Genomic DNA, 56,462 nt, shown 5'->3' on the forward strand with positions numbered 1-56,462 from the left:
CGCCATCCAAGCCGACCTCGCCAACCTCACCACTTGACCTCTATAGGAGCATCCTTCACTGCGCTGAACGCAGTGAAGGTGGCCTTCACTGCGGACGGGACCCGAAGGCCTCCAGCCGCGCCGTGCCGTCGTAGCCGCCAGCGGGCGCGGGCAGGCCGAACAGCGCGCCCACCGTCGGGGCCACATCGATGGTCCTCGCCTGCGCCGCCGAGGTGACCCCGGACCGCACCGAGGGGTGACCGCCCGCGACGAAGAACGGGATCGGCTCCGTCGCCGGATGCCCGTGGTTTCCGGGAATCGGGTTGGACCACACCTGTGGGTCGGTGAACCGCCAGCCCGCACGGCAGAACACCACGAGGTCGCCAGCCTCCGGCCCGAGCCGCAGCTCCGCTGGCGAGTGCGCCGACAGTACGCCCTCGGTGGCGAGCGCGAGCCGCCGCAGCCGCGCCACCGCGGCGGGCCGTTCCGCCTCGGGACCGGTGAAGGCGAGCAGGTCCGCACCGCCGTTCTGCGCGATCTCCACCTTGCCCGCGAGCGCCGCGTCGTCGTCCACACGCGACCGCAACGAGACCACGCGGTGCGGCAGCGACCAGTCCATCGAATGGTCGGCCAGCACCACGAGCACGCTCGAGAGCCAGCGTCCGCTTCCCTTCAGCTCCGCGACGAACCGGCCCACCTGCAGATCCGCCGACCAGAGGGCCGCCGTGCGGGCCGCCCGCAGCGTGGTGCCGGTGAGGTCGGCGTGGCCGACGCGGTCGATGTCGCCGAAGTTGGCGAACACGAGGTCAGGATCGGCCTCGTCGACCATCGCGATCAGCGCGTCCACGGTCGCCAGGTCGGGAGCGTGCCCGGTGATCGGCAGGATCGGGAACGGCTCCCAGCGCACGCTCGCGCGCTCGCCGAAGACGCCGTAGAGGTACTCCTTGCTCAGCACGCTGCCGGTGACGCGCCCCGCCGAGGCGAGCCGGTCGAGCACGGTCGGTGCGCGCAGGTCGGCGGGCTGGTCGAGGGTGCGCACGCGGCGCTGGGCGCGGTCGTACACCGAGTTCGCGGGCACGCCGGTGCGGTCGGGCCGCATCCCGCTCATCATCATCACGTGGTTGGGGATCGTCTCGGCCACGGCCAGCGAGCGCGCGGCGGGGTAGTTCGTCCCGTTCGCCCGCAGCTCGTGCAGGTTCGGGGTCAGCACCGGGTCGATCTCGTCGGCCCGCAGACCGTCCACCACGAGTACGTACACCCGTAGCGCACGCGGTCCCCGCTCCGCCCGTGCGGTGCCCGCCGCGGCGGAGAGCACCACGGTGGCGCCTGTGCCCGCGGCGGCGCGGAGCACCTGCCTGCGTGAGAGCGCGGTCATCGCAGTGCCTCCCTCGCCCTCGTGACTCGCTGTGTGCCCGCGGACACCGCGAAGGAGACGGAGTGCGCGGCGGGGCTCGCCGGATCCTTCCGGTCCGCGAGCACGAACCAGTCCATCCGCACGGCCGCGGGCGTCACCTCCAGCACGGAGTAGCCGTGCGAGTCGAAGTCGAGGTGACGCACGTGCGGGTTGTTGAGCCGGATCGCCGCCTCGACCGCGAGCGAGCCCGTGCGCGGCGGCACCCCGAGGATCTCGTCGAGGTTGTCGCTCGTCACGGACGTGCAGACCAGCTCGGCGCCGACCGACTCGCGCGTGAGCGGGTAGGTCAGCGGATCGGCAGGCAGCTCCGCGGCCCACGCCGAGTGGATGTCGCCGGTGAGGAAGACCGTGTCGCGCACGCCGTGGTCGCGCAGGACGCCGAGCACCCTGGCGCGGTCGGCGGTGTAGCCGTCCCACTGGTCGACGTTGTAGGGCGGGCCGAGCAACGGCCCGAGCAGCCGCGAGAGCGCGTCCAGCTCCCGTGGGGCCAGCGTGGACGGGAACCGCACCGGCGCGATCATCACGGGGTTGCCGACGAGCTTCCACTGCGTGCTCGCGGTGACCAGGCCGGAGGTGAGCCAGCTGAGCTGCTCCGCGCCCGCGATGGTGCGCTCCGGGTCGCCGATGGCCGGGTCGAACGGGTGCGCCGCCTGCCTGCTCCGGTAGGTCCGCAGGTCGAGCATCGACAGCTCCGCGAGCGTGCCGAAGGTGAGTCTGCGGTAGAGCCGCCCGCCCGGCTCGTAGCGCACCGGCATCCACTCGGCGTAGGCCTGTTGCGACGCGGCGCGGCGGTCCGTCCAGGTGCCCTCGGCGCCCTCGGTGTGGTTCTCGGCGCCGCCCGACCACGCGTCGTTGGCCGACTCGTGGTCGTCCCACGTGACGGCGAAGGGCACGCGGGCGTGCAGCGCCCGCAGGTCCGGGTCCGACTTGTACTGCGCGTGCCTGCGCCGGTAGTGCTCCAGCGTCGTCATCTCGACAGGCGGGTCGTGCGGGCGGACCGCGCCGTCCTCGGCGCCGTACTCGTAGAGGTAGTCACCGAGGTGCACCACGAGGTCGAGGTCGTCGCGCTCGGCGAGGTGGCGGTAGGCGGCGAAGTGACCGGACTGCAGGTTGGAGCACGAGACGACGCCGAAGCGGAGCCGTTCGACGGCGGCGCCGACGGCGGGCGCGGTCCGTGTGCGCCCGACCGGCGAGGCCGTGCCCGCGACGGCGAAGCGGTACCAGTACCACGTGGCCGGCTCCAGCCCGGCGACGTCGACCTTGACGGTGTGGTCGCGGGCGGGCCCGGTAGTGACGCTCCCCCGCGCGGCCACACTCGTGAAGGCCTCGTCGCGCGCGATCTCCCAGCTGACCATGACCTCGGGTCCGAGCCCCGACCCTGGCACGGCCTCCGGGGCCGGCGTCACCCTGGTCCACAGGAGCACACCGTCGGGTAGCGGATCACCGGAGGCGACCCCATGGGCGAACGGGCCGGCCTCCTGCGCCGCCGCCGTCGGACCGAGCATTCCGGCGCCGGCGACCGCGGCCAGCGCACCCCCAGCGCGGAACATCTCGCGCCTGCTGAGCGAGTTCACGGGGGCACACATTTCACGAATCGTCACGAGTTGTCACTACTGCTCAGTAGCTGTTCAGCAGAACTTCAGCTGGATGGCCTAAACAAGAAGCGCGGAGCGGCGCGAGCCAGCTTGATCGGCCGTTATTCCTGTGTAACGATCGGGCTGTTTTTCACTGAAATGGGCCAAAAGCGGGTGAAGTTTTCGGGCGTGGGAGTCGGTGTGAACCAAGTTCGCTTCGCGTTCCAGCCGCTGTACAGCCTGCACACTGGTGGGGTCGTGGCGGTCGAGGCACTGGCCCGTCCCGCCTCCGGAGGCGTCGGCGACCTGCTCGGCTCCGCCCTGCGCCGGGGAAGGCTCGTCGAGGTGGACGTGGGCCTCGCCGCCCGCGCCGTGCTGGACGAGGCACCGCACGCGACCCTGCTTCCCCTGCATCTCAACGTGACGGCGCTCACTGCGGCCGCCCCCAAACCCGCGCTGCAGCCGCTCTTCGACGCGCTCGGCGAGACCAGCCGCAGACCCCGCGAGATCGTCCTGGAGATCGGCCCGCCCTTCCACGGCATCGCGCCCGCCGCCCTGCTCTCCGGGATGGCCCGGCTCGGCGAGCTCGGCTTCCGGCTGGCCTTCGACGGCCTCGGCGCGGGTGATCTTCCCCTCAATCTGCTCGCCGAATCGCGGGTGGACCTGGTCAAGCTGGACCGTACGACCCTGCGCCGCCTTCCCGACGACCCGGCGACGGTCGCCCTCGTCGAGTCGCTCGTCCACTTCGCCGCCCGCACCGACCTCCGGCTCGTCGCGACGGGCATCGAGACCGAGGACCAGCTCAACACCGTCCGCAGGCTCGGTATCCGGGTGGTGCAGGGCAACCTCTTCGCACCCGCCCGCGGAGGCATGGCGCCGATGGGCGCGGCGACGCTGGCCACGCCCGACGGCCAGGAGGGACCACCCTCGTTCACGCCGACGAGCGCGCCGACCGTGAAGGACTTCCTGCGGCCAGCCACGACCCTGCCCGCCGAGGCGACGTGCGAGGAGGTCCGCAACGTCCTCGTTGACAACGACGCGCCGACCGGCATCATCGGTCTCGACGAACAGGGCCGTCCACAGTGGTCGATCGACCGCACACGGTTCCTGCTCGCGGTCACGGGACCGTTCGGTCACGCCCTGCACGCCAACCGCCCCGCCGAGCGCCTCGCCGACGCACCGCACGTGATCCGCCACGGCGCCGCCGCGCTGGAACTGCTCGACCTGGTCACCGACGCCGACTGGGACCGCACCGCCGACGACGTGGTGGTGATCGACGACGCGGGGCGCTGCCAGGGCGTGGTGCTGGTGCACGAGGTGGTGCGCGGGCTCGCCGACGCGAAGATCGAGGAGGCGGCCGCGCTCAACCCGCTCACCCGGCTGCCGGGCAGCGACTCGGTGGCTCGGGCCGTGGACCGGCGCATCGCCGCGGGACAGCCGCTCGTGGTGGGCTGGCTCGACGTCGACTCCTTCAAGAAGGTCAACGACACCGTGGGGTTCGCGGCGGGCGACGACCTGATCCGCGCCCTCGGCCGCAAGCTCACCGACCTGGCGACGAACCTCGGCGGCGTCACGGTGAGCCACGTGGGCGGCGACGACTTCCTCATCGCCTGCGACATCGACAAGATCACGACCGTGGCCGACGGGCTGCTGGACAGCCGGTGGTACGCGGAGGGGCTGCCCGTGACGGTGTCACTCGCGACGCTGGTCTGCGCGGGCTCGTCCGTCGGCTCGTACCGGGAGATCTCGCGGCTGCTCGCCCCGTTGAAGAAGCACGCCAAGGACGTGACCGGCTCGAGCTGGGTCAACAGCTGGCCCGGCACCGACCGCATCGAGGTGCTGCGGGGCATCAACTCGCAGCGAATGCCGAGGCAGCGCCCGGCAAGCTGAGCCCCCGCCCACTGCCCGTCCGCAGCGATGTGGAACCCCCTCGCGAAAAGGTGAGTGCCCCGGTGCTGCTGGGGGTTCAGCACCGGGGCACTCCTCACATGCCAGGGCGCCCTGGGGAGGGGGCTGTGGGCGCCCGGCAGGCCAGCAAACGTGAAAGTCTTTACGTTCGCTTCATGTTTGAGCATACGCCATGCGTGCTCGTTTGCATAGGTTTCCATCGCTGTGCATCGCCTGTGCGGACCGCTAGAGTGGGTGTGCTGGTGGTTCGCCGGACCGTACGGCCCGGCGAGGCAAGAGGGAACCTGGTGCGAGTCCAGGACTGCCCCCGCAGCGGTGAGCGGGAACGACCGCCGTCATGACGCACTGGGCACACGTGCCTGGGAAGCGACGGCCAGTAGGCGCGCCGGAGGTGTCCGGTGGGTGCCCGCGAGTCCGAATACCTGCCACCGCCGCGCGCACCGCCGGTGCGCGCGTGCCCGCAACCGCTCGCGAGGAGAGAGCCGTGGCAGAAACGCACGACAGTCATGCCCTGAATCCGGACATCGGCGCCACCGTGCTGGGATACCCGAGGATCGGTCCGCGCAGGGAGCTCAAGAAGGCGCTCGAGTCCTACTGGGCCGGCAGCACCGGCGTGGCCGAGCTGGAGGCCACCGCGGCCGCGCTGCGCCGCTCGACGTGGGAGAGCTTGCGCGCAAGCGGACTGGATTCCGTTCCGGGCAACACGTTCTCGTTCTACGACCACCTGCTGGACACCGCGCAACTCTTCGACGCGGTACCCGAGCGCTACCGCGGCTTGTCCACGGTGGATTCCTACTTCGCGATGGCGAGGGGACGGCCAGGGCTCAGCCCGCTGGAGCTGACCAAGTGGTTCGACACGAACTACCACTACCTGGTGCCCGAGCTGTCGCCGGGCACCAGGTTCCGGCTGGCGACGGACAAACCGCTCGCCGAGTACCGGGAGGCGGCCGGACTCGGGATCAGCACCCGACCGGTGCTGCCAGGACCGCTGACGTTCCTGCTGCTCGCAAAGCCGTCGCCCGGCTCCCCCGCCGGTTTCCGCACCCTGGACCTGCTCGACGGCTTGCTCGACGCCTACGCGGAGCTGCTGGGCCTGTTGGCCGCAGAGGGCGTCGCGTGGGTACAGCTCGACGAGCCCGCGTTCGTCGCCGACCGCACGCCGGAGGAACTGCGGGCGCTCGCATCCGCCTACACGCGCCTGTCCGCACTGCGCGCCCGGCCCAGCATCCTGGTGGCCGGCTACTTCGGCAGGCTCGGCGACGCGCTCGGGGTGCTGGCGGGCACCGGCGTCGAGGGCCTCGCCGTCGACCTGGTGAGCGACGAGCGGGCGCTGACGGAGCTGACGGCCGAGCGGCGCCTGCGCGACAAGACCGTGGTCGCCGGGCTCGTCGACGGGCGCAACGTGTGGCGCACGGACCTGCGCGCCGCGGTGCGCACGGCGGCGGCCCTGCTGGGCTCGGTACGCGATCTCGGTGTCTCCACCTCCTGCTCGTTGCTGCACGTGCCCTACGACCTGGACGCGGAGCGCGGCCTCGATCCCGTTGTGCGGCAACGGCTCGCGTTCGCCGAGCAGAAGGTGGCCGAGGTCGTGACCATCGCTCGTGCGCTGCGCGAGGGCGCCGATGCCGTGGCGGGCGAGCTGGCCCACGCGGACGAGGTGACCCGTCTCGCGGGCAGGCGGGACGACCAGGTTCGCGCGCGGATCAGCGCGCTGCGCCCGGAACACCGGCGCAGGCCCGGCTTCGGGCGACGTGCCGCCGCGCAACGCGAACGCCTGCGCCTGCCCGATCTGGCCACTACGACGATCGGCTCGTTCCCGCAGACGCCCGAGGTGCGCGCCGCACGGGCGGGGCTGCGCGCGGGCCGCATCGACGAAGCCCGGTACACGGCCGCCATGCGGGCCGAGATGGAGCGGGTGGTGCGCCTCCAGGAGGACATCGGACTGGACGTGCTGGTGCACGGCGAGCCCGAGCGCAACGACATGGTGCAGTACTTCGCCGAGCGGCTCGACGGCTTCGCGGCCACCGAGCACGGCTGGGTGCAGTCGTACGGATCCCGTTGCGTACGCCCGCCGATCCTGCACGGCGACGTGTCCCGGCCCCGCCCCATCACGGTCGAGTGGAGCACCTACGCGCAGTCGCTCACCGACCGGCCGGTGAAGGGCATGCTGACCGGACCCGTGACGATGCTGGCGTGGTCGTTCGTCCGCACCGACCAGCCGCTCGCCGAGACCGCGGACCAGGTGGCGCTCGCGCTGCGCGACGAGGTCGCGGACCTGGAGCGCGCCGGGCTGCGCATCGTCCAGGTCGACGAGCCCGCACTGCGCGAGCTGCTGCCACCACGGCAGGACCGGCAGCAGGAGTACGTGGACTGGGGCATCGCCGCGTTCCGCCTCGCGACCGCGGGCGTTTCCGACGCCACGCAGATTCACACGCACCTGTGCTACTCCGAGTTCGGCGACGTCATCATGGCGATCGACGCGCTCGACGCCGACGTGACCTCACTGGAGGCGGCACGGTCCAATATGGAGGTCCTGCGTGACCTCGCCGCGATCGGGTTCGGCCGTGCCGTGGGACCAGGTGTGTACGACATCCACTCGCCCCGCGTGCCGGACAGCGAGGAGATGCGCAAGGCGCTCGCGGCCGCCGTGGCGGTGCTGCCGGCCGAACGGTTGTGGGTCAACCCGGACTGCGGGCTGAAGACGCGGCGCTATCCGGAGATCGAGCCCGCGCTGCGGGCGCTGGTCGAGGCGGCGCACGCAGCACGTCAGGAGTCCGCTTCGGCGAGCCTGCGGTAGATCACGGCCTGCTGCCGCAACCGTTCGGCGTCACCGTCGCGGTCCTCGTCGTCGAGCCGGTCGGCGAGCTGGTCGGCGTCGTCGGCCAGCCGGTGCAGTTCCGCAGGCGACTTGCCCTCGGCGATGAGCCGGGCCTGCTCGGCCGCGTGCCGCGACGCGGCCGAGCAGACCTCCCGCGCGGCCGGGGGAAGGGCACATTCGAGGGCGTCCCGGCGGAACACCTCCCGAATCTGGCCTGCCGCACGGGCGAGGACACCGGCGAGCGCGGCCGGCACCCCGGCGTCGTGCTCGGCGGCGTCGTAGTCGTCCCACAGCGCGGTGGTGCCGAACGGTCCCACGCTGTCAACGGGATGGACCCAGTGACCGTCGGACACGCTCGCGTAGCCGTCGTTCGCTTCGATGCCTGCCACGCGGGCGAGCGGCAGGCCGGAACCGTCCACAATGGTCCCGGCAAGCTCCTCGGCCCGGATGCGGGCCTCCCCCGGACCGGCCAGGAACAACACCTTCTGCCGCACCTTCCAGTACGACAACCGGATTCCGGGTGGGAACGGGCCGCGCGCGGCGAGTGCGGGCTCACTCCGCTCGCCGTGCCGGGCGAGCAGGCGCGCGCGGCCCGAGGTCAGTGCGTCGGCGTAGTGCTCGACGTGAGCGCGTTCGAACGGCCCGTACGGCGCCCTGTCGCCGAGGTGCGCGAGTGCGGCACGCGGGTAGTCGCCGTCGAGGAACTCGCGCTGCTCCGCCGGCAGGTGCTCGCACGGCACCGGGGCCTCCACGAAGTACAGCGACGGCCGGTCGCCGGTGCGGTGGAAGGGATGCCGCAGGTAACCGGCGAGCCGCACCTGCGCGTCGTCGGCGTCGAGGGCCGCCGCGCGAACCTCGAGCCACGCGACCCACAGCCGCACGGCCCTGCCGCGCCGCCGCCGTTCCCACGCCTCGACGTCCGCCGCCTCCTGGCGCGCCCGGCAGGCGAGGTCGCTCCAGTCGTCGTCGGCGAAGCGGCTCACCCGGCGTCGTGCGTCCTCGACCGCCCTCGCCAGGCGCGCCCAGTCGCCGGCGCCGCTCATGCTCACGGCACTCCTCCATCCGCTTCCGGTGAGGCGTGTCGCGGCAGCGCACACGCGGCGAGTCTCTCGGCCCACCCGACCTCCCCACAGTGACCACCCCGGCTGCACCGGCGACGCGACCGCGATCCAGGGGGTTTTCACGGCCGCGACCACCGGGGGCTAACGTGACAGGTGTCAACAGCACGTAGCCACGGCCAAATGTAGCGCGCTACGTAGGTAGTCCGCTACACCTCGGCGTGGCCTATTCGGGTGAATGCGCGCGCATGTCACCCCACGCCGAGAGGTGGCCACTTGGTCGAGCCGGGGAAGACCGCGGTCAGGCGAGCCGTCGGCCGCGAGCTCAAGCGGATGCGCAACGCCAAAGGCCTGAACCTGAAGGCGGCCGCCGAGGCGGCGGGCGAGACCGGGGACAAGGCGCTGATGCAGGTCGAGCGCGGCCGCAACCTCCCGCAGATCGCCAACATCGACACGCTGCTCTCGACCTACGGCTGCCGCGACCAGCTCCCGAACTTCCAGTCCCTGCTCAAGAACGCGGGCAAGCGGAACTGGAAGGACTGGTAGGAGCACAGCTTTCCCGCCGACTTCGTGCCAGAGCAGTCCAAGCTGCTGCTGAGCTGCGAGGCCTCGGCCGTGCGGCTGCGGATGTACCAGGCTCAGTTCGTGCCGGAGGTGTTCCAGACCGGCGACTACGCCGAGGCGCTGGTGCGCGCGAGCATGCCGCACGCGAGCGACGACGAGGTCCGGCTGTGGAGCAGGCTCGCCGAAGGCAGGCAGGACGTGCTCGACCGGCCGGATCCGCCCGAGGTGCAGTGCGTCCTCGACGAGGCGGTGCTGCACCGGAAGGTCGGCGGGCCGGACGTGCTCGCCGCCCAGCTCGCTCACCTCGCCGAGCTGGCGAAGCGGGCGGGCGTCGACATCCGGGTGCTGACCGAGGAGTCCGGTGCGCACGCGGGCACGGGCGGCAGCTTCACGCGCATCGTGCTGCTGCCCGAGCTGCCCACCTATCCCGGCATCGTGCACGTGCGCACCGCCGCGCAGGACCTCTACTACGAGGAGCCGCACGAGATCGATCCCTTCGACGGGGTCTGGACCTTGTTGCTCGAGCAGGCGCTGCCCGCCGACGAGTCGCTCGCGCTGCTGGAGGCCGCCGCGGGCTAGCGCCTTGTCGGGGAACCCTCCTCGACAAGGCACTACAGTGACGGATGAACGGTCCCGTGACTTCAGCGCAGAAGGGCAGCCCTCGTGGTCGCACCGACTCCGGTCGTCACCGCCGACTGGTTCGCCGCGCGCATCTCCGCGCTCCGCGAGGCCAGCGGCCGCACTCCCGGCGAACTCGCCGCCGCACTCGGCAGGAGCGCCTCGGGGGTGCGTCACTTCGAGTCGTCGACCCGGCTCGTCGGCAAGCGCTACCTCAAGCTCGCACTGGAGGAGCTCGGCCACGGTCATCTCGTCGGCCCCTATTCCTCGGTCATCGAGCGCTCGCGGGCGAAACCGCTGTGGTGGCAACAGGTTCTGCCGCAGGTGAAGCGGTCGGAGAAGCCCTCCGAGCTGCACCAGCTCGAGCTCTTGGTCAACTTCGAGTCCTCGGCCACCCGGATCGGCGTCTACGCCCCGGACACCGTGCCGGACCTGGTACAGACCCCGGCGTACGCCGAGGCGCTGCACCGGATCGCCGAACCGTTGCTGCCGGAGCTGCACCGGGCCCTGCTGCCCGGTCGTCGAGCGCTGCTCGACCACGACGACCCACCACAGCTGCACGTGCTCGTTGACGAGGTCGTGCTGCGAAGGGAGATCGGCGGACCGGGCGTGCTGCGCGAACAGCTCCGGCACCTGGTCGCGCTCACCGACCGGCCGGCAGTCACCGTCCAGGTGGTTCCGTCCACTGCCGCAACGGGCGTGGAGGGGAACTTCTCCTTGCTGGACCTGGCCGACGAGCTCGACGGTGACCCCGGAGCCGTTTTCGTCAGGACCGGCGCGGACTGGGTGCACTTCCGGCAACCCGCGAAGGTCGCCCGGTACCGCGCCCGCTGGTCGGCCCTGCTGCAGCACGCGCTCCCCCCGGAGCAGTCGCGGGCGACCCTCGAGCAACTGGCACGGGAACTCCACCCGCGCTAGCGCAACACCCCCTCGACAATCGTCCCCACGGTTTCGGGGTTGGCGGCGTGGCCGGAACCCGAAGGAGGCTGGGCCACGCCGCCAACGGCTACGTGTTGCGGATGAACGGTCCTGTAACAGCAGCCGCGATCAGCGTAGCACGCTACCGCCGACCGCGCTACACCGCGGCGCGTCGCGCCTTCGGTCCACTATGGACCTTCCTGGCCTCCGGGTTCGTCGTGCTCCGTGGGCCACCAGTTGTTCAGCAGGCTCATCCTCGCCTCGAGCAGTGCCGGGTTGCGCAGGTCCAGCACATGCACCTCACGCCAGCGGTAGAACCCGATCCGCTCGAGCATCCCGGCCATCCGCACCGCGGCGAGCTCCGCGGAGACGCGGTCAGGGGCACTGCCGCGGAAGTCCGCCGGCGAAAGGCGGCACGCCGCGAGCCGCGCGGTCGGCGCCAGCGTGCGCAGTGCCCCGGCGATGAGCGGGCCCGCGAGCCCGTGCCCTCGCCACTGCGTACCGAGCGTGACGTCACGCAGGATCACCATGCGCGGCGGGCCCTCGCTGAGCTGCGCGTCGAGTTCCGGATGCAGGCGTCCGTCCGCGGAATCCAGCACCGTTTCGGCGATGAACTCCAGCGCCCATTCGCCGAGAGCCACGGAGTCCAGCAAATTGCGCTCACGCTGCAGATCCGCGATGACCAGGGAGATGTCCCCGACGTGCCGGAACGGCTCCGGGCACAATTCCAGCTCCCACACGTCGGCCGACACGTCCCAGCGTTCGGGCAGGTGGTCCTCGTCGTCGATGTGCCACCAGAGCCGGTCGTGCCGGATGGACAGCCTGATGTTCAGCGGGTTGGCAGGCAGATCCGGGGCATCAGGCGCCATTGTCATGAGGCCACCTCACTTGCGTCGCCGAGCGGTAGCTCCGACCGATATTCCGTCAACCAACACGAGGGTTGCAAGGCTACATAGTGACGTTCGGGTAACAAGATACCCCGGCGAAATTTTTTCGCCGGGGCAACTTGCAAATTCTGTTCATGTAACTCGGGTCAGGTACCCACCACCTGAGCTGGCGTTTCTACTGTGCGTATTTCCTTGAGGATTTCCGTTCGCCTGGGCCAATGAGACCAGAAGGCACCCGTGTACCCGAGCTGTACGGCGCGTAACAGGAAGGGGTTGTCGGCATAGTTGTCGTCGTCCTCGGTGAGGCCGGCGAGCGTCGGCAACATGACGCGATAGCGCTCCTGCTCGGGCACCAGATCCCACAGCAACCGCACGCTGTTGGCCCACCGGCCGCCCGGTGTGCGGACCGTCTCCGGCTCCTCCGGCAGCAGGGGCGACAGGTAGTACACCGGCCGGAACCGGCCGCGCGCGTCGAACACGAACTGCCGCTCGTACTGGACCACCGGACAGCTCCGCATCGGCGTCAGCACGATCGGTTCCTCCGCCGTGTCCGACTGCAGGCCCAGCACGGTCCGTGTCCCGCCGCACTCCTCGGCGAGCCGGATGCCGAGCGGAGAGTACGGGAACGCCCTGATGCCGAGGCTGTAGCCGACCACGGCGACATCGAGGTCCAGTGTCCGCCGCACGGCGTCGCGCACGGTCTCCTCGGTCTCGCCCGGCATCCCGAGCAGCACCTCGACCATCACGGGGATGCCGTGGCGACGGGCCAGCTCGCACACCTCGCGCGCGTCGTCGAACGTGTAGTAGCGGCCGCCGCCCGCGGTGAGCTTCCAGCCGTCGAGCATGTCGTCGCGGACGTGGTCCGGAGCGAGGTTCATACCTGCGCACCCCGCGTCCGCGAGCAGCGCCATCAGCTCCTCGTCGAACGGCCTCGGCTGGGCGTAGACCCAGAGTCGCAGGTCGTGCAGGGGCGAGGCGGCGCTCATGCCCTTGCGCCGCACGATCTCCCTGAGCACCGCCTTGCTGTGGGCGATCACGAGGTTGAACTCGCTGTCGGTGGTGTGCAGGTCGTGCACGCCCTGCGCGACGAGGGACTCCATCTCGTCCACGACCGCCTCGACGGACCGCCGCGTGAACAGCGTGCCCTTGGCGTCCGGCTCCACGCAGTGCGCGCACGCGAACGCGCACCCGTTCTTGGTCAGAATGTTGCCGAGCCCGCCCGCGCGGTAGTACCGCAGGTTGTCCACCTTCCACGGCGTCGCCGAGCGGCGCGTGTAGGCGGTGGCGGTGTTCATCGACGTCCTGCCGAGGTCCACCGGAGCGATGTGCCTGCGGGACCGGCCGTTCGACGCCTGTCCGGGCACCCGCTCGATCCGGCCGCCGCCACGGTTGACGAACAGGCCCGGGATCTCCTCTGGGCCGCGGCCCGCGAGCAGCGCCTCGGCGAGCGCGACGAGGACGTTCTCCCCCGGGCCCTTCACGCCGAAGTCGAGACCGAGGTAGTCGGTGAGCGCGTACGGCATCGACGAGAAGCCCACGCCGCCGCCGACGAGCGGCGCTCGGGTCACCGACCGGATTTCGGAGACGATTTCCCGGTGATCGCCGAGAAACATTCTCTGTTGCTGCGCGTAAATGGTGTCGGTGTTGCGGATCGTGATCCCGACGAGCGCGGGGTCACGGTGCGTGAAATATTCGTGCAACACCGCTCGCCAATTGTCCCGCTGAAAGGTCAGGTCCACGACCTCGGCGTCGAAGCCGGCGGCCTCGAGGGAGGTCGTGAGGATGTCCAGCGCGTACGGGGTGATCGGGGGGTGCACGAGGTTCGGGTTGACGAGCGCGACCAGCGCCTTGCCCATCGGGGCCTCCCACAGTCCATTTGATACCGACGGCGGGAGTCTCGGTCATGCCGGGTTCGATTGGCAGGGACCGTTTTTCGCTGACGGACCGGTCAGCGAAGCCTGCGCCCACACCGCACGGCGGCGGCGAGCTCCTCACTCGGCACGTCGAGCGCGGCGCTGAGCCAGCGGCGCCAGTACGGTCCCGGCACCCGCTTGCCCCGCTCCCAGCGGGCCACCTCGTCCCTGCTCACACTCTCGTTGGAGGAGAGGTCAACGAGCACGTCGGCGAGCTGGTACTGCGTCAGTCCCCGCATTTTCCTGACCCGCCGTACGAGTTCCCAGATCGGTTCTCCAGCACCGTTCTCGCGCGGGTTTCGCTGCCCGGGCTCACCGGTCGTCATGTCATCGACAGTAGGATCGGGCCGTCCCCTCAACGAGCCGTTCTGCGTCTCTTTGTGTCCTCTTTGCGAATCGTCATAGAAATACATGGTCATCATCTGTGCAGGGTTTGTGATGGGGTCTCGTTGTACTTGCGCCGGTAGGTGGTGGCGAAGCGGCCGAGGTGGACGAACCCCCAGCGGCCGGCGACCTCGCCAACGGTGACGGTGTCGGGCTGTGCGGCGCGCAGCTCGTCGTGCGCCCGCTGCAGTCGCACACCACGCAGGAACGCGCTCGGCGTGGTGTCGAGGTGCCTGCGGAAGCCCTTCTGCAGCGCCCGCACGCTGACCCCGGCCTCACGAGCGAGGCTGCCCATCGTGTGGGCCAGTTCGGGGTGGTTCTCGATGATCTCGACGGCCCTGCTGATGGCCCTCGACGGCGCGGGCAGCGCCTTGCCGTGCAGCATCTCGGCATAGTTGCTGTGCTGCGCGATGAGCAGCCCGGACATCAGGTTCTGCTCCATCTGCTGGATCGACAGCGGATGGTTGAGCAGACTGTCCGGCCGGTTCAGCTCGGACACGCAGAACATCAGGTAGTCGTACCAGGTACGCGCGTAACCCGAGATCGCCATGCCGAGGTCGAACTCGATGGGGTTCGGCAGCGACCGGTCGAGCAGGTCGGACAGCGTCGCCTCCAGCGCGGTCCGCTCGATCCGCAGGATCACGAGTTCGAGGTCGCCGTCGAGCCGCATGCTCAACGGCCTGGTCGGACCCACCACCACCGCGACGCCCAGTACGCCGTAGACGTGCTCGGCGCCCTGCTGGAACAGACCGTGGCCCAGCAGCGGCACCTGCACGACGTAGAACGTTTCGAGCACACCTGGATCGACCCGCACGTCCGCGCCGTAGCCGATGTAGCTCATCCCGACCTTGTCGAGCCGCTTGGAGTGCATCCGGGCGTCGAGCTCGCCGTCCCGCTCGGACAGCTCCATGCGGTGGTCGCAGAAGACGCGCCCGACCGCCTCCCGCGTCGCGTCGAGATCCCGTGAATGGAACAGCTCGAATCGGCTCAGTGGTTTCTGAATCATGCGCTCACCGGGACACCGATCCCGAAAGCCGGCTCGGACCTCCCCGCTTCACCTCCTCCGCTACTAGCGTTGACCCGGCCCGACATCGCCGGTACCACCAAACGGGTGCGCTTTGCTTTCAGCAAATTGCAGATTTCAAATCGGCAGGCCATTCCCGCGCCGGTGGCGAGCCGTTCCGACCAGGCCGCGAGGACACCTGGCCGCGCACAGCACCACAATGCGGACATCGGTTCGAACTCCAGTCTCCCGCTCCCGCCCCGAAGGCACGCGAGCCAATGGGATGCGTTCAACCGTCAATGCGCGAGCCGCGCCGCCGGATTACTCCACTCGGCCCTATCCACCCAGAAAAACGCAGCTCAGGAATTGGCCAAAGGAAACGAACCACACCGGGCGCCCCCATGCGGCCGGTATACCGGGTTCGTCGCCGGGCGATCACCGCACCGTGGCGGCACAATGGTCTCCCGACCGGTTCGCCGAATCGTCAAGCGGGGCACGTCCCCATGATCGAGCTTCGATCCGGCCATCGCTCAGCCTCTCGAGACCTGCCACCCCCATGGATCAGCATGGTTCACTCAGTGAATTGCGCGTACCACCAAACGGGTCAAATTGCGAAACGCATCCTGCATGTTCACGAACACGTCATGTCACGGTCACGACGAACCACCGAGGCGGTGACGTCGAGCGGCAGACTATCGGCGCCGCGTTCGTCCGGTCCAGTGAAGATTTTTCAACTATGCCCACTCTCGGTGCCCCCCAACGGCGCGAGCGTGGCCGCGAACTGCCGCAGCGCGCCCGTCTGCTCGGTGATGCGGTAGCCCCTGATCGCCGAAACCTTGGCCGCGACCTCGCCCGCCACCTCCGCGGCGTACTCGAGGTGGTTCGAGGTGTAGACCCGTCTCGGCAGCGCGAAGCGCACCAGTTCGCTCGGCGCTGGGAGGTCGGGACCCCCCGCGGGGTCGGGTCTGCCGAACACGAGGGTGCCCAGCTCCGTCACGCGGACCGCCCCCGCCAGGTACAGCTCGATGGCGAACGCCGTGGCGGGCAGCTCGTGCGGCGGGATGTGCCCGAGCAGCCTGCCCGCGTCGACGTACACGGCGTGGCAGCCCGCCGGCCGCACGACGGGCAGCCCCGCGCGTTCGAGCCGCTCGGCGAACCAGCCCGCCGACTCCGCGCGGTACCGCAGGTACGCCGGGTCGGTGACCTCCAGCAGTCCCTGCGCGAGCGCGTCGAGGTCGCGTCCGGCGAGCCCGCCGTAGGTCGGGAACCCCTCGGTCTCGATGAGCTGATCCGCACACCGCCGTGCCAGTTCCGGGTCCCGCAGTGCGATCAGGCCGCCGATGTTGGCGACGCCGTCCTTCTTGAGGCTCGCCCAGCAGCCGTCGGCGAGGTCGAACATCGCCCGCGCCAGCTCACGCGGCGTCGCGCCCGCGTGCGCGGGTGAGCGCGTGCCGACCAGGTAGGCGTTCTCGGCGAACCGCGACGCGTCGAGCAGCAGCGGAACGCCGTGCCGACGGCACAGGCGCCGGGTCTGCGCCGCGTTCTCCAGCGACACCGGCTGGCCGCCGTTGGCGTTGTTGGTGACGGTGAGGACCACGCAGGCCACGCGCCCGCCGTCCGGTCCGGAGAGCAGGTGCTCCAGCGCGGTCAGGTCGATGTTCCCGCCGAACGGCAGCACCGTGCCGGCGGGCACCGGCACCGGAAGGTCGACCGCCTCAGCGCCCGTGGCGAGCACGCTCGCGCGCGTGCTGTCGAAATGCGTGTTCGCGACGCACAACCGACCCGGCCGCAGCAGGCCGTGGAGCAGGATGCGCTCCGCCGCCCTGCCCTGGTGCACCGGCAGCACCTCGCCGAACCCGGTCAGCTCGGTGACCACGCGCTCGAACCGCTCGAAGGACCGGGCGCCCGCGTACGACTCGTCGCCGGAGACCAGCGCGGACCACTGCGCCGCCGACATCGCGCTCGTACCGGAGTCGGTGAGCAGGTCGATCGTGATGAGCCGCGCCGGAACGCGGAACAGGTTGTACCCGGCGGCCTCCAGCGCCTCCCTCCGCTCGCCCGGTGTCGGGAAGGGAATCGGCTCGACGGCCTTGATCCGGAACGGTTCCATGAACGACGGCATGTGCGGGCCTCCCCGGTGAACCCGTCGAGTCTCCGGTCAGCCGCGATCTCCGCGGTAGGGGCCGCTCCCCGCCCGTTCGGGCAGCTCGGCCAGGTGCATCGCGCCCACCCGCGACCGGCGGCGCCGCGGTACCCGCCACAGCCGCCGCGCCGCCCGGCTGACCGACGGGTGCACCCCGCGCTCGACGCAGCCAGCGGCAACCGGGGTTCCCCGTCGCCGCCGCGCACGAGTCCCGGCAACCGGAGCGACGGCCGGGACACGACGGCCATCAGCAGCCGCGCGAGCCTCGGCAGTGCCGGGCCCCGCCACTGGTGGTGCCTCCACACCGGTTCGCACGCCCGGCAGCCGAGGCAGCACGACGACTGCCCGGCCGGTTCCGGGTCGTCCGCGTCCAGCCGCCCGTCCTCCGGCGTGCTGTCGGGAAACGCCACCGCGACGGGGTTTCCGGTGAACAGGGGGTCGCGTCACGCGCGCAGGGCGCCGGCTCATCGACGGCGAAGCGCACGTGGCCCCGGCCCACGATGCCCGCGAGCGCGTCGCCCGCGTCAGCCGCGTCGGTCTCGAGCGGCAGGTCACGCTTGCCTGCACACGGACCGCTGCCTGCCGAGTCCGACGACCTCCATCTCCATGACGTCCCCGTCGCGCAGGTAGCCGAACCGACCCGACAGCGCCACGCCCTCCGGCGTTCCCGTGTTGAGCAGATCGCCCGGTTCCAGCACGAGGAACTGCGAGAGATGCCAGACGAGCTCGGCGACGGTGAAGATCATGTCCGAGGTCTTCGAGTCCTGCCGGGGCTCGCCGTTGACCCACGACCGCAGCGCGAGCGCCTGCGGATCGGCGACGTCCTCGGCCGGCACGAGCCACGGCCCGACCGGGTTGAACGTCTCGCACGACTTGCCCTTCGACCACTGGCCGCCCGGCCTGCCGAGCTGGAAGTCGCGTTCGGACACGTCGTTGACGGTCACGTAGCCCGCGATGCACGAGCGGGCCTCGCCGAGCGACTCGAGGTACCGGGCCCTGCGCCCGATCACCACGCCCAGTTCCACCTCCCAGTCGGTCTTCTCCGACCCGCGCGGGATGAGCACGTCGTCGTAAGGGCCGACGACGGTGTTGGGCGACTTGTGGAACAGCACGGCCTCCGAGGGCGGGTCCACTCCGGACTCCGCGGCGTGTGCCCGGTAGTTCAGCCCGATGCAGAGCACGGCGCCAGGCCTCGCGATGGGCGGGCCGACACGCCTGCCCGTGACGTCCAGCGGTTCGAGCTCGCCCCGGTCGAGGGCGCGGCGCGCGATCGCCGGGCCGTCCCACCCGAGGAACACGCCGTCGATGTCGTCGGTCACGGGCGAGAGGTCGTAGTACCCGCCGTCGTCCGCGAGCGCGACGGGACGTTCGGCGCCGGGCTCACCGACGCGCATGAGCTTCATCATGGGTTCCCAGGGTCGAAATCGGGCAGCTCGAACGGATACATCGGCCGCCGGCGGTGGCGGTAGGCCAGCTTGTCGAGGTTCATCGCGGTGACGCCCTCGGTGTCGGCAACGACCATCCGCGAGGCGATCGGCCCGTACGCCGCGCGCGGTGAGTTGACGCCCTTCGCCACCACCACGTGATAGTCCCCGGGGTCGACGCCGACGCTGTAGTGCTGGTACAGGCTGGAGTTCATCACCGGTTTCGACGTGAGCACGAGAGTGTGGCCCGCCTCGGTGTCGACGACCGCGGTGGGTCCCATGTCGAAGAACCGCAGCCCGGCGTGCACCGAATCCTTCGCCTCGAACCGGCCGTCCGCGAGCGCGCGGACCCGGCCGACGACGGGCACCGGGTTGCCAGCGGAGTGCGCGCTGCAGGCGCCCACCCGCAGGCGCACCTCGGCTCCGGTTCCGGCGACCTCGCAGCACCGGACCGACTCGGGGTCCCAAAGGGTCTGCAACAGCGATCCCAGGCCGCGTTTCACCGCGGCCTCGAGCACCACCGTCGAGTCGCCGGGCGCGCCGCCGCCGATGTTGTCACCGACGTCGAGGAGCACCACCGGTCCCTCCGGTTCGCACTCGGCCAGGTCCAGCGCCTGGTCGACGTCCAGCTCGCGCGCCTGCAACGCCGACCGGCGCTCCCACACCTCGGCCGCCAGCTCGCGCGCGGCGGCATCGGCCCGCGACTGGTCGCCGTCGTGGACCGCGAGGCACGTCATTCCCATGTGCCCGACATCGGCGTAGGGGAAGCCCTCGACGACGCTCACCGAGAGCATGCCGGGCCGCCGCCCAAGCTGGGCGGCCTTGGCGACCAGACCCGACATGGGCTGCTCGTTGGTGTCCTGGCGCGCGATGTTGACCACGAGCGGCAGCTGCACGAGCGACTGCCTCGGCCGGATCTCCCCACGGGCGCACCCGGCGACGAGGCGCGTGCAGGCGATCGCCTGCTCGCGCGCGTCCACGTGCGGGTTGGTCTGGTAAACCAGCGTCACCGTGAGCGCGTCGACGAGCCGGGGCGAGATGTTCGCGTGCAGGTCGAGCACCGCGCCGACCGGGACGTCCGGCCCGACGACCCCGCGCACCCGGCTCGCGATCTCGCCGTCGGCGTCGGGATGGCGCTCGGCGACGGCCGCGCCGTGGATGTTGAGCAGCACGCCGTCCCACGGCCCCTGCTCGGCGAGCCGGTCGAGCATCTCCCCCACGATCGACTCGAACGCGTCGTCGGTGATCGCGCCGACCGGGTTGACGAACGCGAACACGAGTGGCACGAGCTCGATGCCGAGCCGGCCGGTCTCCGCGAGGTAGCCGCCGATGGTGGCGCTCGACCCGTCGTACTCGGCCACGATCTCCTGGCCGCGCAGGATGCCGCCCGCGGTGAACAGCCGCCGGTCGGCCGGTGTCGGGGAGAAGGTGTTGGCCTCGTGGAACAAACCGAGTGTCGCGAAGCGCATCCCTACGCTCCCCCGAAAGCCACGACGTCGATCTCGAACTTCACCGCGCCGCCCAGGCAGTTGGCGATCGTGGTCCTCGCCGGCAACGGCGGGTGGAAGTACTCCAGGTACAACCGGTTGAACTCGGGCACGTCGGCCGGGTCTTCGACGTATGCGCCGACCCTGACGACGTCTGCCAGCGACAGCCCCTCGCCCTCCAGTATCCGCCGGACGTTCTCGATCGAACGGCGCATCTCCTCCTCGAACGTGCCCGGCACGATCGCCCCGTTCTCCACCGAAGCCTGGCCGGAGACGAAGACGAAGCCGCCCGCCTTCCGGCACGGAGAGAACTTCGAGGTGTTGCCGTCGCGTGCGCCGCTTTCCGTTGAGCCAACAGGCCGGGTCATCCTCACGCCCAATCAGTGAGAGTCTTGTCGAACCGGGTCAGTGCCGCGTCGAGCTCCTCCGGGCCGTGTTGCGCGGAGACGTACCAGACTCCGCGACCCGCCACCCACAGCCCGTGCGCGACGAGCTCGGGCGCCAGGCGCGCGTACCGGCCGAGGTCGAGCTGCTGCAGCGAGCGGTAGTCGCTGACCTCCGCGTCGCCGAAGGAGACGTGGAACGCCATCGGCAGGCCCGCCACGCGCAGTGGGAGGTCGTGGCTGCGCCCGAGGTCGCGCAGACCGTCCATGAGCGCGGAGCCGTGGGAGGTGATCGTCGCGTATGGAGGGTTCTCGATGAGGTGCGAGACGGTCGCGTGCGTCGCGGCCATCGCCATCACCGAACCGTTGAACGTGCCGGAGTGGTTGACCTTCCCGTTGCCGAACAGCTCCATCAGCTCGGAACGCCCCGCCAATGCCGAGACGGGCCAGCCGCCTGCCATCGCCTTGCCGTACGTGGCGAGGTCGGGAAGCACGCCGTAGCGGCCTGCCGCGCCGCTGAGCCCGACCCGGAATCCGGATATCACCTCGTCGAATATCAGCACGATGCCGTACTCGGAGCACAGCGCACGGGCGGTCTCGAGGTAACCGGGCCTTGGCTCGATGACTCCGGCGTTGATCATCACCGGCTCCATGATCACCGCGGCGATCTCGTCGTGGTACCGGTCGAGCGCCTCGGTGAGTGTCACGGAGTCGTTCCATGGCAACAGGAGGAAGTCGTCGAGGTGCCCGGCGACCTGCCCCGCGCTGGCGACGCCCCATCCGTCGTCGCCGTCGGCCATGAGCACGTTGTCGAGCCAGCCGTGGTAGTGCCCCTCGAAGCGGACGACCTTGGTCCTGCCCGTGGCTCCGCGGGCCAGCCGCAGCGCCGCCTGCACCGACTCCGTGCCGGACACGCCGAAGCGCACCATGTCCGCCCAGCCAAGCGCCTCGCACACCGTCTCCGACGCCTTCACCTCGAGCTCGTGCTGCCCGCCGAAGATGAGGCCCCGGCCGCACGCCTCGCTGACCGCGTCGGTGACGTCGTCCGGGGCGTGCCCGAGAAAGTTGGGCCCCTGCCCGAGGAGGTAGTCGACGTAGTTCACGCCGTCGACGTCGTAAAGCCACGCGCCCCGTGCGTGGTCGATGAAGACCTGCGGGCCTGCGAGGCGGACGTTGGAATGCACCCCGCCGGGGGTGCGCGCGAGCGCCCGCTGGCGCAGGGCGTTCGAGCGGACGAGAAGCTCAGCCGCGTCGCTCATGTGCTCTCCGTTCTGCCTGGTGACGTTCCCGGGAAACCGCCCCACGCCGCGCCACATCCACCAGGTTTTATTGAATGAAACACGTGGACCGTTTCGCAATTACGCTACGGGCGCTCCTTGGGCACCGTCAAGGGGCCGGGAGCAGAACCAGCGGCGTCCAAAATGCTGGCCCCCTGCTTCACCACATGGGACCCGCTAGGCTTCTGAAATGCCGAATCCGATTCTGAGGGGACGTGAGTAAACTGCCACGGCGAAAGAACCAGGGGCAGGATGAGAACGCCGACGAGACCACGACCACCGGCGAGGAACGCGACTACACCGTCCGTGCCGTGGAACGGGTCTGCTCGATCCTGAACCTGCTGCAGAATTCGATCGACGGGGTGTCCTTGATCGAGGTCGGTCAGGCCACCGAACTACCGAAGTCCTCCGCGTTCCGCTATCTGTGGACGCTCGAGGCCCACCGCTACGTCGAGCGCGACGAGCACACTGGTCTGTACCGGCTGGGGCTGGGCTTCGTGGGCATGCAGTCGCGGCACCTCGAGGTGCTGCGCGAGCGCGCCCGGCCGTGGCTGGAGGAGCTGCGCGACGAGTTCGAGGAGACCACGAACCTCGGCATCCTCGACGGCGATCACGTGATCTATGTGGACATCGTGGAGAGCAGGCACAAGGTCCGCTCGGCCGCCGCCCGCGGCGAACGCGACCCGCTGCACTCCACCGCGCTCGGCAAGGCCATCGCGTCGCAGCTGCCGGACGCCCGGGTGCGGGACCTGCTCCAGCGCACCGGCATGGAACGGCACTCGGACAACACGATCACGTCGATCGACGCCTACATGGACGAGCTGGCGAAGGTGCGCAGGCTCGGCTACGCCCTCGACAACGGGGAGAACGCGCCCGACGGCCGGTGCATCGCGGCGCCGCTGCTCGGCACGCACCTGCCCGCCGCGGTGAGCATCAGCGCTCCCGCCGCCCGGTTCACGCTCAAGGCCGTGGAGAAGGCCGCCAAGAGGCTGCTCGACGTGGCCGACCAGCTCACCACCAACCCGGTCACTGACCAGCAGCTCAACGAGACGACGGTCTGAGCCGCACTACTCACTCCCCTGCAGCTGCCCGGCACCGCTTCGCCGCCGGGCAGCTTTCGTCAGGTCCGGTCTCCGTCGGGCCACCAGCGGTCGGTCAGGTCCTTGCGGGCGTCGAGCAGCGTCTGGTCCCCGAGGTCCACGACGTACACGCCCCGCCAGCGCCAGAACCCGATGCGCGCCAGCGCCGCGCCCGCCCGCGCCGCGTCGAGCTCGGCCGCCGTCTCATCCGCACCGTCGCCGCCGAAGTCGGCGGCCGAGGGCCGGCACAGGGCGAACCGAGCGGAGCGGGCCATCACCCGCAACGCGCCGGCCAGCAGCGACGCGCCCACCCCGTGACCCCGCCAGTCCTCCGTGATCTCCACCCGCCGCACGATCACGAACCGCTCGGGTCCCGGCCCGATCCGCTCGGCCAGCTCGGGATGCAGGCGCCGATCCCCAAGTGACACCGCCTGGACGAGGAAGTCCTGCACCCACCGACCCAGTGCAGCGGCCTCCAGCAGGTCCCGGTCCCGAAAGAGGCCAGCTGCCGCGAACGCCAGGTCGCCGACGTGCCGCTGGTCGTCCGGACAGACATCGAGCCGCCAGACGTCCGCCGACACATCCCACCGCTCCGGATCCTCGTCCTGGTCCTCCGTGTGCCACCACAGCCGCCGATGGCGCAGCGTCAGCTCGACCGACAGCGGATTGGCCGGAAGATCAGGTATCAACTGCCTCTCCTCACCGCGTGTTCCCCGTGCGACATGCAGAGGGAGAAACGGCATTCGCGACCCGGCCCGGGCAGGACCGGCAGAGAACAGAACCATAACGGCCCGTCAACCGACGCAGTGTAGCGCGGCACCCCGCGTCCTGCCACTTCAGGCAGCTCAGGGCCGTTCTAAGGTTCGCTCTATGAGCGGTCCTGGTAAGAAGTACAACCCGGACAACAAGACGGGTTACGAGTACGAGCTGCTCGCCGAGCACCTCGCGGGCCTCATCGAGCGGGGCGAATGGGCACCCGGCAGCAGGCTGCCCGGTGAGCGGGCACTCTCCGAGGAGTACGGCGTCGCACTGGACACCGTCCGCAAGGCCACGCAGATCCTCCGCGACCGCGGCCTCGTGCAGACCCTGAAATCCAAGGGCACCTTCGTCGCCCGATAGCACCTCACCGCCGGAGCGTCTGTGCCGGGTTCTCGCCGAAACGATGCCGGTACCAGCCCGAGAACCGGCCGAGGTGGCCGAAGCCCCACCGGCGCGCCGCCCGCGACACGGCGCCCGCGTCCGGCTCCGCCGCCAGCAGTTCGTCGCGTACCCGGCGCAGCCGCGCGTCCCGCAGGTACTGCGTCGGTGTGACCCCGAGCTGACGGCGGAACGCGCCCTGCAGCGCGCGGATGCCGACGCCTGCCGCAGCCGCGAGGTCTCCAACGGTGTGCGGCAGATCCGGGGCCGCCTCGATGAGATCGACGGCGGTCCGCACGGTGCCGCCGGGCACACTCGGCACCTTGCCGTCGAGGACCGCGCGGTAGTTGCTGTCCTGCACCAGGAGCAGGCCGGTGATCAGCTGTTCCTCCAGCGGCGCCACGACGCGCGGATCGGACAGCAGTGTGTCGTCCAGGTTCGCCCTCGTGATCTCGGCCTCGAGGGACGAGAACCAGTGCGCGGGCCTGCCCACACCGACGTTCATGCCGAGCTCGAACTCGAGCGGGCGGCGCAGCGGGTGACCGAGGTGCCTCGCCAGCACCGCCTCGACCGCGGTCCGCTCGAAGCGGACGACCAGCAGCCTGCTCGTCCCGGAGAGCCGCATGCGCAGCGGCGCGGTGGGGGTCGTCACGGCTGCGTGCCCCGGCTCCGTGTACGCCTCACGCTTCCCACACCTCACCACGCCGTTGCCGTCGAGGTGCGCCTGCACGACGTGGAAGGACTCGGTCTTGCCGGGAGTCACCTCCACCTCGGTGCCGTAGTGGACGTAGTTCAGGCTCACCGCGTTGAGCCGGCACGAATGCATCCTGGCGTCGAGAGGCTTGCGCGTGTCCACGACCTCGAGCCGGTGGTCACACAGCACGCGGGCCATCGTCTCCCGCGTCTCGTCGACATCGCGGGACCGGAACAACGGGTGGCGGTCCAGCGGCAGCCGGTTCACCGGAGTGTCTGTGCTGGCCATTCGCCGAATCGCTCCCGGCGCAGGTATTGGTGCGGCGTCATCCCGCAGTGCTCGCGGAAGGCGTCGTGCAGAGCAGGCCTGGTGAGGCCCACCGCACCGGCAAGCCCGGTCAGCGAACCGGACGCCGCCCGCGGATGTCGTTCCATGATCTCGATCGCCTGCTGGATCGCCTGACCGGCCGGTGCGCCCATGCCGTCACTCCGCGCGCGGGACGACGCGGTACGCCTGGAACGACAGCAGCTCGCGGATCAGCATCTCCTCGACTCCGGGCACGGCACCTGCACCGGGGTAGTCGCTGCGCAGGCACGAGCGGACCCGGTTCCACCAGCTGAGGCCGTCGCCCTCCCGGACATCCAGCACGGGGTCGAACACCAGCGACTCGCTCGGGAGGTAACCGGCGGAGCTCGCCCGGACCCTGCCGATCGCCTGCTCGTTGATGCGCAGGACGAACGCGACGGCGCCCTTGTCCAAGCGCATCCAGAGCGGCTGGCTCGGCGAGGCGAGCACGCCGACACCGGTCTCCGCCTCGATCACCTCGGCTCCGCAGTGGAACGTGCCCCGCCCGCGCAGCGGGACGATCAGCGGGTGGTAGCCGACGGTGAGCCAGGGGACCACATGCGCGACGGCGCCGTAGTCGATCACGGTGACGACGAGGTCCTGGAACCGCGCCGCCATCATGCGGACGTCCACGGCGTCGCCGTCGGCCAGCAGCCGGAGGTGGTGCGGGGAGAGGTACCTCGAGACGCCCTCGCGGGTGTCTTCGACGCTGGCCCAGCGGAAGAACTCGAACTTCGGCACAGGTAGGCCTCCGTGTCTCCCCGACGCTGATGGCGTTGCTAGTTCGAGGCGAGTTCCATACAATGAAACCCGTAGGTCATTCGCAAAAGCGAGCCTATCGACCTCGTGAGACGGGGTCAACACGGTCGGGAAGAACCACGTCGGCAGCGGGTGCCGTCGTCGAAAGAAACCAGGTGGCTCCGTGCCGGGACGCAGGAAACCTAATCCCCCAGAGGAAGAACCGTCAAACGAGAGCCGGGACTACTCGGTACGAGCGGTCGAGCGAGTGTGCTCGATCCTCAACCTCGTACAGGAGTCGGTGGACGGCGTGACCCTCAACGCGGTCGCGAAGACGACCCAGCTGCCGAAGTCGTCGGCCTTCCGGTACCTCTGGACCCTGGAAAACCACCGGTACGTGGAGCGCGACACCGACAGCGGCCTGTTCAGGCTGGGACTGGGCTTCGTCGGGATGCAGTCGCGGCATCTCGAGGTGCTGCGCGAGCGGGCGCGCCCGTGGCTGGAGCGGCTGCGTGACGAGTACGACGAGACCACGAACCTGGGCATCCTGGACGGCAACGCGGTGATCTACCTCGACATCGTCGAGAGCAGGCGCACGGTCCGGCTCTCGGTGTCCAACGGTCACCGGGACCCGATCCACTCGACGGCACTGGGCAAGGCGATCGCGGCGCACCTGCCCGAAGACCGGGTCCGCGAGATGCTGGCGCAGGCGGGCATGCCGGGCGTCACGCCGAACACCATCACGACCCCGGACGCGTACCTCGATGAGCTCACCAAGGTGCGCGAAGACGGGTACGCGGTGGACAACGCGGAGAACGAGCCGGACGGCCGCTGCGTGGCGGTGCCGATCCTGGGCACGCGACTGCCGGCGGCGATCAGCCTGAGCGCCCCGGCGTCGCGCTTCGCACCGGAAGACGTCGCCAAGGCGGCGGAGTCACTGCAGAAGATCGCGGACCAGATCGCAACTCCGGAAGAGCGCCCGGAGCGGGGTTGAAGCGCGCACCAGCCGGAAAATCAGCAGTGATCGAGCGCTTCCACGGTTCAGGGATAATATCCATTCACTGAGAGAACTTACGCAGCCTGACGATCTCGTTCCCCTGAAAATCGAATATCGCGACAGCTTCCTTGTCCGGACCTGATGCCCCGCTCTTCTTGTCCACTGAACACTCAGACCACAGCACCACTACCCTGTCGCCTTGAGCGAAGTACTCCAGACTCCTGGTGAGACGGATCTCTTCGGCCAGCATCGGATCGGAGAGGGATCCGAACAAGTCGGTTACGTAGCTCACGAGTTCCTGTTTTGAGCAGGTCGATCCGGAACTCGCAGGTGACGCGTATTCGAACACGACCTTTTCAGCCAACAGATCGAAGAATGGACGGTAGTCATCCAGGCTTCGTTCAGTGATCTTGGTGTCGAGATGGGACAAGGCTCTTCTTGCCAATTCAACTCGATCGACTAGCACGTCATTCATTGCCGTTGACCCCATCCATACGGTCGCCTGTACCGGGCTACCCACTTTGTCAGGCATCGCGCCACGTCGACGCGACGCCGCTTTCCGCCTCAGCCGGAATGAACTCGCCTCCGGACACACCCCGGCGTGCGGACTCGACCATGGTTCGATAGTCGTACCGTGGCTCATAGTCGAGACGCTGACGCGCGGCCGCGATGCTCAGCTCCAACCGGAACGTCATCGGCATTTCCACCATCCGTTTGGGGACACCGAAGGCTTTCGAGACCACCGAGGCCCCCTCCGCGTGCGAGGTGGGTTCCGCGGCAGCGATATTGAATGCGTGACCGAGAGCCCCCGGCGCTGTCATCGCCCGGTAGACACCTTGAACCGCGTCACGGACGTCGACCATGCTCAAGGTCCAGGGCGCACCGTCCGGGCCCGTCAGGCCCACCGCCGCGTCGGCGGGAACATCCCTGACAGCGGCTTCGTAGAGCTTCGCAAGATCGGGCTGGTTCTCGAACAATGGCCACAGATGGCTGTCCTTGCCCATCGACTGCCACTGGAGGATGGAGCGCCAGAAGCCGGCACGGAAGATGTTCGGCGCCTCTTCCGGACTCACCACGGTCGCGAACCGCACGATCGAGAACGGCAGGTCGAACTGCGCGGCGTGGTTTCGCAGGATGATCTCGCCGAGCAGCTTGGCCGTACCGTAGTAGTCTGCGGGTTCCTGGGGCGCACTCTCCGTCAGTGGCACGGCCGGCGGCGCCCCAGGACGGTACGTTCCGTCCGAACTAACCAGAACGAACCGCTCGATGTCACCACCGGCATGAACGACGCCTTCGAGCAGGCGCAACGTTCCGAAGGCGTTGACGTCGAAGAACCGGTCCACCGGAGTAGCACCCCGAACCAGTTGCGCGGCGAGGTGAACCACGTGGGACACGTCCTTGCACGCCGAGTCGATCGCCGCTTGATCGGCGAGATCCGCCTCGACAATCTGCACCTCGGCGAACCGGTCGAGCTTGCCGGCGTGCGGATCACCCGGCATCACCATGGCCCGCACGCCGTAGCCCTCTGCCAAGAGCCGTCGGACCATGTTCGCGCCTACGCGACCTGACGCACCCGTCACCAAAACCCGCATCAACGATCACCGCTCCTGAGTCGCTTCGCCTGACTGCCGGGTTCCAAGTCGTTCTTGGGTTCGATCCCCAACACAGCTATAGTGAAATAGGCGTTTCGATATTGCAAGACTGCGGGAGGGCGATGCGCATGGCGGGGCCGGGCACAACCTCCCGAGAGGAATCGGTGCTCACCGGTGGAGCAGTACTGACCACCCTCCGTGGGCACCACGAAGGCCCGACGATCGCCTTACTCGGCGGTGTTCACGGCGACGAGGACGAAGGCGTGCTGGCCGTGCTCCGTCTGCTCGATGAGGTCTCGCGAGCGCCGCTTGCCGGAACTCTTCGAGCGGTCCCACGGGCCAACCCGGTCGCATGGGCCGCGCAGAGCAGGTTCAACCCGTTGGATGGGCAGAACCTGGCACGTTGCTTTCCGGGTGACGGTGACGAATCACCGACTTCCGCACTGGCCGCCGGCATCACGGAAGAGGTCATCACCGGTGCGGACCTCCTCGTCGACCTGCATTCGGCCGGATTGAACTACCAGATGCCACTGCTCTGCGGCTACACCGAGGACAACAGCGCGGCCGAGCAGTCCCGGCGGGCCGCGGTCGCCTTCGGCGCTCCCCTCATCTGGTCGCATCCGCGTACCGGACGGGGACGAAGCCTGTCCGTCGCCGCCGACCAAGGCATTCCGGCTGTCTACGCTGAGTGCACCGGGGGCGGAGCCGTGCGCAGCCGCGAGCTCGACACCTATGTTCGTGGCGTCCTCGGCATCATGGCCGAGATCGGAATGCTGCCGGAAACGTACCGGCCCGGAAGCGTGCTGGACGCCGCATGGGTGTACGGAGACGGCGACCTCGACGATGGCGCTCAGTCCAAGTACGACGGCTTGTTCACCGCCACGGTGGCAGCGGGAGCCGCTGTCGCTCACAACCAGGAGATCGGTCGGCTCTACGACTACCACGGCGGTCTGCTCGAGACCGTGCGTGCCTCCTACGACGGTGTCGTGATGTTCCTCCGGCACCGTGCCCGAACGTCGGTCGACGACGTGCTCTTCGTACTGGCCAGGACCAGCGCACACCAGGAGTGAACCAGGTGGAACCTCGCAGCCAAGGACTGAGCCGATTCGCAGCGGATCTTCCGGCCGTCGACGACTTCATCAGCCTCGGAGAGGGAAACACACCCCTGCTGTCCCTCCCGGTCCTCGCCAGGCAGCTCGGGATTGGTCAGCTGTCCGCGAAACTGGAGTCGCAGAATCCCACGGGCTCCTACAAGGACCGGGTCGCTACGATGTCGCTATCCCTGGCACGGCAACGAGGGCAGAACGGGTGGATAGCCACGTCGTCCGGCAACGCCGGGCTGTCGATGGCCGCCTATGGTACGCGGGCAGGGCTTCCCGGTTTCCTGTGTCTCGTCGCGTCGGCCCCCTTGGAGAAGCGCCAGCCCCTGATGCCGTACTCGATCGGCGTTGTCGCCGTCGAGGGAGTCGGGAGGCGTTCGAAAGCTTCCACCGACAACAGTCTCTTCGACCACGTTCGCTCGGCCGCGGAACGTCACGATCTGTACCTGGCGATCACCGCCCACGAGTTCAACCCCGAAGGAATGCGCGGCATCGACACCATCGCGTACGAACTCGTCGAGCAGGCGCCCGATGCCTCACATGTCTACGTTCCCACCGGCGGTGGGGGTCTGGCCACCGCCATCGGACGAGGGCTGCGGCACCGTGAGTCGGCGGCGAAAGTGGTCATCTGTCAGCCGAACGGGTGCTCGCCCATCGCCCGTCATCTCAACCACGAGATTCCGTCACCTGTCATCGAGACGTGCGAGAGCGAGATCTCGGCGCTGCAGATCCCACACCCACCCGACGGGGTCCCCGCGGCCAAGACCGTGCTCGATTCCGGAGGGTGGGCCACCGCGACGGAAGACGACGCGATCCTCGCCGCCCAACGGCGACTGGCGGAGACGGAAGGCGTGTTCGTGGAACCCGCGTCGGCCGCGTCCCTCGCCTGCCTCGAACGCGACGTCGCGGAGGCCCGCATCGGCTTCGACGCCCATGTAGTACTCATTCTGACCGGCGCGGGCTGGAAGGACCTGAGCCGCTTCGGCGCCGAAGCGGCCGCGATTCTCCCGGCCGAGCTCGACGAGGTCCCGGCATGCGTCGACGACTGGGCCGCGACCTCCATTCCGGGTTTTCGCCGCACGGATTTCGTAGCCCGCTGACTCGATCCCTGGAGGACCGATGCGCACGACTGGCAGGGCCCATGGTTAGGTCGACATCCGACTTCACGCTGCGAGCGGCGCCGGTCTCCGACTCGGTTTCCGGCCTCGGCGAATCGCCGCTGTGGGACCCCAACGCCGGGCTCCGCTGGCTCGACATCGCCGGTGACCGGCTCCACACCATCGACACCGACGGCCACGAGTCGTCGATCCCCCTCTCGCTGACCGCCACGGCCATCGAACTCGGTCCGGACTCCCACCTGTTCACCGTGACCCGGACCGGGTTCGGCTGGCTCGATCCCGGCACCGGACAGATCGCGCAGAAGGTGACGACCACGGAGGCCGATGGTGTCACGATGAACGACGCCGCGATCGACCCCCGCGGCAGGGCCTGGGCCGGGTCCGCAGTCATGGACGACAGCCGTCGAGGCGCTCTGTACCGCCTCGACGACCGTGGCGTTGCCACCCAGTTGCGCCGGCTGAGCATGTCGAACGGCATCGACTGGTCGCCGAGCGGCGACACGCTGTACCACGTCGACAGCACCGCTGGCACCGTCACCGCCTGGGACTACGATCTCGGCTCCGGCGAACTGGGGGCAGCTCGTGTTCTCCGTACCGTTCCGCGCGAGATCGGCCTTCCCGACGGGCTCGCCGTCGACGCGGAAGGTTCGATCTGGCTCGCGATCTGGGGCCCCGGGCAGGTGTGGCGTCTCGATCCGCGAACCGGCAAGGTCACGGCCACCGTGAACGTGCCGACTCCCTGCACGACGAGCTGCGCCTTCGGAGGTCCAGGCCTGTCCATTTTGTACATCACGACCGCGAACCACGAGCAACCGGAAGGCGGTGGTCTCCTGTACGCGGTCGAGGCACCCGTGACCGGCCGCTACGCCCACCGATTCGCCGGAGCCCTGTGAGAACGATGATGCATCGAACCGGAGTCGCACTCGTCACTGGAGCGTCACAAGGAATCGGAGCCGCGATCGCGCGGCGGCTAGCGGCGGACGGCGAGTTCGTCGCGATCAACAGCTACCCCGACGAGGACATGATCGCCGCCGCGAAGAACCTCGCCACGGACATCCAGAGTGCCGGCGGAAAAGCGACCGTACTGCCCGCCGACATCAGCGACCCGTCCTCGGTGGACACGATGTTCACCCAGTGCGAGCACGAGCTCGGGCCGGTCCGCTCACTAGTGCTCAACGCCGCCGCGACCGGCCGCTCTACGTGGCACGAGATCACCGAGGACGAGTGGGACCGGATCGCCGACGTCAATCTGAAGGGCCTCTTCCTGTGCTGCCGTCGAGCATTCACCAGGTCCGACCAGCCGGAGAACTCGGCGATCGTCACGGTCAGCAGCGTGCAGGCCAAGCTCGGCGCACCCAAATCCCTGCACTACGCGACGACCAAGGCGGGCATCATCGGGTTCACGCGGTCCCTCGCCGGTGCGCTCGGGCCTCGCGGCATCCGCGTCAACTGTGTGATGCCGGGCGCGATCCAAACCGAGGCCGAGATCGTGGCCTTCCCCGACCAGGAGCAGGTCGCCGAGATCATGTTCGCCAGCCAGATGCTGCATCGCAGGGGGAAGCCGGAAGACATCGCCAACGTCGTGAGCTTCCTACTCGGCGACGACAGTTCGTTCATGACGGGTCAGACGGTCTGCGTCGACGGCGGCTGGGTCCTGCTCTGAGCTTAGAGTTTCACGCACCGTTCAAGTCGACTCCGGAACGTGGCTCGACCAACCGACGCCAAGTTCCGACTCGATATAGTCATTCAAATTGGAGATGATCCTTATTTTGGTTATCAGTCCGTCCGCGAAGTCCATGACGACAGCATTCCAGTTATTACGCACAGTCTTCGCTGTTTTTGTGATGAAGTATCTCTCTTCGTTTATCATCACCACTCGGTCCCCACTAGCCAGGAACTCTAAGGGCTTCGCTACAGGGTCCTCGAGATCGACGTCAACGATGACATCTTGCTCCCAAGTCAGCATCTCTACCAAGGCTCGCTTACCACGGACCTCACCTGGGTAAGTCGGCAAACCTGGACACTTCGGGCCTTCATGAGACCAAACCACATCTTCTGCCAAGAGCTCAAAAAGTACCTCGTCGCCGTTACCCGAAGCCCTATAGGTAGAATTGATATAAAAGAACGACCACGCACGTAACGCAAGGCCGATATTAACTTGCTCACGAGTCCATCCGCCATTAAAATTGGTCGAACCATGGCCGTCCACGCCACGCAGAACCATTTCACTCTCCCCCCAACAGGAACCGATGGGCATCTACAAACTCCATCATTTCCCTAATACGCCTATCCCTAACCAGCAGACCGTCTGCGAACTCCAAAATTATTGCAAACGCCTTTCCTTCGACACGGCGCCCATTCGCCCTAATTCGGTAACTCTCACGCCCCAGGATTGCCACCTTATCCATCCCCCCTACAAACTCAACGCTTCCATCGACGCGCAGCTCATCGAAAAGCTCATGCAACCCTGACAAAAAGAATTCTTCAACGGCGGCTTTACCGTGGATGTAACGACGTAAGGGAGTTCCTGAGGGAACACCAAACTCTAACGATATGTCCGGAGCCAACAGATTCAAGTACGGCGCGTAAAAATCTGACTCTGAACCTCGCTGCAGATCAACACTCTCAAGAGTACAAAGTGCCTTCTTCGCCAGAATGTGTTCGCTCATACTCACTTCCCAGAACCGTTGCGATCGCCGTTGAACATGGGCGACATCACATACATCTATACGCGTCAATCTATCATCCCGACGCTCGCCGGCCCAGGGCTTAGTTTCGCCCAACCGATGCGGTTTTTGCATACGGGTGATGGCAAGCAAAATCGCGCCCCGGCTCCTCTTCAACTCTCGGGCGCACGGAACAAATCTCTGTAACTCGCTCGCACCTATCGCGGAACCGGCATCCTTCCAAAAACGATTCCGGGCGACGAACCTGCCCAGGAATAGACTTCAATTCGTCATCCCCTTCCTCCAGACTGACACTTGCGGACACGAGTCCAGCCGTATATGGATGTCGAGGATCCTGTAGCACTTCAGTAGTCAAGCCTGTCTCCACGATTTGGCCGGCATACATTATCGCAATTCTCTGCGTGAACTCCGACACTAAAGCTAAGTCGTGACTGATAAATAGCAACGCAAATCCAAGATTGCTTTGAAGATTAAGCAAAAGTTCCATTATTTGCGCCTGTACAGTGACATCGAGCGCGGTAGTCGGTTCGTCAGCCACCACAAGTCTAGGATTTCGCGCCAGTGCCAGCGCAATGAGCACCCTTTGCCTCTGGCCACCCGACAGTTGATACGGTTTAGCGCGTAAGATACGTCGAGTCTCACCGAGCCTTACTGACTCCAGAAGTTCTGCTGGCGTTGCCTCTGCCCCTGAGCGCTTGCAGACTTGCGTTAGTTGACTTCCTACGCTCATCCCAGGGTTCAAACTCGTCATCGCATCCTGGTATACAATCCCTATACCTTGCCCGCGTATGCTTCTACGCCGACTTTTACTCATCGACCTAACGTCTGTTCCGAGGAACTCGATGCGGCCGTTTGCGACTGCACTAGAAGGGAGCAGGTCCGAGACAGCCAAACCCAGAATAGACTTCCCGCAGCCTGATTCACCGACGATTGCTAGGCGCTCGCCCGAACCAATGGAGAGGTTAATGTTGTCCAATACGGAAACCGGCCCATAACGTCGAGGGAAACGAACCGACAAGTTCTCGATCTCGAGGATATCTTCTCCCATTAGTTCCCCCATTCGCACTCCGGTATCAACTCCGCTCATCGGGACCTCAACCGCCTGCCGATTGCGTCCGAAAACCTGTTTAGAAGTATCACAGTCAGAAGAATGGCGGCGCCGGGAAATAGCGAAACCCACCAGGCCCCTGATTCCAGAACCTCTTGCCCATCACGGATCATGTTTCCCCACGAGGGTGCCGGCTGCTTAGTTCCCGCACCAATAAATGAGAGTGCAGCTTCGGCAACTATCGCGTCCGCCATAACAAGCGTCGTATAGACCAGAACCGGGACTCCAGCGTTGATGCCCACATGGTAGCCGACCAGTCTCACTGGACGGGTACCAATGAGCCGTGCGGCTGTGACATAATCTTCACCGTACTCACTAAAGACAGCACCGCGAACTACTCGCGCCATAGGAGGGGTGTATATAATCGCTAGCACGATGATCGTCGTCGACATACTCGGACCGATCGCAGCGGCCAGCACGATCGCTAACAGGATGCCAGGAAATGCCAATGCGATCTCAGTGGTACGCATGACCAAGGTTCCAAGCCATTTTGGACCAGTGGCTGCGATTGCACCGAGGACTCCGCCTGCGATTAGCGCACCCAGTGCAGAAGTCAGCGCAACAAAGAGACTGATCCTCGCTCCATACAACACTCGCGTCGCGACATCGCGACCCGTTTGGTCTGTGCCGAATATATTCTCGGAACTCGGAGTGGCGAGCGGCTGTTCAGTACCGAGCTCTGTCGGGGACGTAGACACCAGGGCCGGCAGTACTAGCAGCACCAGCGCAGCTCCTAGTATAATTAGGAGCGACCAGATGGATAACGAACCCAGCTTTTTAGTCCGCAACATTGGAAAGTACCGATAGCGTCGACTGTCGGAAGTGCGTCGGCCCTGTGGCAACTTGAGCGTCATTCTGCTACCGCCTCTGCCGCACGAGGGTTCAAGAGTATATAGAGGACATCTACAACTAGATTTACCAGCACGAACACAAACGCCGAGACTATTGCAACCCCGCGCACTACACCGAGATCTCCTTGGTCCGCGCCTGACACAAGCAACGTACCCATGCCGGGAAGGTTGAAGACGGACTCAACCACGATTGCCCCGGACATCAACCCACCAATATAGAGCCCGAGTACCGTAATTGGTGAGATCAACGAGTTACGCAGCACGTTTCTCATCAAGATGGTCAACCATGGAATTCCCGCACCTTTCGCCGTCCGCACGTAGTCTTTCGCAAGCTCGTCGGCGACTGAAGCCCTAACGATACGAGTCATCGCAGCCGTAAAAGGAAGCGCCAAGACGGTCGCGGGTCCGATCATAGACGAAAACCAATACTTAACGCCGTCACCAATAGGAACATATCCACCGGATGGCAAAACGCCTAAAGCCACGGCAAACAGCTGGATGAACATGAGTCCGACCCAGAAGGGTGGCGCTGCCTGAAAGAGGGCAGCCAGACCTCCGATGGTCCTGTCAACCAGGCGACCATCGGTCTGAGCTGCTAGTACACCTAGGGCAAGCGATAGAACGACCGATATCACCGTGGCAAGTAGCATCAACTGCAACGTCACCGGCAATGCTGCACCAATCAACTGCGCCACCGGTTCAGGCCTGACGACTGAGCTGCCCAAATCGACGTGCAGGAGATTGACAATAAACCGCCAGAATCGTGCCCAAACTGGATCATCGAGCCCGTTCTCAGCGGCGAACCTGGCGCGAGCCTCCTCCGAGGCAAACAGGCCGAGGCTGGCCCTGGCAGGATCGTTCGGCGATAGGTCAACAATAAGGAAAACAAGTAAGATGACGCCGAAAAGTACAATAGGAGTAGTTGCAAGTCGCCGCCCAATAAATAGCCAGACTGCCGTTTTCTGACTTCGCCCAGCCGACCGGACATCTTGCGCCTCGTCGGAAACCGGATGATGCGTCCCCGGTAGGTAGTCTTTTGCCAAAGGCACTTCGCGCCCCTCCCTGGAACTACCCACTAACACCGTCAGGCAGGAATCCAGGCCCGGGGAGCGCTCGATACCCACTCAACGTGGAACGCCAAGCCGTCAGTTGCTTTACTCGGTGTAACGCAGCTATGGGCACTTCATCTTGAACGATATCCTGCACTTCCGACCATCGTTGTCTACGTTGTGTTTCGTCGTTCATCTCGATTGCCTCATCCAAGAGACGTTCTATCCGCGCCAATGCTGGCGCATTCCAATGCGCAAACTGCCTTGGCAGAGGACCGTAGAAGTGGAAGCGCAGTAGGAAGTCGATATCAGGCGATCCGGTAGATGCGTCCGAGTACCCAAGGAGAGCACTAAATCTCCCCTCTGGAACTCGCGCGTAGAGGCCCAAGCCTCCGGGAACCATGTTAGGGGAGAACCCGGCGTCTCGAAGGTTCTGTTCGATGATTGGCTGCTGAGATATCACGTAACTCTCATTGAAGATCAGGAAATCAATCGGCACAGGATCGGTGCCGTATCCGGCTTCCCTAATTAACTGCCGAGCTCGCGTGGGAGCGTACTTGTAGACCAGCTCAGGCCGCACATACTCTGGATGTTCCTCTGGTATCCAGCCCCCCCACGCAGGTTTAGCCAGACCAAAGAAACTCGTGCGCGTTATTGCATCGCGGTCGATCGCGTAACATACAGCTCGACGCATGCGTGCATCGCTGAAAGGCGGCTTTCCGCAGTTGAAGATCAGCGTGGTCGACCGGTAGCTATCGACAGCGGCTTCCTTGACTCCATGATCACCTTTTAGGGACTCATATGCCGTCGGCGGAACTTGCTCGATCACATCGAACTTGGCCGTTCGAAGTCCTGATATTCGAGCGTTTCCGTCTTCGACGATACTGATATCCAGCACTTCGTAGGTTTGATCTCGCGGACCTTTATATTCGTTGAATTTCTCGAGTCGTACGCTTTTTTCCGAGACAGCCGAAGTCACACGGTACGGACCCGAACCGACCGGCCTTAACTTCAGTTGCTCGGGAGGAACAAACCTCGACAAGACAGGGAACACCGAGAGTCGCTCGACAATTAGTGAAATAGGAACGCTGAGCTTGAACTCAACTTCATAGCGCCCAATGGACCTTACCTCTTCGAAAAGTTCAAAGAAGCGCGCTAGATCGATGTTCTCGGCCGGATCTTTGATGCGGTTGAGTGTGTACACTACATCGTCGGCGTCAAGATCTTCTCCGTTGTGAAATTTTCGATTCGCTTCCAATTTGACCTGGTACACACCTGGCGAGGTCTCCACAGGCATACCCTTAGCAAGCTCAGGCGAAATCTGAGCACGCGGTGGAAACGGATCGACGCGGTACAGACGCTCCGACCATAGATTGGCAATAGATTGCGTAGCCTCGAACTGTCCCGCAAGGGGGTCTAAGCTCGGAAACGCGTTGAATAGCGATACCGTCAAGGCTCCGCCCGAGGAGTTGGTCGCTTGCAGCGGTGCCCCAGCTGTGCAAGCCGACAAGAGCAGGCCACTAGAGCCAGCTACGGCAGCTCCAGCGCCGACACTCATTGCGTGCAGCAGGTTTCGGCGCGTGAAGAGCCTTGGCCAGATAGCCGCGAATCCGTCGTCTTCAGCCGTTGTCACCATGGCGAGACCTTCCCGAAGTGGAGCGTCGCACTGGTTGAAATGAGAGTTTCAAGAACGATACTGCCCGGCCCCGAGGCGGTCAATACCAGCGGACGCTGGCCGTGTAGCCCGCAGCAGCTTGAGATGAGGTACGCCTGATGAAGGAGCTGTGGTCGTCGGGTCCGGCATGACTGAGGCCCCAGTCGAAGGAATGATTTATTCGGGGTGTCACCGGGCCTGGTGGCCGTCGATCCTCGACCGGCGACCACACGCGACGGACGAACGAGACTGCACATAACCAGCAGGTTATGACGTGTTTCTGGGGTTGGACGTCGGCAAGTGCGCGCACCACGCCGTCGGTCTGGACATCAACGGCAAGCGACCCTCGACCCGGGGACCTGCCTAACGGCGAGCCGAAGTTGCGGGCTGGGTTCGCCTAGCTCGCAGACATGGGACTGCTGCTGGTTGTGGTCGATCTACCGGCAACGGTGCGTCGCCGACATTCGGACCGCGCTGGGTGAGCAGACCGTCACGGTCCCGGGAACAGACGCGACTGGCACGGTCCTGCCGGGACTGGCCGACATCTTGAAGGCCGTGGTCCAACATCGCACACAGCTCGCTTAGCGAAGTCGAGGAGATGCTGGATGCGCACCCTTTTGCCCAGGCCTGACCTCGATGCCGCCATCGAAGCCAGGACCGCCGCCCACATCCTGCTCAAGAGCGTCTACGCCGGTACGAACGGGACGACCCCGGCGAACTCTGCCACGTAGATGTCAAGAAGACCCGGCCGGCCTCCGCGACGGTGGCGGCTGGCGGGTACGCTATGGACCCGCGTCGGCCACGACTACGTCACGCGGTCACTTCCTGGCCGAACAAGTCGCGCTGAAGTATCTCTACCTGGGCACTCGGACGCGGCAAGCCACGATGAGCGATGTGGTTGAAGCGATCACTTCGAGGATCGCATCGCCTCGGCTGTCAAACTCGCAGACGCCAAGCCGGATCCATCGTTGTCGGACAGTGCCGCTCGAGCAAACTAGGGATGGCCATCAAACCCGAGAACGTCCGGGTTGGTTCAACACAGTCGACGCAACACCTTGTTCGCGCCGCGTTATGCGGCTTGCGATTTGCCAATTGCATGAAGTGTGCCGCGCGCATGTCCCCGTCGTACTGCAGTTCGTCGGCGAGCCAGGCGTGTGACGAGCGCCAGAGACACGGGCTCCATCACAGCGACACTGGGTGCTGCACACACACCGTCTCTCAGAAAGCGTCGGCTCCCTGTTGACGGCGACCGTCCAGACACTTACTGTTTTTGAAACGCTCATTTCGAACCAGGACTGCCAGGTGTGCGAGTCAGAAAATGCGACGAGCCAGTGAGCTCGAGTATCGACAGCGGACGGCTAAGCGTCCGGGCTCGGGCAGCCTCACTTTCGCTGAATGGAGGTCGGGCGGTGTGACCGGACACATCATGGCGACGCAAACTAGCCCTACACTGAATCCCGTCGAGTGCGAGCCAGCTTCTTCGGCTGTCCAGCCTAATAACGACCTCTTGGTCGCGGAGCACGTCACGGTCGACTACACCTCTCGAGGGCGACGCGTTCGGGCGCTCGACGACGTGACTCTCCGAATCGCACCGGGTGAGGCGGTCGGACTCATTGGAGAGTCGGGTTCCGGAAAGACCACTTTGTCGCGCGCCCTACTGGGACTTGTAAAGCCGACTCGGGGAAACGTACGGTACCGAGGTCGTGATATCTACTCCCTGAAGGTAGCACAGCGGCATCGTCTCCTGGGGGGCGATACCGCCCTTATATTCCAGGATCCACGCAGCTCGTTAAATCCGAGGCTTTCAGTTGGCGCAGTGATACGAGATCCCCTGCAGGTACGACACATTGGCTCTCGACATGATCGAGAAGTGCGCGTCAACGCGCTTCTGCATGATGTTGGACTGCCCACGGAGCTGATAGATAGGCCTGTACGGGAACTCTCGGGCGGCCAGCTGCAGCGAGTCGCGATCGCTCGCGCACTAGCCGTCGAACCAAGTCTAGTTATTGCAGATGAGCCTACATCCGCCCTAGACGTGTCAATCCAAGCGCAAATCCTGAACCTTCTCAACAACCTGAAAAGATCGCGAGGAATTGCGCTTCTGGTCGTGTCACATGACATTCGCGCTATTAGGTTCTTATGCGACCGTACCGCCGTGATGAACCAAGGAAGTATAGTAGAGTCCTCAACCACTGATTCGATCTTCACGTGCCCCAAGGACGCGTACACAAGGCAGCTACTTGACGCCGCTCCCCGACTGAACTATAAGCACGGAACTGACGCTAAAAAATTCCTATAGTCATCAAATGGAAGTCTTATGACCGCGCGGTTGAGTGCGCCCGTGGGTGTCCATCCTGGTGCTCGTCGATCGCTGCGGCGACAACGGCGAGCAACGCGACGGAACCGAAGGCAACACTTACCCACGCGGCACTAGTATAGGGTCCCCATGCGTCGATGACTTTACCGCTGACCCAGGGGGCGAGCGCTATGCCACAATTGAATGCGGTTACACAGGTTGCACCAGCTAGCGTGGGAGCGCGGTCAGCCAGGGCAAATACACGAGTATTGAGTGCCGGGTTGGTAACAAATCCAAGGAAACCCATCAGGAAAACCAACAAAACCGAGATGGCCAGGTCAGTGGCTTTCGTTGCCAATAACACGCAAACCAGGATCATCGCCGAAAGAGCACTGGCGAGCGTGAAGATCGGTCTCGTGTCTGCAAGCTTCCCCCCTATGAGCACTCCCGCCAAAGAACCAAGACCGAAAAGCGAAAGAACACCTGGTAGCCAACCATCTGGAAGCCCGGATACCTCGGTAAGTATCGGCGACAGGTAGCTGAAGGTTGCGATTGTGGTCGCGGCCGTCAGCACGATTATCGCGACAGCGAGCCAGAGCCTCGGGTTTCGATAGGCATCCAATTCAGTTCGCAGTCGAACCGTCATGTTCGACGTCCCCGACTCCGGGGGAACGAGTACAATCACACCGACAAGTGCAAGTACTGAGAGCAGGCCGACGCATAAAAAGGCCAGACGCCATCCACCGTGGCCGCCCACGAATGTGCCAGCAGGGACACCCAGTACGTTCGCAGTCGTGAGTCCACCTACGATAACGGCCATTGCCCTGCCGCGACGATGAGGCGGGACTAGCATGATCGCCGAGGCTGCTGCAACCGCCCAGAACCCGGCACAGCCCAGAGCGCTTAATACACGAGTCGCGAAGAGTACTTCGTATGTCGGCGCGACTGCCCCAACGAAATGGCTGGCCGCGAAGATGACCAACATGGCAATCATGATGAGCTTGCGAGATATCCGAAGTGTGGTCACAGCGACTAAGGGCGCACCTACGAGCATACCTCCCGCGAACGCGGACACGAGCAATCCGGCTTCCGCTATACTCACTCCAAGGTCCTCGGAAATCATCTTCAGCAGACCAGCGACCATGAACTCCGATGTGCCCAGAGAAAACACACTCAAGCCCAGAACGTATACAGCCAAGGGCACTGACTACTCCTCCCTGCCGCGGCTGTCTTCATTCTCAGAGATCCGGACATCAGGCTGACCTGAATACTCGGAGCGTTACCAGCAAACAGGTAGACGCTCTGCTCCGTAGATCATGTGTTGCCGCCTCAACGGGATCTCGGAAATTGGCACGGCGAGTTCGAGGGTGGGGAAGCGGCGAAGGAGGCGCGAGAACGCGATTCGCATCTCCAGGCGCGCCAGGTGCTGGCCGAGACATTGATGCAAGCCATAACCGAAACCGAGATGTCCGGCGGTGTTCCTTGATAGATCGACCCGGTTGGGCTCAGGGAAGCGAGCAGAGTCCCAGTTCGCCGCAGGCAGTGAGACGGTTACCGTATCGCCTGCCCGGATCAGCTCGCCGGCGAGCTCGATATCCTCGACCGCTGTTCTGGGGAGTCCGTACTGAACGATTGTCAGATACCGGAGCATCTCTTCGACAACGCGGCCTGCGGAAGCTTCGCCTCCTCGCAGTGCTTCCGCGTATTCCGGGTGGAGCAGGAAGACCAGCGTGCCCAGCGCAAGCATGCTGGCCGTCGTGTCGTGGCCGGCGACGAGGATGAGCATGGCTATTCCGGCGACCTCGTCGTCGCTGAGGCCGTCTTCTCTCGCGAGGACAGTCAACAGGTCGTTCGACGGGTTCCGGCGTTTTTGTTCGATCAGTTCCTTCAAGCAACCCGACATCGCCGCCATGCCGCTCTTTATCTCGGCGGCGTCCGCCTCGAGGCTGTTCAGCAGCGACCCGTGCCGCTCGAAGAGCCCCCGATGCTCGCCAGGCACCCCTAGCAGAGCACAGATCACGTGCGATGGTACCGCCAGTGCGAACGTCGTGACGAAATCGGCAGGCGGCCCGGTTTCCGCCAGAACGCTCAAGCGGTTTTCGACAATCTGTTCGATAGTCGGCTGCAGCACGTTCATGCGGCGGACGGTAAAATGGCCCGTGAGCAGCCGTCGGTACTTGGTGTGTTCGGGTGGGTCCATGATGGCAAAGAACCCCGCGGGCGCGGGCTCCCCCCGCTCTACCTCGGCGATTCGCGTCGGATGCACCGCCGATCGGAGCAACTCGGAACGCGAGCTGAAACGCTGATCGCCCAGCACGAGCCGTGCCAGCTCGTAACTCGTCACAACCCAGCCGACGTGACCGTCGGGGTAGGTGAGCCGGCACAGCGGCTCCTCAACGCCGAGTCGCCGCAGTTCGGATGGTGGATCCAGCGGGTGCTCTCGCGCCGTCGGCAGCGCCTTCAACATGCGGTGGCTCCTCTCGCGTTCCGATCCAGGCCTGTGCGCGGTCAGCGTCCACCTGCGCCGGTACTCAACGCGGCGGCCTTGATCTGCCTCATCCTTCGCCTCGTGCTCACGACCGGGCAGGTGACGAGTTCCGCCGGGTCGGCCTGGTGATCTCGCGGCGGAAGCTGGCCCCTGGGAACCCTTTCCGCTCGGCGAGGATCGTGAGGGTCTCCCTTTGCCCAGAAAGGAGCCGTATGCGCAGGGTGTGTGTCTTCACCGGTTCCCGGTCCGACTACGGGCCGATGCGGTCCGTCATCGAGGCAATTCGCCTCGAAGGCGACATCGAACTCCGGATACTGGCCACCGGGGGTCACCTCGTCGACGAGCAGGGCTACACCGTCCGCCAGATCGAGGCCGACGGGTTCACCGTCGACGAGCACGTGGACATGGTGCTCGCCAGTGACTCGCCCACCGCCGTCGCGAAGTCGTTCGGACTGGGGGTCATCGGCTACGCCGACGCGCTCGACCGCATCGCGCCCGACATTCTCGTGCTGCCCGGCGACCGGTACGAGGCCCTCGCCGCCGCCGTCGCGGCCGCGTTGCGCCTGCTGCCCATCGCCCACGTCGGCGGCGGCGAGGCGACGAGCGGAGCCACCGACGAATCCGTGCGGCATGCCATCACCAAGCTGGCCCATCTGCATTTCACCTCGACCGAACGCTTTCGCGACAACGTCATCCAGATGGGCGAGAACCCCGCCCACGTGCACCTCACGGGCACCCCTGGGCTCGACACCGTCCGCACCGCGACCCTGCTCGATCGCTCCGCACTGGCGAGGGAGCTGGGCGTGGAGCTGCGCACCCCGACGATCGGCGTCACCTACCACCCGGCGACCGCGGATCCCGGCGGCAGCACGAGCGGCATCACCGGGCTTCTGGCCGCACTCGACGCGTTCCCCGAGGCCACCGTGGTGTTCACGGGCACCAATGTCGACCAGACGAGCAGCGGCGTCAGCAACGCGATCCACGCCTACGCCGCCCGCAGGCCGGGGCCGACCGCCGTGCTGCCCTCACTCGGCCAGGTCCGGTACCTGAGCCTCGTCCATCACGCGGACGTCGTGGTCGGCAACTCCTCCAGCGGCGTCATCGAGGTGCCCGCGATGCACACCCCGACCGTCAACATCGGCACCAGGCAGGACGGGCGGCCCCGCGCCGAGTCGGTGGTCGACTGTGGCGAGGACGCGAACCAGATCGAGCGGGCGATCCGCCACGCCCTGACGCCAGGGCACCAGCGCGTGGCGGCCGGGGCCCGCTCGCCCTACGGTGACGGGCACACCGCCGAGCGCATCGTCGCGGTGCTCAGGACCGTCGAGCTCGCGACACTGCCCCGCAAGCGCTTCTTCAGTTACCCGCTCGACGGAACCGACCCGGCGGGCGACGCGCTGAGCGCGGTCGTCAGCATCCCGTCCAGGTCCCACTTGGGCGCGTAGCCGAGCACGCGCCGCGCCTTGTCCGTCGACAACTCGAAGGCCAGCTTCACCGGCAGCCGGGCGACGACGGTGTCGGTGCGGAAGTGCCTGTTCAGCACCTCGGCGGCGGCGGCGAACGTCGTCGTGCCCGGACCGCCGATGTTGAAGGCCTCGCCCGCGGCGTCGGGATGCTCCATCGCGAGCAGCGTGCCGGCGACCACGTCACGCACGTCGGTCAGGTGGACCGCCCACGGCTCCCGGTCCGGTCCCGTGAGCACGACGGCCGGGTTGTCGTCGCGCGCCCCGGTCGCCGCGTCGAGCACGCCCACGGGGTCGTCGCCCGGCGAGAGGAACCCGCACAGGTTGCTCCGTTTGCCCGCCGCGACGTGCCCGGCGAGGAAGGCCCGCACCCACTCCAGCCGGAACAGACCGACGGTCTCGTGCGGCGCCACGACCGAGCCGTACCGCAGGATCGTGTACGGCAGCCCGTACAGGCGGTGGTAGTTGCGCACGAGCGTCTCGCCCAGCAGCTTGGACGTCCCGTAATAGTCACCGGGGACCTGCGGATCCTCCTCGGTGATTTGCCTCGTCCGCGGCCTGGCCGGCCCGTAGGTGTTGTCGGTGCTCGCATAGACGAACCTGCGCACCGGCGACGCCTGGCCCGCCGCGGCCTCGAGCAGCCGCAGGGTGCCGAGGACGTTCGTGTCGTAGTACTGGTCCACGGGGCTGTCGCCGATCACGATCTGCGCCGCGAGGTGCACCACCGTGTCCACGCCGCGCACGGCCCGCTCGATCGCGACCGCGTCCCCGAGCGACGCCTCGACAAGCTCGACCTTGCCCGCCAGATCGTCGTCCGGTGTCCGCCCGCCGGGACGCACCATTCCCCGCACGTCGTAGCCCGCGCGGATCAGCTCACCCGCGAACAACGAGCCGACCCTTCCGGCCACACCGGTCACCAATACGGTCATGTCGATTCACCCATCCGGTCTCACGGCGCGGCGGGCAGGATCCGGCGGAGCCGGTCGCACACCACGCGCTGGTCACTCTCGGCTAGTCCGGCGGAGCTCGGCAGGGAGAGCCCGCGCCGGTAGAGGTTGTCGGCCACGTGCCCGCCCAGCCGTTCCGTGTGGACGTAGGGCCTCTGCCGGTGCAGCGGCGGCCACACCCTGCGGGCCTGCACCCCCGCCGACGATGCCGCGTCCACGATGGAGTCCGGGTCCACGGCCTCGCCAAGGAGGACCGAGTACAGCCAGTACGACGGCCTGGCCCATTGGGCGCAGGGCGCAGGAGTGACGGCGAGACCGGTGAGCCAGCGCTCGTACCGTTGTGCGATGAGGCGCTTGGCCCGCATGATGTCGTCGATCCGTTCGATCTGCGCCACCCCGAGCGCCGCTCCGACGTTCGCGAGCCGGTAGTTGTAGCCGATCGTGTCGTGCAGGTACTGGTCGTCGGTGAGCTTCGCCTGGTTGATCAGGTGCCGAGCCCGGTCGGCCCGCGAACGGTCGCCGGTGACGATCATGCCGCCGCCACCGGTCGTGACGAGCTTGTTGCCGTTGAAGGAGAAGCAGCCGATGTCGCCCACCGTGCCGACCTGTGGGCCCGGCTTCCACGACGCGCCAAGGGACTCCGCGGCGTCCTCCACGATCGGGATGCCGAACCGGTTTCGCAGTTCCAGCAACGGTTCCACGTCGGCAGGGTGGCCGAGCACGTGGACGATCTCGATGACGTCCGGCAGGCGCCCGCCGTCCCTCGCCCTGCGGACCACCTCGTCGTGCAAGAGCTCGGTGTCCATGTTCCACGTGCGCGGTTCGCTGTCCACTAGCAGCAGGTCGGCTCCCGTGTAGCTGATGGCGTTGGCGGAGGCGATGAACGTGAAATCGGACACCGCGACGAGCTTGCCGGGGCCCGCGCCCAGCAGCCGCAGCGCGACGTGCAGCGCCGCGGTGCCGCTCGCACAGGCCACCGCGTGCTCCGCGCCGAGCCGGGCCGCGAACTCGCACTCGAACCGGCCGACGAACGGGCCGGCGGACGACACGTACCCGCTCGTGACGCATTCCTGGAGGTAGCGGGCCTCGTTTCCGGCCAGCTCTGGTACCGCGAGCGGGATCACCTGTGGTACCTGCCCGCGCGTGCGGCGTCGACGCGCGGCGCCAGCCAGCGCGCCGTCTCGGCGAGCCCGTCGGCCAGCGACTTCGTCGCCTGCCAGTCGAGCTTCTCCTTGGCCAGGCTCGGCTCAGACAGCAGCACCTGAACCTCGCTGGCGTCGGGCCGCACGCGCTCGCGGTCGGTGACGACCTCGGCGTCCACACCGGTGACCTCGCAGCACAGCTGGAACAACTCGCCGATCGACGCGGTCTGTCCTGTGCCGAGCTGCACGAGGGAGCCGGGTGGGAGGTCGCTGCAGCCCATGCGCACGAAGCCGTCGACCGTGTCGGTGACGAACGTCAGGTCCCGTCTCGGCGTGAGGCTGCCCAGCCGGACCGAGGTGGCGCCGGACAGCAGCTGCCCGAGGATCGTCGGGATCACGGCGCGCATCGACTGCCTCGGCCCGTAGGTGTTGAACGGGCGCAGCGTCGTCACGGGCGCTTCGAACGAGCGCGCGTACGCCTCGCACAGCTGATCCGCCGCGATCTTCGACGCGGCGTAAGGGGACTGCCCGCGCAGCGGGTGGGTCTCCCTGATGGGCACCGACTCCGGTGTTCCGTAGACCTCGCTGGTGGAGGTGTTGACCATGCGCACGCCGCCCGCGTCGCGCACGGCCTCCAGCATGTTGAGCGTCCCCGTGATGTTGGTGTCCACAAAGGATTCCGGGGCCTGGTAGCTGTACGGGATGGCGACCAGGGCGGCGAGGTGGAACACCACGTCCACGTCGGTGACGGCCTTGCGCACCGACCGGCCGTCGCGGATGTCGCCGAGCTGCACCTCGATGTCGGCGATCCGGTCGGTGCCGAGCTCGTCGAGCCAGCCGTAGGAGCCGTTCGAGTTGTAGACGCAGAACGCGCGTACGTCGGCCCCCTCCGCGATCAGCCGTTCGACGAGGTGACTGCCGATGAACCCGTCGGCTCCCGTCACCAGAACCTTCTTGCCAGCGAATCTGCTCACGACACTCCACCCATGAGAAAGCCTGCGTCTGCGGGGACACTCCAGTCTCACGACAGGTCGCCGCCCGGCCCCAGGAGTCGGCTTCCACTCCTGGACCCGGCGTGTGAATTCGCCGTCTTCCGGCCCCGCGCGCTCGCCGGAAGGCTCGTGGTCGTGCGTCAACTCGTGATACTGGGAGCCGGTGAGCTCGCGCGGCAGATCGCCGGGCTCGTCGAGGACATCAACCAAGACACCGACACCTACACGCTGGTCGGCGTGCTCGACCGGGACACCGACAAGGCCTCGGCCGACCTGCCCGTGCTCGGCGACGACGACCTGCTGGGCAGGCTCGACGCGGACTACGTCCTCGGCGTCGGTGCGCCGGACCTGCGCCGCAAGGTCGGGGAGAAGGCCGACGGCCTCGGCGCCACGGCGGCGAGCCTCGTCCATCCGCTGGCCCGCGTCGGCCGCGGCGCGACCGTGGGGCCGGGCGCGCTGCTGCTGGAGGGCACCCATGTGCTCTACGGCGCCACCGTGGGCAGGCACGCGCTCGTGAACGTCAGCTCCATCATCGGGCACGACTCCCACGTCGGCGACTACGTCACGCTGGCGACGAGCGCCACCGTGGGCGCCCGCGCGACGATCGGCGACGAGGTGATGCTCGGCATGGGCTCGATCGTCATGAACGACGCGAAGGTCGGTGACCGCTCCGTGGTGGGCGCCGGCGCCGTCGTGACCCGCGACGTCCCACCGGACACGTGCGTGGCCGGGGTCCCCGCCCGCCCGCTGCCCACCCGGTGACGAGACTGAGGAGACACCGATGAGCCAACGGTTGCTCGGCAAGACGGCGTTCGTGACCGGTGCCGCGGGCACGCTCGGGTCCGCCATCGCACGGGCGTTCGCCGACGAGGGGGTGCGCGCGCTCGTGCTCGCCGACCTGCGCGAGGACGGGCTGGCCGCCGTCGCCAAGGAGCTCGGCATCGAGACGGTTGTGGCCGCGCTGGACGTCACCGACGGGGACGCGTTCGACGACGTCGTCGCCGATGCCGTCGAGCGGTTCGGCACCCTGGACGTCCTCGTCAACAACGCGGGCAACGTCTCGCCCAACGCGCGCGTGCACAACCTGTCGACAAAGGACTTCGACGACTGCGTCGCGGTGAACCTGACCGGGACGTTCCACGGCGTGCGCGCAGGCGTGCGGGCCATGCGCGGGCACGGCAGGCTTTCCATCGTCAACACCGCGTCGGTCGCCGGGCTCACGGCGTGGCCTTACTGCGCGCCCTACAGCGCGGCGAAGGCCGCCGTCATCCACTTCACCAGGGTCGCCGCACTCGAGTACGTCAAGGAGGACATCCGGGTCAACTGCGTGTGCCCGGCCGCGTTTCCCTCGACGCTGACCAACGGCCTTCGAGAAGGCGCACTGGACGTACTCGCCACGCGGCATCCCGGCGGGTTCGGCACGGCTGAGGACCTCGTGGGCGCCGTCGTCTACCTCGCGGGTGACGAGGCGAGGTGGACGACCGGGCACGCACTCGTGGTCGACGGCGGCTACTCCCTTCCGTAGGGGGCGGCCGCCGCCGAACCCGAGGAGCTACGGCCGGTGGCCGCGGAGCAGTTCCCGCGCGGTCACCATGTACTGGATGGTCGGCGGGCCCTCCTCGAGCCAGTTGAGCCGCGCGTCGCGGTACAGTCGCTCCACCGGCAGCTTGCGCGTGTACCCGATACCGCCGTGCACCAGCAGCGCGCGGTCGGTGACCCTGCCGACAGCCTCCAGCCCGAACTGCTTGACCATCGACGACTCCGCGGGGATGCGCTCACCCGCGTCCCACTTCGCCGCCGCGTCGGCGAGCATGCTGCGCAGCGCGTACACGTCGATCGCCATCTCGGCCAGGTACCGCTGCACCGCCTGCCGGTGGGCGATCGGCTTGCCGAAGGTGACGCGCGACTCCGCGTGCGCCACCGAGAGGTCCAGCGCCCGCGCCGCCGTCCCGAGCGAGCTCGCCGCGATGAAGACCCTGCTGATCTCCAGCGCCCGTTCGAGGTGCTCCTGGCCCTCGCCCTCGGCTCCGACCAGCGCCGAGCCCGGCACCGGCACGTTGTCGAACGTCAGCAGGCCGTGCTGGCCGCCCTTGCAGCCCATGGTCTCCGGCAGGGGCTCGATGGTCAGCCCCGGCGCGTCTCGTTCCACGAGCAGCGCCGAGACGGCAGCGGGGTCCGTCTTGGCGAACACGAGGAAATGGCTCGCCAGGTCGGAGTTCGTGATGAGCCACTTCCGCCCGTTGAGCACGTATCCCGAGCCGTCGGCCTTGGCCGTGGTGCCGAGGTCGGCGCCGGTGCCGTGGTCCGGTTCGGTCAGCGCGAACGCCACGGAACGCTGTCCCGTCGCAGCGCCGGGCAGGATCGCCCGGCGCTGTTCCTCGTCGCCGATCTCGGACAGGGCGTGGGCGAAGGAGTTGTGCACGTGGACGATCACCCTGATGCCGCCCTGGATCTTGGCGAACTCGCCGATGATCGGCAGGTACTGCGCGATCGAGAGACCGCTGCCGCCGTAGGATCTCGGCACCAGCAGGCCGAAGGCACCGATCTCCCGCAGCACGGGCAGCACCGTCTCGTAGGGGATCCGCTCCTCGTTCTCGATCTGCTGCTCGAGCGGATCGAGGCGATCCCAGATCGCCGTGGTGACGTCCTTCCACAGTGCCGCGTACTCGTCTGCCGCCAGGCCTTCAGCCACGGTCCTTCTCCCCATTTCCTTCGTCACGCTCGTGCCCGGGACCCGGGCAGCCAGCGGATCGCCGTGCCACCCCAGGTCATGCCGCCGCCGAACGCCAGCAGCAGCGCGATGTCGCCGGGCGAGAGCCGCCCCGCGCGCACGGCGTCGTCCAGCGTGATCGGCACCGAGGCCGCGCCGGTGTTGCCGTACCTGTCGACGGTCAGGTGCAGCTGCCCGGGCGCGAGCCGCAGCGACTCCGCCCACTCGGCGAGCATCACGCCGTTGGCCTGGTGCGGAACGAGCAGCTCGACGTCCTCGAGCGTGAGGTCCGCGGACTTGAGCAGCTCGGCGACCACCTCGGGCAGCACCTCGGCGGCGAGGTTGCGCACCTCGCGGCCGATCATCGTGAAGTAGTGCTCCCCGCCCGCCACGGTCTCGAAGCTCGGCGGTCTCCTGCTGCCGCCGCCGGGAATCTGCACCAGGTGGGCGAGCCTGCCGTCGGAGCCGATCGTGCTCGTGATGATCCCCTGGTGCTCGCCGCTCTTGGCCAGCACCACCGCACCGGCGCCGTCACCGAGCAGGCACGACGTGCGCCGGTCGTCGTAGTCGAGGAACCGCGAGTAGAGGTCGGCGCCGATCACCACGGCCACCCGCCGCTCGGGATCGGCGGTCAGCATCGCGTTGGCCGTCACGAGCCCGTAGACGAACCCGGTGCACACCGCGTCGATGTCGAACGCGGCCGCGTGGTGCGCGCCGATATTGGCCTGCACCTGACACGCGGTGGCCGGCATCGGCTGGTCCTTCGTGGACGTCGCGAGCACGATCAGGTCGACGTCGGCGGCGGGAATGCCCGCTGCCTCCAGCGCCCGTTCGGCGGCGTGGCTGCCCAGATCGGAGGTCGCCTCGTGCGCCGCGGCAACGCGCCGCTGGCGGATCCCCGTCTTGCGGAGCACCCACTCCTCACCCACTCCGAGCCGTTCCCCCAGCTCCGCGCTGGTGAGTACCCCATCCGGTAGGTATGAACCGGTGCCCAGGATGGCGGTGTTCATCGGTGATCGTGTTCCCTTCGTCGGTGTGCGCTTGGGTGTTTCACAGCTGGCCACGGGCGTGGGCGAGCTCGTTCGGCCGTCCGACGTCCTGCCAGGGCTCGTGCATGGGCCACAGGCCGACGGACCAGCCGGAGGCGAGGCAGTCGTCGAACAGCGCGGTGATCGGGAAGAGCTTGCCGCGTGGGATGCGGGTGATCAGTTTCGGCTCCAGCACGTAGATCCCGGCGTTGACCGCCCACGACGAAAGCGGCTTCTCCACCATCCGCAGCAGCCTGCCCGCCGAGGACTCCAGCACTCCGAACGGAACCTGGTGCTGGTACTCGGTGGCCGCGATGGTGGCGACGGCGCCACTGTCCACATGCGCGTCGAGCAGGTCGGTGACCGAGAACTCGGTGACGAGGTCACCGTTCATCACCAGAAACGGATCGGTCGGTTCGTAACCGAGGTCGTCGAGCAGCCGCAGAGAACCGCCGGTTCCGAGTGGCAGTTCCGGATCCTCGCGCAGGTACTCGATCTCACAGCCGAACTGCGTTCCGTCACCGAAATGCTCCTCGATCATCTTCCCGAGGTAGTTCACGGAGATGAAAACGCGGTTTATTCCGGAGCCAACGAGATGCAAAACCAGCCTTTCCAGAATGGGCCTTCCGGCCACCGGAAGCATCGGCTTCGGAATGTTGTCGGTGAGCGGCGCCAGGCGCGTTCCGCGGCCCCCCGCCATGATGACGGCCCAGTTCTTCAGCCGCGTGGTTCCGACCAGCTCGCGCTCGCGGTGCACGCCGACAACGCGCCCCTGCTCGTCGATGACCGGGATCTCCGACAGCCGCAGCGCGCGCATCAGGTCGAGCACTTCCGCCCTGCCAGTGCTGAGTTTCGTGGTCACGACCGACTTGTGAATGAGCGGGTAGGCGGGTGCCCCGAGCCCGGCGCCCTCGAGCAGGGCGCGGCGGATGTCCGCCTCGTCGATGGAGCCGACGAGCCGGCCCCTGCCATCCACGACGAATGCCTGCCGGGCACGCTGCTTGTCAATTGTGGAAAGCGCTGATCTGATCGACGCTTCCCTGCGAATCAGCAGGTCGGCAAATGGCATGTCTCTCTCCTCCACCCTGGAAACATCGGCAGACCGCCACGTCACCCAGCGTCGCGATCGATCGACTGGAGCGGCCAGGGGACGACTTCAGGCCAACGGCGGCTTGACATTCGCGAAGAATCCAGGGGGCCACAATCCACAGGTTCGCGAAACCGTCTTCAACCGGTCGCGAAACGGACAGACGGCGGCTCGGGAAACGGCTAGCGTCGAGTTGTCCCGAACCCCGAAGGAGCGGATCACGACCATGGAACACGTGTCCGACGAACCCATCTCACAGCTCATCCGGTCTGCCCGCAGGCACCGTCAGCTCAGCCAGTACACGCTCGCCCGCGAACTGGCGACGGTGGCAGGCAAGCCGACGGTGACGCGCGACCTGGTCGCTCGCTGGGAGCGCGGGCACCAGATTCCCCGGCACGGCTCGCGACAGTGGCTTTCGGTGGTCCTGCACATCCCCCAGGACCGGCTCGACGCCGCGGCCGCCGCGTCCCGGAGGCGGGCCAGGCTCGGACACGCCGTCGTGACGAGCAACGCGCCCGTCAAGCCTGGGCCGACGCGCCGCGCCCAGGGCACTCCCGCGCTGCTGCCGGTGTTCCGTTCACGTGTGCAGGCAGGCATTCTGGCCGCGACGCTGCTCAATCCCCACCGCTCGTTCAGCCTCTCCGAGCTCGCGGAGCACGCGGGCGGCTCGCTCGCCTCGGTGGACAAGGAGAGCCGGATGCTGGAGGTCGCGGGCATCCTCACCAACCGCGTCGACGGCACGATCCGGCTCATGCGCGCCGCGGACGACAACCCGATGATCGCCCCGCTGACCGAGCTCATCAAGGCGACCTACGGCGTGCCCCAGATCGTCGGCGAGGAGTTCGGCCGGATCCCCGGCGTAGCCAGGATCGTGCTCGGCGGCACGTGGGCGGAGCGGTTCGCGGGAATACCCGGCGCCCCGGCGGAAAGCCTCGAGATCCTGCTCGCGATCGCCCCCGGCCAGCCCGAGGACCACGACGCGATCGACGTGGCCGCACGGCGCACGCAGACCCGGCTCAAGTGCCACGTGCACGTCGCGACCCGGCCACTCGAGGCAAGGCTGGACTACCTCCAGATCCCCCGGCAGCGGCGCGGCCAGCCCGTGGTCGAGGTTGCTCCCGTCCGGCCGCGGCAGCGTCCGGCGACCGGGATGCCGTGGCCGGACGGCCGCGCGGCACTCGCCAAGATGATCGACTCAGGGCAGCTCGACCTCGTGAGCGGCCCCGCCGCGAACAGCCGTCCGTTCATGGACCTCGCGGGCCGACACCTCGACGCCGCCGAGCAGTTGCTCGACACCTCACCGCCGTCCGCGTTCCTGCTGCTGTCGCACGCGGCCCAGCTCGTCGCGTCGGGTCTGCTGGCGCACCAGGGACTGCGCCCCGCGGTCGGCGCGAACGACCACCTGACGGGCGACGCGGTGGCCGCCCAGTTCGGCCACCAGTTCTCGCAGGTGGAACTGCTGCGGCAGCGGTCGATGGAGCTGAAGAACCCCACGAGTCGCGACAGCAGGGTCACCGGCGACGAGGTCAAGACCTATCTCACCACCGTGCGATCACTGCTGTCGGTCGCGCACAATGTCACGAGCACTCTCGGGACCTTCATCCAGCGTTAGCCGATCGAACTCGTGAAGAGGGACGCTGCGTTGCCCGCACCACGCCATCGACCGGGGCTCTCCGCCGTGCGACCACGACGGAGAGCCCCATGACGACGGCGCCGAACGCGCCGGTTCCGAGACCCGACCGCACCCAGCGCCGATCGGCGGTACTGCTGGTCATGTGCCTGGTGCAGTTCGTCGTGCTCGTCAACGCGATGTTCATGATCGTCACGCTGCCGGCGATCCAGCACGACCTGCGGTTCGAGGACGACAGCCTCACCTGGGTCGTCAACGCCTACACACTGCCACTGGGCGGTTTCCTGCTGCTCGGCGGCCGCAGCGCCGACCTGTTCGGGCGCAAGCGGGTTTTCGTGACGGGGCTGGCGTTGTTCTCGGCGGCCTCGGCGCTGTGCGGTCTCTCCACGACGCAGACCGGGTTGCTCGCCTTCCGCGCGCTGCAGGGGCTCGGCGCCGCGCTGCTGGCCCCGGCCGCGCTGTCGATACTCACCACGACGTTCTCCGACGGGCCCGAGCGGCGCAAGGCGCTCGCGGTGTGGAGCACGGTGAACGCCGGCTCGAGCGGCGTCGGCCTGCTGCTCGGCGGCGTCCTCACCGCGACGGTGTCCTGGCCGTTCATCTTCCTGCTCAACGGGATCGTCGGGGCGACCATCCTGCTCGTCTCCTCGCGGATCGTCCCGGAGTCGCGGGTCCCGGGGGTCGGCGGCTTCGATCTCGGTGGCGCCGTCACGGTCACCGCGGGCATGCTCGCACTGGTCTACACCGTGCTGCGTGGGCGGCAGCACGGGTGGGACGACCCGGTCACCCTCGGCGCCTGTGCCGCCGCGATCCTGTCGCTGGCGGCCTTCGTGCTGATCCAGCGGATCCGGCGCGCACCGCTCGTGCGCCTGGACGTCTTCCGGTTGCGGACGCTGACCGCCGCCAACGCGACCATGTTCCTCGTCGCGGGTGCGCCGGCGACCGTGTTCTACCTGCTCACCATCCACCTGCAGGAGGCGCTGGACTACAGCCCGCTGACGACCGCGTTCGCACTGCTGCCCGCCGCCGCGACGGTCGCGCTCGGTTCCCTGCTCGCCCCGCGCCTGCTGCCGCGCCACGACCCGAGGGTCGTGCTCGTGGTCGCGCTCGCCTTGGTGGCCCTCGGCGTGACGCTGCTGGCGAGGGTGGGGCCGGGCAGCGACTACCTCAGCGAGGTGCTGCCCGCGCTGTGCACGATGTTCCTCGGCTGCAGCTGCGCGATCCTCACGCTGTTCATGCTCGCGACGACGCGGCTACCCGAGTCCGACGCCGGGCTGGCCTCCGGGCTGATCAACACGACCCTTCAGGTGGGCAGCGGCCTGTGGCTCGCGGTGCTGTCCTCCCTGGCGGCGCTGCGCTCCGGCCTCACACCGGGCGGCTACACCGTGGCGCTGTGGGGCGTTGCCCTGCTGGCGGCGTCGGCGGCGCTCGTGGTGCTGGTCCTGCTGCGGCGCAAGCACGTCTCGGCCGCCGACCTCTCCGAAGCGGACCGTCATGGCTGAGGCGTCAGCGCACCAGCCGGGCCGGGGTTCTCGCGAGGGCCGCGATGTCGCCGCCGAGCTCGGCCCCGGACCGCTGTGCCGAAGGCGTCGCCGCCGTCGCGTAGTCGGCCCATGCCTTGACGCGGCGGCGGAACACCGCGCCGTCCTCGCCCTCGACCGTGAGCCGGACGATCGGCGCGTCCACCCCCTGCGTGATGAGCGGCCCTCTGGTCAGGACCTTGTGCCAGCGCAGGCCGTCTTCGGTGTAGACCACACTCGGCGCGAAGTCCCGTCCCAGCATCGGCATCGACCTCCTCGTCCGGCGTCACGGCGCGGGCGGTCTTCCAGAGGAGAGCCACACCGGACCGCGTTTTGTTGTATGAAACTACGACTTTGCTTTTCGCGCAACCCTTGTTGGCCTCTCGAGCCAAGCGACGGATTTTGGTGAGTGAGACCCACGAACTCAGGAACGCTCTCCGCCCGCGCGATGGCCATCCTGCGAGCCGCCGGGCCTGCTGGGTCAGCGCGTCCCGGTGCGAATCACCGAGGCAGGGCGCATCCCGCCTGCGCTACCCGGCTCGGCCACCCGACCGCGAGTCCCCCGCTCGCACGGCCGCCGGGAACGCGCAACTCGCCGTCGGGAACGCGCAACTCGGCGTCGGGAGCGGGGGACTCGGCGTCGGGAGCGGGGGACTCGGCGTCCGGAGCGGGGGAGTCGCGGCCGGGACGGTCGCCGGGCCGAGTATGCCCGTACGATGGCCGGATGCCGCAGGTTGCCCGCACCGACGTCGAAGGAGCCCTCGCGGCGTTTCCAGCCGTCACCGAGCCCCGGAACGGCAAGCGGGCGGCCGCCGTCGCCATCACCCTCGTTGAGCGGGACGGCACGCAGGGCATCTGGATCACCCGGCGCGTGCCCACCCTGCGCGCACACGCCGGGCAGTGGGCACTGCCGGGCGGCAGGCTCGACGACGGCGAGGACGCGGAGGCCGCCGCGCTGCGCGAGCTGCACGAGGAGCTGGGCGTCGAACTGGGCCGGGACCGGGTGCTCGGCAGGCTCGACGACTACGTGACGCGCTCCGGCTACGTGATCGCGCCCGTCGTCGTGTGGGCGGGCTCCGAGCCGCCGGTACGGCCCAACCCGGCCGAGGTCGCCAGGCTCGTCTTCCTGCCGCTGGCCGACCTCGACGTGGAACCCCGGTTCGTCCGCATCCCCGAGTCCGAGCGCCCCGTGATCCAGCTGCCCGTCCTCGACACGCTCCTGCACGCCCCGACCGGCGCCGTGCTCCACCAGTTCCGG

The 56,462-nt window shown here is 67.4% G+C and carries 53 protein-coding genes and 1 riboswitch (1 of these 54 running past the window's edge); of the genes, 20 read left to right on the forward strand and 33 right to left on the reverse strand.

Features of this window, described 5'->3' with window-relative positions; translation table 11 throughout:
* Positions 1–85: 85 nt before the first annotated feature.
* Positions 86–1,354, reverse strand: a complete 1,269-nt coding sequence (locus FCN18_RS24410) for an alkaline phosphatase family protein (RefSeq protein WP_137096189.1) — start codon at positions 1,352–1,354, stop codon at positions 86–88.
* Entirely contained in the window at positions 1,351–2,979 is a 1,629-nt protein-coding gene (locus FCN18_RS24415; RefSeq protein WP_137096190.1) for an alkaline phosphatase D family protein, read from the reverse strand. Before FCN18_RS24415 ends, FCN18_RS24410 begins: the two co-directional genes overlap by 4 nt.
* A gap of 147 nt (positions 2,980–3,126) precedes the next feature.
* Between FCN18_RS24415 and FCN18_RS24420 the strand changes: the two genes are divergently transcribed.
* Together FCN18_RS24420 and metE are read left to right on the forward strand one after the other, a co-directional pair.
* Positions 3,127–4,857, forward strand: coding sequence for a GGDEF domain-containing protein (locus FCN18_RS24420; protein ID WP_112272330.1), 1,731 nt, complete (start codon positions 3,127–3,129; stop codon positions 4,855–4,857).
* 244 nt (positions 4,858–5,101) lie between these two features.
* Positions 5,102–5,319: riboswitch (cobalamin riboswitch) on the forward strand.
* A gap of 67 nt (positions 5,320–5,386) precedes the next feature.
* Positions 5,387–7,672, forward strand: coding sequence for a 5-methyltetrahydropteroyltriglutamate--homocysteine S-methyltransferase (metE, locus tag FCN18_RS24425; protein ID WP_137096265.1), 2,286 nt, complete (start codon positions 5,387–5,389; stop codon positions 7,670–7,672).
* Here metE and FCN18_RS24430 read toward each other — a convergent pair.
* Positions 7,642–8,742 carry a hypothetical protein gene (locus FCN18_RS24430; protein ID WP_206077982.1) on the reverse strand — a complete coding sequence of 367 codons (1,101 nt, stop codon included), beginning with the start codon at positions 8,740–8,742 and terminating at the stop codon, positions 7,642–7,644. The genes metE and FCN18_RS24430 overlap by 31 nt on opposite strands.
* Positions 8,743–9,027: 285 nt before the next feature.
* Here FCN18_RS24430 and FCN18_RS24435 point away from each other — a divergent pair, with 285 nt between their 5' ends.
* The 3 genes from FCN18_RS24435 (at position 9,028) to FCN18_RS24445 (ending at position 10,851) form a co-directional block, all read left to right on the forward strand.
* Positions 9,028–9,297, forward strand: a complete 270-nt coding sequence (locus tag FCN18_RS24435; protein ID WP_137096191.1) for a helix-turn-helix domain-containing protein — start codon at positions 9,028–9,030, stop codon at positions 9,295–9,297.
* 24 nt (positions 9,298–9,321) lie between these two features.
* Positions 9,322–9,894 (forward strand): DUF5753 domain-containing protein, encoded by a 573-nt coding sequence (locus FCN18_RS24440; RefSeq protein ID WP_137096192.1) that lies wholly within the window; start codon positions 9,322–9,324, stop codon positions 9,892–9,894.
* A gap of 84 nt (positions 9,895–9,978) precedes the next feature.
* On the forward strand, positions 9,979–10,851 hold the full coding sequence (locus FCN18_RS24445; RefSeq protein ID WP_112272334.1) for a helix-turn-helix domain-containing protein: 873 nt from the start codon (positions 9,979–9,981) through the stop codon (positions 10,849–10,851).
* Between the two features lie 188 nt (positions 10,852–11,039).
* Here FCN18_RS24445 and FCN18_RS24450 read toward each other — a convergent pair whose 3' ends face one another.
* From FCN18_RS24450 to FCN18_RS24490, 9 genes are all read right to left on the reverse strand, one after another.
* The gene (locus FCN18_RS24450) at positions 11,040–11,726 is read right to left on the reverse strand and encodes a hypothetical protein (RefSeq protein WP_137096193.1); all 687 of its coding nucleotides are present in this window, start codon (positions 11,724–11,726) and stop codon (positions 11,040–11,042) included.
* A 158-nt stretch (positions 11,727–11,884) separates the two neighbouring features.
* Complete coding sequence (gene tsrT, locus FCN18_RS24455) at positions 11,885–13,594, reverse strand: tryptophan 2-C-methyltransferase (protein ID WP_137096194.1); 1,710 nt, start codon at positions 13,592–13,594, stop codon at positions 11,885–11,887.
* Between the two features lie 92 nt (positions 13,595–13,686).
* Positions 13,687–13,977: a helix-turn-helix transcriptional regulator gene (locus tag FCN18_RS24460; protein WP_112272340.1), complete on the reverse strand. Its 291-nt coding sequence runs from the start codon at positions 13,975–13,977 to the stop codon at positions 13,687–13,689.
* A gap of 92 nt (positions 13,978–14,069) precedes the next feature.
* Positions 14,070–15,041 (reverse strand): AraC family transcriptional regulator, encoded by a 972-nt coding sequence (locus FCN18_RS24465; protein WP_228714110.1) that lies wholly within the window; start codon positions 15,039–15,041, stop codon positions 14,070–14,072.
* Between the two features lie 727 nt (positions 15,042–15,768).
* Positions 15,769–17,160 carry a tryptophanase gene (locus tag FCN18_RS24470; protein ID WP_137096195.1) on the reverse strand — a complete coding sequence of 464 codons (1,392 nt, stop codon included), beginning with the start codon at positions 17,158–17,160 and terminating at the stop codon, positions 15,769–15,771.
* Between the two features lie 572 nt (positions 17,161–17,732).
* Entirely contained in the window at positions 17,733–18,584 is an 852-nt protein-coding gene (locus FCN18_RS24475) for a fumarylacetoacetate hydrolase family protein (protein ID WP_112272344.1), read from the reverse strand.
* Positions 18,584–20,074, reverse strand: a complete 1,491-nt coding sequence (locus tag FCN18_RS24480; protein ID WP_137096196.1) for a M81 family metallopeptidase — start codon at positions 20,072–20,074, stop codon at positions 18,584–18,586. Before FCN18_RS24480 ends, FCN18_RS24475 begins: the two co-directional genes overlap by 1 nt.
* 2 nt (positions 20,075–20,076) lie before the next feature.
* Positions 20,077–20,460 (reverse strand): RidA family protein, encoded by a 384-nt coding sequence (locus FCN18_RS24485; protein WP_137096197.1) that lies wholly within the window; start codon positions 20,458–20,460, stop codon positions 20,077–20,079.
* Between the two features lie 2 nt (positions 20,461–20,462).
* Complete coding sequence (locus FCN18_RS24490) at positions 20,463–21,734, reverse strand: aspartate aminotransferase family protein (RefSeq protein ID WP_112272350.1); 1,272 nt, start codon at positions 21,732–21,734, stop codon at positions 20,463–20,465.
* 242 nt (positions 21,735–21,976) lie between these two features.
* Here FCN18_RS24490 and FCN18_RS24495 point away from each other — a divergent pair, with 242 nt between their 5' ends.
* On the forward strand, positions 21,977–22,813 hold the full coding sequence (locus FCN18_RS24495) for an IclR family transcriptional regulator (RefSeq protein WP_137096266.1): 837 nt from the start codon (positions 21,977–21,979) through the stop codon (positions 22,811–22,813).
* 59 nt (positions 22,814–22,872) lie between these two features.
* Here the strand turns inward: FCN18_RS24495 and FCN18_RS24500 are convergent, their stop codons facing one another.
* Complete coding sequence (locus FCN18_RS24500) at positions 22,873–23,520, reverse strand: hypothetical protein (protein ID WP_137096198.1); 648 nt, start codon at positions 23,518–23,520, stop codon at positions 22,873–22,875.
* A gap of 181 nt (positions 23,521–23,701) precedes the next feature.
* Between FCN18_RS24500 and FCN18_RS24505 the strand changes: the two genes are divergently transcribed.
* On the forward strand, positions 23,702–23,950 hold the full coding sequence (locus FCN18_RS24505; RefSeq protein ID WP_112272354.1) for a GntR family transcriptional regulator: 249 nt from the start codon (positions 23,702–23,704) through the stop codon (positions 23,948–23,950).
* Between the two features lie 4 nt (positions 23,951–23,954).
* Here FCN18_RS24505 and FCN18_RS24510 read toward each other — a convergent pair whose 3' ends face one another.
* From FCN18_RS24510 to FCN18_RS24520, 3 genes are read right to left on the reverse strand one after another with little or no spacing between them, the layout of a single operon-like run.
* Positions 23,955–24,950 carry an AraC family transcriptional regulator gene (locus FCN18_RS24510; RefSeq protein ID WP_112272356.1) on the reverse strand — a complete coding sequence of 332 codons (996 nt, stop codon included), beginning with the start codon at positions 24,948–24,950 and terminating at the stop codon, positions 23,955–23,957.
* Positions 24,926–25,141: a helix-turn-helix transcriptional regulator gene (locus FCN18_RS24515; protein WP_112272358.1), complete on the reverse strand. Its 216-nt coding sequence runs from the start codon at positions 25,139–25,141 to the stop codon at positions 24,926–24,928. Before FCN18_RS24515 ends, FCN18_RS24510 begins: the two co-directional genes overlap by 25 nt.
* A gap of 4 nt (positions 25,142–25,145) precedes the next feature.
* Complete coding sequence (locus FCN18_RS24520) at positions 25,146–25,748, reverse strand: cupin domain-containing protein (protein ID WP_158303168.1); 603 nt, start codon at positions 25,746–25,748, stop codon at positions 25,146–25,148.
* A gap of 181 nt (positions 25,749–25,929) precedes the next feature.
* Between FCN18_RS24520 and FCN18_RS24525 the strand changes: the two genes are divergently transcribed.
* Positions 25,930–26,739 (forward strand): IclR family transcriptional regulator, encoded by an 810-nt coding sequence (locus FCN18_RS24525; protein ID WP_112272362.1) that lies wholly within the window; start codon positions 25,930–25,932, stop codon positions 26,737–26,739.
* Positions 26,740–26,803: 64 nt separating this feature from the next.
* On the opposite strand, the gene FCN18_RS24530 is transcribed toward FCN18_RS24525, so the two are convergent.
* Both FCN18_RS24530 and FCN18_RS24535 read right to left on the reverse strand, forming a co-directional pair.
* Positions 26,804–27,274, reverse strand: a complete 471-nt coding sequence (locus tag FCN18_RS24530; RefSeq protein WP_137096200.1) for a nuclear transport factor 2 family protein — start codon at positions 27,272–27,274, stop codon at positions 26,804–26,806.
* Positions 27,267–28,334 carry an NAD-dependent epimerase/dehydratase family protein gene (locus FCN18_RS24535; protein WP_137096201.1) on the reverse strand — a complete coding sequence of 356 codons (1,068 nt, stop codon included), beginning with the start codon at positions 28,332–28,334 and terminating at the stop codon, positions 27,267–27,269. The genes FCN18_RS24530 and FCN18_RS24535 overlap by 8 nt, the downstream gene beginning before the upstream one ends.
* Positions 28,335–28,462: 128 nt before the next feature.
* Between FCN18_RS24535 and FCN18_RS24540 the strand changes: the two genes are divergently transcribed.
* The 4 genes from FCN18_RS24540 to FCN18_RS24555 are packed head-to-tail and all read left to right on the forward strand — an operon-like array spanning position 28,463 to position 32,215.
* Entirely contained in the window at positions 28,463–29,404 is a 942-nt protein-coding gene (locus tag FCN18_RS24540) for a succinylglutamate desuccinylase/aspartoacylase family protein (protein WP_228714111.1), read from the forward strand.
* A 5-nt stretch (positions 29,405–29,409) separates the two neighbouring features.
* On the forward strand, positions 29,410–30,534 hold the full coding sequence (locus tag FCN18_RS24545) for a pyridoxal-phosphate dependent enzyme (protein ID WP_158303171.1): 1,125 nt from the start codon (positions 29,410–29,412) through the stop codon (positions 30,532–30,534).
* A 41-nt stretch (positions 30,535–30,575) separates the two neighbouring features.
* Positions 30,576–31,445, forward strand: coding sequence for an SMP-30/gluconolactonase/LRE family protein (locus FCN18_RS24550; RefSeq protein WP_158303172.1), 870 nt, complete (start codon positions 30,576–30,578; stop codon positions 31,443–31,445).
* Positions 31,446–31,450: 5 nt separating this feature from the next.
* Positions 31,451–32,215, forward strand: a complete 765-nt coding sequence (locus FCN18_RS24555; RefSeq protein ID WP_113644454.1) for an SDR family NAD(P)-dependent oxidoreductase — start codon at positions 31,451–31,453, stop codon at positions 32,213–32,215.
* Positions 32,216–32,236: 21 nt separating this feature from the next.
* Here the strand turns inward: FCN18_RS24555 and FCN18_RS24560 are convergent, their stop codons facing one another.
* The 6 genes from FCN18_RS24560 to FCN18_RS24585 form a co-directional block, all read right to left on the reverse strand.
* Positions 32,237–32,809, reverse strand: a complete 573-nt coding sequence (locus tag FCN18_RS24560) for a nuclear transport factor 2 family protein (protein ID WP_137096203.1) — start codon at positions 32,807–32,809, stop codon at positions 32,237–32,239.
* Positions 32,778–33,221, reverse strand: coding sequence for a nuclear transport factor 2 family protein (locus FCN18_RS24565; protein WP_137096204.1), 444 nt, complete (start codon positions 33,219–33,221; stop codon positions 32,778–32,780). Before FCN18_RS24565 ends, FCN18_RS24560 begins: the two co-directional genes overlap by 32 nt.
* Before the next feature lie 100 nt (positions 33,222–33,321).
* Positions 33,322–34,326: an ABC transporter ATP-binding protein gene (locus FCN18_RS24570; RefSeq protein WP_137096205.1), complete on the reverse strand. Its 1,005-nt coding sequence runs from the start codon at positions 34,324–34,326 to the stop codon at positions 33,322–33,324.
* Complete coding sequence (locus FCN18_RS40870) at positions 34,323–35,201, reverse strand: ABC transporter permease (protein ID WP_113644451.1); 879 nt, start codon at positions 35,199–35,201, stop codon at positions 34,323–34,325. The genes FCN18_RS24570 and FCN18_RS40870 overlap by 4 nt, the downstream gene beginning before the upstream one ends.
* Positions 35,198–36,247 carry an ABC transporter permease gene (locus FCN18_RS24580; RefSeq protein ID WP_137096206.1) on the reverse strand — a complete coding sequence of 350 codons (1,050 nt, stop codon included), beginning with the start codon at positions 36,245–36,247 and terminating at the stop codon, positions 35,198–35,200. Before FCN18_RS24580 ends, FCN18_RS40870 begins: the two co-directional genes overlap by 4 nt.
* 19 nt (positions 36,248–36,266) lie before the next feature.
* Entirely contained in the window at positions 36,267–37,883 is a 1,617-nt protein-coding gene (locus FCN18_RS24585; RefSeq protein ID WP_137096207.1) for an ABC transporter substrate-binding protein, read from the reverse strand.
* A gap of 623 nt (positions 37,884–38,506) precedes the next feature.
* On the opposite strand from FCN18_RS24585, the gene FCN18_RS40615 reads away from it, so the two are divergent.
* Positions 38,507–38,632: a hypothetical protein gene (locus FCN18_RS40615; protein WP_267285374.1), complete on the forward strand. Its 126-nt coding sequence runs from the start codon at positions 38,507–38,509 to the stop codon at positions 38,630–38,632.
* Between the two features lie 695 nt (positions 38,633–39,327).
* Positions 39,328–40,200: an ABC transporter ATP-binding protein gene (locus tag FCN18_RS40875; RefSeq protein WP_407675790.1), complete on the forward strand. Its 873-nt coding sequence runs from the start codon at positions 39,328–39,330 to the stop codon at positions 40,198–40,200.
* 16 nt (positions 40,201–40,216) lie between these two features.
* Here FCN18_RS40875 and FCN18_RS24595 read toward each other — a convergent pair whose 3' ends face one another.
* Together FCN18_RS24595 and FCN18_RS24600 are read right to left on the reverse strand one after the other, a co-directional pair.
* Positions 40,217–41,401: a Cmx/CmrA family chloramphenicol efflux MFS transporter gene (locus FCN18_RS24595; RefSeq protein ID WP_137096209.1), complete on the reverse strand. Its 1,185-nt coding sequence runs from the start codon at positions 41,399–41,401 to the stop codon at positions 40,217–40,219.
* 75 nt (positions 41,402–41,476) lie between these two features.
* On the reverse strand, positions 41,477–42,664 hold the full coding sequence (locus tag FCN18_RS24600; RefSeq protein WP_137096210.1) for a cytochrome P450: 1,188 nt from the start codon (positions 42,662–42,664) through the stop codon (positions 41,477–41,479).
* 233 nt (positions 42,665–42,897) lie between these two features.
* Here FCN18_RS24600 and neuC point away from each other — a divergent pair, with 233 nt between their 5' ends.
* Positions 42,898–44,130 carry a UDP-N-acetylglucosamine 2-epimerase gene (gene neuC, locus FCN18_RS24605; protein WP_112272388.1) on the forward strand — a complete coding sequence of 411 codons (1,233 nt, stop codon included), beginning with the start codon at positions 42,898–42,900 and terminating at the stop codon, positions 44,128–44,130.
* On the opposite strand, the gene FCN18_RS24610 is transcribed toward neuC, so the two are convergent.
* The 3 genes from FCN18_RS24610 to FCN18_RS24620 are packed head-to-tail and all read right to left on the reverse strand — an operon-like array spanning position 44,046 to position 47,211.
* Complete coding sequence (locus FCN18_RS24610) at positions 44,046–45,077, reverse strand: NAD-dependent epimerase/dehydratase family protein (RefSeq protein ID WP_113643619.1); 1,032 nt, start codon at positions 45,075–45,077, stop codon at positions 44,046–44,048. The two genes, neuC and FCN18_RS24610, sit on opposite strands and share 85 nt — an antisense overlap.
* 20 nt (positions 45,078–45,097) lie before the next feature.
* A complete protein-coding gene (locus tag FCN18_RS24615) occupies positions 45,098–46,219 on the reverse strand; it encodes a DegT/DnrJ/EryC1/StrS family aminotransferase (protein WP_113643618.1) in 1,122 nt (373 codons plus the stop codon).
* Positions 46,216–47,211 carry an SDR family NAD(P)-dependent oxidoreductase gene (locus FCN18_RS24620; protein WP_228714112.1) on the reverse strand — a complete coding sequence of 332 codons (996 nt, stop codon included), beginning with the start codon at positions 47,209–47,211 and terminating at the stop codon, positions 46,216–46,218. Before FCN18_RS24620 ends, FCN18_RS24615 begins: the two co-directional genes overlap by 4 nt.
* 153 nt (positions 47,212–47,364) lie before the next feature.
* Between FCN18_RS24620 and FCN18_RS24625 the strand changes: the two genes are divergently transcribed.
* Complete coding sequence (locus FCN18_RS24625; RefSeq protein WP_158303176.1) at positions 47,365–47,991, forward strand: NeuD/PglB/VioB family sugar acetyltransferase; 627 nt, start codon at positions 47,365–47,367, stop codon at positions 47,989–47,991.
* 19 nt (positions 47,992–48,010) lie between these two features.
* Positions 48,011–48,754, forward strand: coding sequence for an SDR family NAD(P)-dependent oxidoreductase (locus FCN18_RS24630; RefSeq protein ID WP_112272395.1), 744 nt, complete (start codon positions 48,011–48,013; stop codon positions 48,752–48,754).
* Positions 48,755–48,781: 27 nt separating this feature from the next.
* On the opposite strand, the gene FCN18_RS24635 is transcribed toward FCN18_RS24630, so the two are convergent.
* From FCN18_RS24635 to FCN18_RS24645, 3 genes are read right to left on the reverse strand one after another with little or no spacing between them, the layout of a single operon-like run.
* The gene (locus FCN18_RS24635) at positions 48,782–49,921 is read right to left on the reverse strand and encodes an acyl-CoA dehydrogenase family protein (RefSeq protein WP_228714113.1); all 1,140 of its coding nucleotides are present in this window, start codon (positions 49,919–49,921) and stop codon (positions 48,782–48,784) included.
* Positions 49,922–49,944: 23 nt separating this feature from the next.
* A complete protein-coding gene (locus FCN18_RS24640; protein WP_137096212.1) occupies positions 49,945–50,949 on the reverse strand; it encodes a 3-oxoacyl-ACP synthase III family protein in 1,005 nt (334 codons plus the stop codon).
* Between the two features lie 40 nt (positions 50,950–50,989).
* Positions 50,990–52,036 (reverse strand): nucleotidyltransferase family protein, encoded by a 1,047-nt coding sequence (locus FCN18_RS24645; protein ID WP_137096213.1) that lies wholly within the window; start codon positions 52,034–52,036, stop codon positions 50,990–50,992.
* Positions 52,037–52,280: 244 nt separating this feature from the next.
* Here FCN18_RS24645 and FCN18_RS24650 point away from each other — a divergent pair, with 244 nt between their 5' ends.
* Both FCN18_RS24650 and FCN18_RS24655 read left to right on the forward strand, forming a co-directional pair.
* Positions 52,281–53,666 carry a helix-turn-helix domain-containing protein gene (locus FCN18_RS24650; protein WP_137096214.1) on the forward strand — a complete coding sequence of 462 codons (1,386 nt, stop codon included), beginning with the start codon at positions 52,281–52,283 and terminating at the stop codon, positions 53,664–53,666.
* 89 nt (positions 53,667–53,755) lie between these two features.
* Entirely contained in the window at positions 53,756–55,186 is a 1,431-nt protein-coding gene (locus tag FCN18_RS24655) for an MFS transporter (RefSeq protein WP_137096215.1), read from the forward strand.
* A 4-nt stretch (positions 55,187–55,190) separates the two neighbouring features.
* Here the strand turns inward: FCN18_RS24655 and FCN18_RS24660 are convergent, their stop codons facing one another.
* Entirely contained in the window at positions 55,191–55,472 is a 282-nt protein-coding gene (locus FCN18_RS24660; protein WP_137096216.1) for a hypothetical protein, read from the reverse strand.
* Between the two features lie 456 nt (positions 55,473–55,928).
* Between FCN18_RS24660 and FCN18_RS24665 the strand changes: the two genes are divergently transcribed.
* A protein-coding gene (locus FCN18_RS24665; RefSeq protein WP_112272409.1) for an NUDIX hydrolase crosses the window boundary here: on the forward strand, positions 55,929–56,462 show its 5' portion. 69 nt of this gene lie beyond the right edge of the window; 534 of the gene's 603 nt are visible here — the first part of the coding sequence; its start codon is at positions 55,929–55,931; the stop codon falls past the right edge of the window.

Origin of the sequence: Prauserella endophytica (assembly GCF_005146945.1) — a bacterium.
Taxonomy (GTDB): domain Bacteria; phylum Actinomycetota; class Actinomycetes; order Mycobacteriales; family Pseudonocardiaceae; genus Prauserella_A; species Prauserella_A endophytica.

Bases quoted from the DNA above. Each gene is read 5' to 3' on its own strand.
- FCN18_RS24450 (WP_137096193.1), bottom strand. From the start codon at position 11,726: ATGACAATGGCGCCTGATGCCCCGGATCTGCCTGCCAACCCGCTGAAC.
- FCN18_RS24465 (WP_228714110.1), bottom strand. From the start codon at position 15,041: ATGATTCAGAAACCACTGAGCCGATTCGAGCTGTTCCATTCACGGGAT.
- FCN18_RS24655 (WP_137096215.1), top strand. From the start codon at position 53,756: ATGACGACGGCGCCGAACGCGCCGGTTCCGAGACCCGACCGCACCCAG.
- FCN18_RS24570 (WP_137096205.1), bottom strand. From the start codon at position 34,326: ATGAGCGGAGTTGATACCGGAGTGCGAATGGGGGAACTAATGGGAGAA.
- FCN18_RS24650 (WP_137096214.1), top strand. From the start codon at position 52,281: ATGGAACACGTGTCCGACGAACCCATCTCACAGCTCATCCGGTCTGCC.
- FCN18_RS24535 (WP_137096201.1), bottom strand. From the start codon at position 28,334: ATGCGGGTTTTGGTGACGGGTGCGTCAGGTCGCGTAGGCGCGAACATG.
- FCN18_RS24420 (WP_112272330.1), top strand. From the start codon at position 3,127: ATGGGCCAAAAGCGGGTGAAGTTTTCGGGCGTGGGAGTCGGTGTGAAC.
- FCN18_RS24515 (WP_112272358.1), bottom strand. From the start codon at position 25,141: ATGGGCGCACCGGCCGGTCAGGCGATCCAGCAGGCGATCGAGATCATG.
- FCN18_RS24415 (WP_137096190.1), bottom strand. From the start codon at position 2,979: ATGTGTGCCCCCGTGAACTCGCTCAGCAGGCGCGAGATGTTCCGCGCT.
- neuC (WP_112272388.1), top strand. From the start codon at position 42,898: ATGCGCAGGGTGTGTGTCTTCACCGGTTCCCGGTCCGACTACGGGCCG.
- FCN18_RS24660 (WP_137096216.1), bottom strand. From the start codon at position 55,472: ATGCCGATGCTGGGACGGGACTTCGCGCCGAGTGTGGTCTACACCGAA.
- FCN18_RS24585 (WP_137096207.1), bottom strand. From the start codon at position 37,883: ATGGTGACAACGGCTGAAGACGACGGATTCGCGGCTATCTGGCCAAGG.
- FCN18_RS24470 (WP_137096195.1), bottom strand. From the start codon at position 17,160: ATGCCGTCGTTCATGGAACCGTTCCGGATCAAGGCCGTCGAGCCGATT.
- FCN18_RS24505 (WP_112272354.1), top strand. From the start codon at position 23,702: ATGAGCGGTCCTGGTAAGAAGTACAACCCGGACAACAAGACGGGTTAC.
- FCN18_RS24600 (WP_137096210.1), bottom strand. From the start codon at position 42,664: ATGTTGAAGGCGCTGCCGACGGCGCGAGAGCACCCGCTGGATCCACCA.
- FCN18_RS24510 (WP_112272356.1), bottom strand. From the start codon at position 24,950: ATGGCCAGCACAGACACTCCGGTGAACCGGCTGCCGCTGGACCGCCAC.
- FCN18_RS24490 (WP_112272350.1), bottom strand. From the start codon at position 21,734: ATGAGCGACGCGGCTGAGCTTCTCGTCCGCTCGAACGCCCTGCGCCAG.
- FCN18_RS24550 (WP_158303172.1), top strand. From the start codon at position 30,576: ATGGTTAGGTCGACATCCGACTTCACGCTGCGAGCGGCGCCGGTCTCC.
- FCN18_RS24485 (WP_137096197.1), bottom strand. From the start codon at position 20,460: ATGACCCGGCCTGTTGGCTCAACGGAAAGCGGCGCACGCGACGGCAAC.
- FCN18_RS24630 (WP_112272395.1), top strand. From the start codon at position 48,011: ATGAGCCAACGGTTGCTCGGCAAGACGGCGTTCGTGACCGGTGCCGCG.
- FCN18_RS24555 (WP_113644454.1), top strand. From the start codon at position 31,451: ATGATGCATCGAACCGGAGTCGCACTCGTCACTGGAGCGTCACAAGGA.
- tsrT (WP_137096194.1), bottom strand. From the start codon at position 13,594: ATGGGCAAGGCGCTGGTCGCGCTCGTCAACCCGAACCTCGTGCACCCC.
- FCN18_RS24640 (WP_137096212.1), bottom strand. From the start codon at position 50,949: ATGAACACCGCCATCCTGGGCACCGGTTCATACCTACCGGATGGGGTA.
- FCN18_RS40870 (WP_113644451.1), bottom strand. From the start codon at position 35,201: ATGACGCTCAAGTTGCCACAGGGCCGACGCACTTCCGACAGTCGACGC.
- FCN18_RS24475 (WP_112272344.1), bottom strand. From the start codon at position 18,584: ATGAAGCTCATGCGCGTCGGTGAGCCCGGCGCCGAACGTCCCGTCGCG.
- FCN18_RS24645 (WP_137096213.1), bottom strand. From the start codon at position 52,036: ATGCCATTTGCCGACCTGCTGATTCGCAGGGAAGCGTCGATCAGATCA.
- FCN18_RS24540 (WP_228714111.1), top strand. From the start codon at position 28,463: ATGGCGGGGCCGGGCACAACCTCCCGAGAGGAATCGGTGCTCACCGGT.
- FCN18_RS24530 (WP_137096200.1), bottom strand. From the start codon at position 27,274: ATGCCTGACAAAGTGGGTAGCCCGGTACAGGCGACCGTATGGATGGGG.
- FCN18_RS40615 (WP_267285374.1), top strand. From the start codon at position 38,507: ATGCGCACCCTTTTGCCCAGGCCTGACCTCGATGCCGCCATCGAAGCC.
- FCN18_RS40875 (WP_407675790.1), top strand. From the start codon at position 39,328: ATGGCGACGCAAACTAGCCCTACACTGAATCCCGTCGAGTGCGAGCCA.
- FCN18_RS24410 (WP_137096189.1), bottom strand. From the start codon at position 1,354: ATGACCGCGCTCTCACGCAGGCAGGTGCTCCGCGCCGCCGCGGGCACA.
- FCN18_RS24610 (WP_113643619.1), bottom strand. From the start codon at position 45,077: ATGACCGTATTGGTGACCGGTGTGGCCGGAAGGGTCGGCTCGTTGTTC.
- FCN18_RS24560 (WP_137096203.1), bottom strand. From the start codon at position 32,809: ATGCCCATCGGTTCCTGTTGGGGGGAGAGTGAAATGGTTCTGCGTGGC.
- FCN18_RS24565 (WP_137096204.1), bottom strand. From the start codon at position 33,221: ATGAGCGAACACATTCTGGCGAAGAAGGCACTTTGTACTCTTGAGAGT.
- FCN18_RS24480 (WP_137096196.1), bottom strand. From the start codon at position 20,074: ATGCGCTTCGCGACACTCGGTTTGTTCCACGAGGCCAACACCTTCTCC.
- FCN18_RS24460 (WP_112272340.1), bottom strand. From the start codon at position 13,977: ATGACGACCGGTGAGCCCGGGCAGCGAAACCCGCGCGAGAACGGTGCT.